This window comes from Anaerococcus rubeinfantis, assembly GCF_001487145.1.
Classification (GTDB): domain Bacteria; phylum Bacillota; class Clostridia; order Tissierellales; family Peptoniphilaceae; genus Anaerococcus; species Anaerococcus rubeinfantis.
In genome coordinates this window covers 980418-1036836 of sequence record NZ_LN913016.1, presented here as the reverse complement: position 1 = coordinate 1036836, position 56419 = coordinate 980418, and the positions used below count along the sequence as shown (strand labels likewise).

Sequence of the window (56419 nt, the reverse complement as noted above, 5' to 3'; positions counted from 1 at the left end):
CAAAGTATCACTAAAGGGACTTAACGCCGAGTTAGATAGAAAAATCGAAGAATATGAGCAGGAAGAAAAGAAACTGTCCTGTGAGTTTGAAGAAAAACAAAAAATCTTATATTTGTGTGATGAATATATAAGAGCTTATACCGAGCTTGTAAGCGAAAAAGTAAATAAATTATTTACCTTTGTAAAATTCAAACTGTTTGATAAGCAAATAAACGGAGGAATCCAAGAAACAGCCGAGGCAACTTATAAGGGTGTGCCTTATGGATCACTAAATAATGCAGCAAAAATAAATGCAGGTCTTGATATTATAAATGCCTTAGCAAAGAAATTTGAAAAGCAAATACCAATATTTGTAGATAATGCAGAAAGTGTAAATGAATTAGTTGATGTAGATAGCCAATTGATAAGGCTTGTTGTTAGTAAATATAAAAATTTGAGGATTGAAAAGTAAGGAGAATGAAATGACAAACAATTTAGAAGTTAGAAAACAAGAAAAAGAATTGACACCAGCAAATAAAATGAAAGATTTAACCAGCAACGCTGGGATACAAGAAATGTTTAAAGAGAGTTTAGGAAAAAATGCAGGGGCCTTTCTTTCATCACTCGTAGAAGTTTATTCAGATCCTGCTGGAACTTTAAGCAAATGTGATCCTAAAGAAGTCGTGATGGAAGCTTTAAAGGCTGCAACCTTAAAGTTACCGATAAACAAAAACTTAGGTTTTGCATGGATTATCCCTTATAACAAAAATACCAAAATCGAAGATGAAAAAGGAAGAACTCAATGGGTAAAAGTACCCCACCCTCAGTTTCAGATTGGATATAAAGGATTGATCCAACTTGCTATGAGAACAGGTCAATATCAAACCATAAACGCTAATATAGTCTATGAAGGAATGGAAGTAACCCAAGACTATTTGACAGGTAGTGTAAAAATCGAAGGTGAAAAGAAAAGTGATAAAGTAATAGGTTATTTTAGCTATTTTAAGCTAATAAACGGCTTTGAAAAAGTCCTATACTGGACAAAAGATCAAGTTATAGAACACGCAAAGAAGCACTCACAAGGTTATGGTGCTATGGAAAAAGCAAAACAAGGCAAATATTACAAGCCTGATAAATTTGTATGGGATAGTAACTTTGATGAAATGGCTCTTAAAACAATGACTAGAAGACTTTTAACCAAGTATGGAGTATTGAGTGTTGAAATGCAAAACGCAGAAATGATTGAAGCAGATACAAGCCTAGCTATTGATATGGAACAAGAGGCTAACAAACAAGAGCTGAATGTTGAATATGAGCTAGTAGAAGAAAATCAAAGCAATGAAGTACCAGAAAATGTAGACAAAGATACGGGAGAAATTCTTGAAGAACCAATCGAGGGTCAATCAGACTTTTTTGGAGAAGAATTTGAAGCATTAGAAAAGGCGCCATTTTAGGAGGTAGATATGAATAAAGAAGATTTTAAAAAAGAAGATTTTAATGTAAAAAAATCAATTCAAGTTCAAATCGAGTTTTGCAGAAAAAATGAGGTACCTATTTTTGCACCAAGAAGCGGGGTCTGTTGGTATTGCCATAGGAACATATATAAGCCTATATTTCATACGAATATATCTCCTAGATTTTACGGTAGCCATGAAGTAGAGACAGTAGAAGATTGTGACTATATTACAGGGATAACCACTGAAACTGCTAAGAATAGTTTGGTAACAGGTTGCCCTCATTGTAACAGAAGTTATGTAGATTGACATGAAAATACAAGTATTAGGAACTGGGTCAAGTGGCAATTGCTACAAGGTCAAAATTGGCAAGGCTACACTTCTTTTGGAGTGTGGTCTTCCATATAAGGTTATTCAAAAAAAGCTTAATTTTAAAATATCGGAAATAGACGCTTGTTTGCTAACCCACGAACATATGGATCATGCAAAGGCTGTAAAGGATTTAATGAAAGCAGGGGTTGATTGTTATATGACAAAGGGGACTGCTGAAGCTTTAAAGGTAAAGGGGCATAGGCTTCATAATTTTTATAAAAGTCCTGATAGGAGTTGGCAATATAATTTCAAACCTTTAAAGAATTTGATAATTTTACCCTTTGAAGCAGTCCACGATGTAAAAGAGCCAGTAAGTTATTTTATAAAAACAAGAAATGATGATGAAACTCTAGTTTTTGTTACAGATACAGCCTATTTAAAATATAAGATACCAGAATGTGATGTACTGATGATTGAGTGTAATTATGTAAAAGCTAAACTTGATGAAAATGTAAGATTAGGAAATATAAATACAAGTTTAAGAAATAGGATTGTAAAAAATCACTTGTCTTTGGAAAGTCTTGTGGAAGCTTTAAGGGCTGCAAGTTTAGACAGGTGTAGAAAGATATATTTATTACATTTATCAGACGGAAACTCAGATGAAAAGCTGATAAAAAGAACAATACAAGAAATGACAGGAATTGAGGTGGTGGTGTGTTAGATGGCTAAAACAATAATTGAACGAGAATTTTGGAATGATGACAAAATTATTGATGATTATAGCCCAGAAGACAAGTTGTTTATGATGTACTTGTTAACTTGTCCGAGGGGCAATGCCCTTGGGATATTCAAACTACCTATAAAGCTTATAGCTTTTGAAATAGGTTATAGTCCAGAGGCGATAAGAACTTTAATAGATAGGTTTATGACTAAGTATAACCGAATTAATTATGATTACAAATCCCAAGAAATAGCAATTTATAGAGCCTTAAAATATACAGTTTCTAAAGGTGGAAAGCCTATCGAAGATATGATGAGGCAACTTTTATCAGAAGTTACTGTTACAGAAAACATAATTAAGGTTCACGAAGTTATGTCAAATTGGTGGCTTAAATCTAATAGACCAGTAGACAAAATGATTAAGTCTTTAATGGAAGAAGAAATAGAAAAAAGAAGTGCTATATCTAATGTTAATGTTAATGATTATGTTAATGATAATGTTAATGTTAATGATTATACGTACCCCGTATCGTACCACGATACGTCAGAAGTTGAAGATTTCAACACTCCAAGCAGTAAGAGTGAATCGTATAACGATAGGGAGGACGATACGTCTAACGATACGTGGAATAAACAGGTGATTGATGCTTGGAACTCTCTTGATAAAAATATCCCTAGAATACAAACATTAAATGCGAACACACAAAGATATAACATGTTAAAGGCAAGAATTAATGAACATGGGTTAGATACTGTAATAAAAGCTATTAAAAGCATAGATCAAAGTAAATTTTTAAAAGGATATGTAAGTGATTTTAGAATCACGATTGATTGGTTTATTAAGCCTAATAATTTTATAAAAGTTTTAGAGGGCAATTACAACGATAAAAAAGATAAACAATCTTATAAAAATAGCAAAAATGAGGGATATTACGATGACTATATAGCTAAAAAAAGAGCTGAAAGATTTAAAAACATTATAAACGAAAGGTAAGTAAATGATTTATAAAGTGTTAAAACCCGAATTATTCATAGCAGAAACAAAACTATTAGGAAAATATGAATTACGGGAAAATACGGCGATGAGTCCAACTCATATTTGCCATTCTAAAACTTTTGGAAGTAAAAAAGATATATATTTTGGTACTGATAATAGTTTTTGGTGTGGATTTAATGTTGAAAACCACGAGATAAGGATTGAATGTAGTTCTTATGGTGGTATGTGTGGATTTGATTTTACAAAAGATGATTTAAAAGAGCCTGACTTACCTAAAAATGACCGTGATTGTATGGAATATACCTTTATATTCATTGATGATTTAAAGGAAAATGGAGTTATAGGAGAAATAAATGATTGATAAATTAGCAAGAGTAGATACTTACAAGGGATATATGTTTTTTATAAAACATATTTTCCCAGATAGAGCTTATACCAATATTTTTATGGAAATGTTGGAAGGGATTAATGCATTTGGTGATTGGTATAACGGATATGTAATTTTGCCAAAAGGACACGAATTAGTTGATAAGTTTTACTGGGATTTTGAAAAAGAGTACGACATAGAAGTTCATGGAGGAATAACTTTTTCAGATTATTTGAGTAAAATTATGGATTTAGAAAATATGGATCTTGAAGATGGATATGTACTTGGTTTTGATTGTAACCATGCAGGAGATAATCCTGTAGATTGTAACGAAAAATACGTAGAAAATGAATGTAAAAAACTTATTGACCAACTAATAAACCTTGATGATTGTAGGGTGAATAATAAAAACGAATCGGAAGTTATTAGAAAAATTGATAGTAAAACAAGATTAGTTGTAAAGCACGTACTAAGTGATAAAGCCTTTTGGGTGATTGAAGAAAATCACAAAGGCGAATGGGTTGAAGTTTTAAAGATATGTGAAAATCAAGCAGATGTTGATAGTGTGGTTAATTTTTATTTGGAGAATAGGAGAAGGAGTTTAGATGAAAACTAAGGAACATTATTATGATATGCGTCTTAATGAAAAGCAAATAAAAGAAGTTATTAATGCTTTAAAGTTAGCTAATATTTATTATGTAATGAATTATAACGATTTTGAAGGAAGTAATAGGCTTGAAGAAATTATTGGAAAATTGGAGGATTTGATTAATGAAAACCAAGGAATTTATTAAAAGAGTTGAAGAGCTAGGATTTAAGGCTCATAAAATAGTTACGCAAATAGATATTATTGCTAATGGTTTTGTTATTGCTAAGGTTTACACTAATCGAATGTATTCAATCAATGCTTTCAATTTCTTAAATATTCAGTGGAAAAACCAAGATAAACTATTTGATTTAATTGTAGAATATGCAAAAACACCAATTGATGAAAGGGAAGAAGAAGACAAATATTTCTATGAACATAGATTTATAAAAACAAGAGGTGGAAATCCGACTTATTTAGCAATTAGACAAAGACCAAATCGTAAATATCCTATTTTACAAGGTTCTTATAAAGACATATTTGAGGATAAAGTTGAATTTACAGATAAAGAGATGGAAGAAGTGAAAAATCAATATTATATATGTTTAGATGATTTTGTGAAGAAAGGAATTATAGAGGAGTAAGAATGAATAAGGTTATATTAATTGGAAGATTAACAAAAGACCCAGATTTAAGATATACACAATCGGGAAGGGCAGTTTGTCAATTTACTTTGGCGGTAAATAAGAATTTATCCAAGGAAAAAAAAGAGGAGATGGAAGCACAAAACAAGCCTACTGCTGATTTTCCTAGAATTATTGTTTGGGGAAAGATGGGTGAAAATGCTAGTAGGTATTTGAAAAAAGGCAGTCAATGTGCGATTGACGGGTCAATTCAGACTGGATCTTATCAGGACAATAATGGCAATAGAGTTTTTACTACAGACATTGTCGCTCAACATGTCGAATTTCTTTCCAAATCAACGCAGGTCGGAGAAGAATATAATTCTAATACAAATAATAGCCAAGGTTATGGAAATCAATCTAGAGGTAATTATGGGACAAATAATGATGGTTTCTTTGATGATGATTTTGAACAAGTACAAGATGATAATAGAATCCCGTTTTAGGAGTCTTATTTGACTTAACAAATATAAAAACAAGAAAACAATAGTAGACGGTATCCCTTTTGATAGCCTTAAGGAAGCTAGGAGATACCAGGAGCTTAAGCTTTTAGTTAGGGGCGGAGTGATTAAGGATAGGAGAGAGAATGTGAAATCAGAAGTAGTTTTACAAAAAAGATATAAAGGATATGACCTCATAGTTAAGAAAGTGAGTTATGAACCTGGGCACGTAAAAATAGATATATTCAAACCAAATTACCATCGATATTTTGGTTATGTTGTAATCCCTGAAGACAACCCATTCTATGGTGTGAATTATAACCCATTAAAATCTTTTATACGTGTTAGTGGTGGATTAAGTTATTCAGGAAGGATTGATGGTATTGATGGGTATGTGCTAGGGTTTGACTGCGATCACACTTGGAATGACCCTCATATACAAATTGAAGAATACGCACTAAAAGAGTGCGAACGTCTTGCGAATCAGTTGCTTTTGTTGACGGGTTTAATCAAAGAAATAAACAGCAAAGATAAAGCGAAAGAGAAGACTTATAGATACGAAGTTTATTGCGAGGTTGATATAAAGGCTAATACGGAAGTAGAAGCAAGAAAAAAGCTAAAAGAAGAATACAGTAGCTTTTTTCACACCTATGTAGGAATTGTTAATGAAGACGGAGAGGTGGAAGAATGAAAGTAATACTTTATTACGATGATAGCAGACACTACTCAAATGAGGACTACCCTTACAAAACTTTAACTGTAAAAGATTATGAAGAATTTGATTTATATTTTTTTGATAAATCAAAATATATAAGATGTGATGATGAAGGCGGAAATCAAGTTTATTTGAATAAAGATAGAGTGATTGAAATTTGGATTGGAGATGAAGAATGAAGATAACGTTAATAAATCCCTATTATGATGAGAAAATAGAAGTGTTAGAAAATTTAGATTATTTTAATAAAAGTTTTGATGATTTGAACGCTGGGAAAATAGAATCTATAAAATTGACTCAAACTAATTGTTTTTCAAGTAAATATGAATTTGGCAGCGATTATATTAAAGTTATTTTCATAAACCCTAGACATTGGGCGAAAGTAGAGGTGGATGAATGAAAAAATGTGAAGTCAATTGTAACGGTGAGAAATATACTGGTGATTTTTATGGAGTTTTTCAATTTTCATCAGTTATTGATCCAACTCTTTTGGTGAGAGGCTATTCTGATAAGGTTATTGCTTATCCAGTAGCAGTGGTTGGTTTTGGCAATGGTATTGGACTTATTAATTTACCTATTGAAGAAATTGATAGAGTTTATGAGGTGGAAGAATGAGTGATAAAAAATACCCTGTAATGATGACTAGAAAAGAAATAGAAATTATTACCAGCATAATGGATGCTTATATCGATTCATGTGTGAAAAATCATTATATTATCTGTGATTCAGATATAGTGTTGCAATTGAATTTGAAATTAAAATATAGAATTACGGATATTAAGGATGAAGAAGCATTTGCAAAATTGATGGAGATGGGGATTAAAAAATGAAAGATTTAAAACCAAATTTTAAAAGGACTTTTTACCGTGAGAATAGGGTAAATGGAGATTTTTTAAATAGGTCAGAAATAAGATATTCTAAATCTGATGATAAATTACTAAGTTATGTTAACAGATTGATAGATGCATCTTTGAGGAAGTATCATATAGCGTGTGAAAAAAGGATAAAAGAGTTAAAATCTATTAAATTATTTGAATACCCGATTATAAGTATTTCATATGCTGGTAAGTGTGGGTGTGGAGAAAACATATATAAGTTGATTACAGATGATGGTCTTGTTTATCCAGCTGTGCATGAGAGTTTTATTAAGTTTTTTAGACCAGATTTGCTAGACAGACTAGAGGAGGAAGAATGATACCTAAATTTAGGGCGTATTTTAATAGATACAATAGAATGATATATAACATTGGAGTTGTAAATGAAAATAGCATTTTAGTTGATTTTAATGGAGATGGAGATTTAGAACATATATTTCTAACAAATGATATAACGTTAATGAAATCCATTGGTTTAAAAGATAAGTATGGCAATGAAATATACGAAGGAGATATCTTGACTGATGAAGGTTTTTTTGAAAATGACTATTGGGATTATGCCGAGATTTGTTTTGATAAAGTTGCTTATACTTATTGTATTGTTTGGAAAGATGAAGGAGTGGTTGAATCAATAACCAATTGTGGAGATTATTCAATAGCAGGAAATATTTATGAAGATAAAGAATTATTAGATGGGGTTAAAGAATGAAAGTAAAAGATTTTTTAGAATGGTTTTCTGATATTGACCCAGAAAGTGAGTTGAAATTTGATATGTATGAGGAGATTATCAATGGAAATGGAGATTGTACGGAAAGATGGTCTCAATTAATTGCTGAAGATTTAGATTATGTTGATGAGGACGGAAATACACACTTAACATTTGTGTGGTTAGATTGAGAGGTTAAAGAATGAACAATAAAAGTTTTGGAGAATTAAAAGAATTAGTTTTGGAGTGGGCAGATGATAAGGATTTGCTACATTCTGAAAATGCTGATGTACAGTTTGGGAAATTTATTGAAGAGGTTTTTGAGTTTAAAAGTGAGTTTGATGTTTGGAAATTATATAAAAAATTCAAATATGATGAAAAAATCGAGCAAGATTTCTCTATTGAAGAAGTTGAAAGATGGAAAAATCTTAAGCTTGAAATGGGAGATATTTTTGTAACATTAATTATCTTATGCGAAGACTTGGGAATTGATCCTACCGTTTGTTTGGAGATGGCTTACAAGAAGATTAGTAAAAGGCGTGGTCGTACTATTAATGGAACTTTTGTTAAGAGTGAGGATTTGTAAATGATAGATGAGATTAAAGGATTATATTTATAACAAGATTAGTAAATTATTTAAATTAAATAGTCCAAGCGAAATGTTGAAGGAAGGTGAATATCTTAGATTGATGATTGATGATAATATTATATTTAATAAATTAACAAATGAATCTTTAATACATTTAACTCTTTATGGAAATCCTGCTACTAAAAAGAACTCTATGCAAATTTATAAAAATAAGAAGACGGGGCAATCTTTTTTGTCTCAGTCTGCAAGATATAAGGAATACGCAAGAGATTGTGGTAGACAAATTACAGGGAGATATAAGAAAGGGATTGATTATCCCATTAATCTTAAATGCGTTTATTACAGGAAAACAAGGCACAGGGTAGACCTTACTAATTTATTGGCTGCTACTTGCGATATTTTGGCAGATTATGGGGTTATTAAGGACGATAATTGCAAGATTGTGGTGGGTCATGATGGGTCTAAGGTTTTGTATGATAAGAACAATCCTAGGGTGGAAATTGAAATAAAGGAAGTTAATGGATATGAATTTTAAATATAAGAATGGTAGTCCTTATGTTAAGAAAAAGTTAAATCAAACATATAACAAGGCGGCTAAAGATACGGCTAAAAGTACAGTTACAAGAACTTTAATTTTAAATTTTCTTGCCTTATCCTTGGAAACCTTGCACGATGAATTTGGATTTGGAGATAAAAGATTAAATCAGTTTAAGGATAGGCTGGAAAGCAAATTAGATTGTATTAATAACGACTATGTACAATGGGAAGATATTAGGGGAAATATTACAATTAAGGAGAAATGATGGTTTATAGGAAAAGAAAAAGCAGGCTTGAAGTAGAGAATGAAATTGAGAGGGATAGAGTAAAGAAAATATTAAAAAAATATAAATATGATCTCGATTATATCGATATGAAAATAGATAAGAGAAATAATTTAAGGGCGAGCATTGATGGTATTAAGGCTTGTATGTCTGATTCTGAGGCAGTCCAAGGTGGCGGGTCTACACAGGAAGAAAAAATTATTAAAGTTATTGATAAAATAAATGATATCGACAGGGAAATTAAGGAAATAAGACTTGAAAATGCTGATATAAGGTATGCCCTTAAAAATTTAAAAGATGATGATTATAGGTCTATTGTTTATCATATATGGATTTATAATGATATGACCATGGAAGAAATGGGAAACAAGCTACATTTGAGTAAATCTGCTATTTGGAAGAAGTCTGACCATGCTTTAAAGGATATTAGTAAAATACTTGAAAAATATTAATTATGTTTTATGGTAAACGAAAAGTAGATGATAAAACTATCTTTAGATGATAAAATAATAGGTGTTAAAATATAAGCTGTTATCAAAACGGCTAAGGAGTTGTAAAGTTAACATTTTAGGCAGGTGTAAACCTGTCTTTTTTTTATTTAAATTTATGAGCTAAGCTGCCAAAACCTCCTTTCGATTATTATATTATTTTTGTTTTTAAAGTGCGTGTGAATTATCTTTCATTTTTTTGGCAGCCTAGTTGATGGATTTAAAATATTGGAGGGGGAAATGAAGAAAAATGATGATTTAAGGATTATTTACAAAGAAGTTGATGAACTGGTTCCTTATGTCAACAATCCGAGGGATAATAAAAATGCGGTTGATGCAGTAGCAAGCTCTATTAAAAACTTTGGATTTAAAGTACCGATAGTGATAGATAGAGAAAATGAAATCGTAACTGGACACACTAGACTTTTGGCAGCTAAAAAGCTAGGAATGAGTGAAGTACCAGTTGTTGTAGCTGATGATTTATCTGATGCAGAGGTGAAAGCTTTTAGGCTTGCTGATAATAAAGTTTCTGAGTTGTCAGGGTGGGATTGGTCTTTGCTTGAATCAGAACTAGACGAACTTGAAGATTTAGATTTAGAATTTGATATGGAAGAATTCGGTTTTGACTTACTATCAGAAAGTGGAGAATACACCGACGTGTTAGAAGATGAGTTTGATGATGAACTTCCAGTACAAGGCAAAACTAAATCAGGCAACGTTTGGATACTTGGCAAGCACAGGCTTATGTGTGGAAATAGCCTAGATCCTGAAGATGTGAATAAATTGATGAGAGGAGAGAGAGCGGATTTGCTATTGACAGACCCGCCTTATAACATCAATTATCAAGGAGCAACAGAAGAAAAACTTACAATACAAAATGATTCTATGGGGGATGAAGAATTCAGAGAATTCTTAACTAATGCTTTTAGCTGTGCAGATAGCGTCATGAAGCCAGGAGCTAGTTTTTACATTTGGCACGCAGAGTCAGAAGGATACAACTTTAGAGGTTCGCTAAGAGATGTCGGATGGCAAGTAAGACAGTGCATAATATGGAATAAAAGCCAAATGACACTAGGAAGGCAAGACTACCAATGGAAACATGAGCCTTGCTTATATGGTTGGACCGAGGGGGGGAGCCACTCTTGGTATTCTGATAGAAAGCAAACGACAGTATTAAACTTTGATAAACCATTAAGAAATGGCGAACATCCAACAATGAAACCTGTAGAATTGTTTGCATATCTAATAGAAAATTCTAGTAAAAAAGGTGATGCAGTATTAGATTTATTTGGTGGATCAGGAACTACTTTGATAGGTTGTGAACAACTAGACAGAAGAGCTTATATTATGGAATTGGATGAGAGATACTGTGATGTCATTATAAATAGGTGGGAAGAATTTACAGGGAATAAAGCAATTTTAGAGGAGGAGATATAAATGTTTGAAAAAGTAAATCCTATGCACCCTGATAAGATAGCTGATAGGATAGCAGGGGCGATTGTTGATTTAGGATATAAAATTGAAGATGAACCTAAGATAGCAGTAGAGGTTTTAATTGGACACGGGGTATGCAATATCATTATTGAGTCTTCGTGTTTTTTTGATTTTGAAGATATACAAAAAATAGTTAAGAGAATAGCTGGGATTGATGATATTGAAATTATCCATGCTAGACAAGATAAGTATTTGGCTGAAAACCAAGTAGGAAAAGTTAGGTGTGGTGATAATGGGATATTTAAGGGAAGCCCTGTAACAGATGAGCAGAAAAAACTAACATCGATAGCTGAAGAAATTTATAAGGAATACGGGGCTGATGGTAAATATATTTTAGATGATGATAGGCTTATTATTTGTCAATCAAAGGCTAAGAGTGAACGACTACAAAGAAGTTTTCCAGCTGCTGTTATTAATCCAATAGGGGATTGGTCGGGCGGTCTTGATGTTGATACTGGTTGCACTAATAGAAAGTTAGGTTCTGATATGGGGGACGGTGTAACTGGAGGAGGATTACACGGAAAGGATTTATCAAAGGCCGATGTATCGATTAATATATATGCCCATCTAAAAGCCCAGGAAGAGAATCAAGAGATTAAATTGTCCTGTGCTATTGGCGATGAAACGATTGACGGTAGACCTTATTCAGAAATTGTTGAAATTGCAAGAAAGTATATAGACAGTTTTGGAGGATTTGAGAGGTTCGCTGAGTGGGGGTTAATCAGATAATCCACTCTTTGATATTTACTAACAAACTACTAACATTTTAAAAGGTAAATGTGAGGTGATAAAGTGACCTTTAGTAATAATCAAAAAAAGTTTATAAACGAGGTTTCACAAGGAAAAAGCCTCATAAATGCTTATAGAAACGCATACCCATCTAGTAAAAAATGGAAAGATAGCTCTGTTAGGGTAAATGCTTCAAAGCTATACAATAAACCTGAGATTAAAAAAGAAATAACTCGTATTAAAAAAGAAATTGAACAGGATATTATCAATCAGGTTACATGGTCGGCTATAGAAAGTGAAAAGGTATATAAAAAAATTATCTTTCTAGGTCTGAAAGATATACAAGATAACGGATTTAGACAAGCTAATTCATCTGCTGTCATAAGTGCTAATAAAGAATTAACAGAAATGATATATAAAAATAGAAGCCTAGAGAATAACGACTCTCTATTTGAAGCTAAGATACAAAAAGAAATTGCACAGACTGATAAAGTTATAGCAGAGACGGAAAAACTAAAAGGAATCGCTGATGAAATCGAGGATATAAGTCCTATAATCAAAGAAATATACGAGGTTGATGATGAGTAAGAAAACTACAATCAACTTTAAATTCTCTGATAAACATAAAAGATATATAAAAAGAGCTAGATATAATGCATACAATATTGCAGAAGGTGCTGTAAGAGCTGGTAAAACGGTTGACAATATCATAGCTTTTGCTATCGAGTTGATGGACACAAAGGATAGAATCCATATAGCTACAGGGTCGACAGTTGCCAATGCCAAGTTAAATATTGGTGATGCCAATGGATTTGGTTTAGAATATATTTTCCGTGGTCAATGTAGGTGGGGAAAACACAAAGGAAATGAAGCTTTAATTATCAAGGGTTATTATACAGGTTATAAAACTAGGATAGTTATATTTGCTGGGGCAGCTAAGGCTGATAGTTATAAATCTATCCGTGGTAACTCGTATGGTATGTGGATAGCTACTGAAATAAACCTACACCACAAAGACACAATAAAAGAGTGCTTTAACCGTACTGCGGCGGCAAATAAAAGAAAATTCTTTTGGGACTTAAACCCGTCTAGCCCTAAACACTTTATATATACAGATCATATAGAAAAGTACAGGAAGCTTGATGAAGAGATAGGCGGGGTAAACTACCAGCACTTTACACTTAGAGATAACGCGACACTAGACAAACAAAGGATTAAAGAGATAGAACTCCAGTACGATCCTAATTCTGTTTGGTATAAGAGGGATATAGAAGGACTTAGGGTAGTAGCTGAGGGACTTATATATAAGCAGTTTGCTGATGGTCCGGAGAATTATTTAATAAAAGAAAAACCTTACGAATTACAAATGATACAGATTGGAGTGGACTTTGGTGGTAATAATTCGAAGCACGCTTTCGTTTGCTGCGGTATTAGTCGAGGTTTTAAAAAGATCTATGCTTTAAGGTCTGAAAGATTAGAACCTGATAAGCCTACAGACTTATATAATCAACTAATCGACTTTGTGAGAGTTATCCAATCTACTTATGGGAATGTAGACCTTATATATGCGGATAACGCTGAACAAGTATTAATAAAAGGTATGCAAAAAGCCCTACTAGATGCAAATTTTAATATAAAGATTAAGAATTCTATCAAGAACCCAATCAATGACAGGATAAGGCTTGTTAATACACTGGTTGCTTCTGATAGATTTTTTTATACTAAAAATTGTGAAAGTTTAGTGGATGCTTTATCTACTGCTGTTTGGAAGGAAGAGGAAATGGAAGATATAAGGCTTGATGATGGGACAAGTGATATAGATACACTTGATGCCTTTGAATATTCTATTGAGAAATTTATAAAAGTGTTGATGAATACATAGGAGTTTATATGTTAGATAGAGAAATTAGGGAAAGGCTGGGTAGTCTTGCCAATAACATTGACAACAATTATAAGATCTGGCTGGATTGCTACCATGGAGAGCCTTATTGGTTAAAAAATGATTATGATATTGATAAGTCCCAATCTTTAAATTTATGTGCTGCTATATCAAGCGAACTTGCAAGGCTTGTAACAATGGAACTTGAAACGAAAATAGATGATGAAAGTCTTGATTTGATTTATCAAAGATTTATAAGGCATATTAGAAAGTTTACTGAATATGGATTAGCCTTAGGTGGTATTGTTATAAAACCTTATGTTGAGGATTATTCAAGAAAGCTTATTGATATTGATATAGTTCCAGCTAATAAGTTTATAATATTAGGTTTTACAAGTTTTGGAGATATTAATCATATTGTTTTTATAGATAGGATTAAGAAAAAGGATAAGAAAGATAAAGATATATTTTTTACTAGGCTTGAAGAACATAAGATAGATGATGAATATCTAATTACTAACACCGCGTATTTATCAAACAATCAAGAAGTGTTAGGTGATAAGATAAGTCTAGGAGTGGTAGAAGAATGGGCAGATATGGCTGATGAAATGATTGTAGAATCGGATAGACCTTTATTTTCATATTTCAAAAACCCTCAGGCTAATAATTTAGATTTAGATTCTAACGAGGGGATATCTTGTTTTGCTAGGGCTATATCATTAATCCAAGACGCAGACGAGCAATATCAAAGAATAATGTGGGAGTATGAGGGCAGTGAGCTTGCTATTGATGCAGATATAACCGCCTTAAAGAATACTGACACACTACCAGTTGGAAAAGAAAGATTATTTAGAAACTTAGGTTTAGATATGGGTTCAGGTAACAAGGACTTTTATAATGTTTTTAGTCCTGCAATTAGGGATTCATCTCTTTTTAATGGTTTAAATGGAATTATAAGAAAGATTGAGTTTATTTGTGGGCTTGCCTATGGAACTTTGTCTGATGTAGAATTTACTGCCAAAACTGCAACTGAAATTAATACAAGTCAACAAAGATCATATTCTACAGTAAAAGATATACAGAATGAATTGGCAAGGTGCCTTGAAGATTTTGTGGAGATATTAAAGTATTGGTTTAAGGAATTATCAATTCCCTTTAATGATAATTGCCAAGTATCCTTCGACTTTGACGACAGCCTTGTAGTTGATTCTGAAACTGAACAAAAAATAAGACTGCAAGAGGTGGCAGCAGGAATTCTTAAGCCTGAAGCTTATCTAAAATGGAGATACGGTGTAACTGATGACGAATTAGGAGAAATTCAAGCCAATATTTCTGAAAATAGAGAAGAAGTAGCCGAGGAAGAATAATGCTAAGTCCAGAATATATGGAAAGGGTAACTGATAATCTAATAGAGCTATACCAAGACTTAGAAGATGCCATACTTGAAGATATAGCAAAGAGGATAAATAAGAACGGATATTTAACTGCCACTGCTGAAAGGCAAGCAGAGGTATTGATTCAAAATGGATACACTACAGAGGAAATAGAAAGTCTTTTAAAGCCTCATCTTGAAGATATAGACGAAGAAATATCGGATATAATCACCAGATCGAGCCTAAAGCATTATGAAGATGAAGCGAAGGCTTATAGGTCTGTTAATAAAAGCTTGGTTGATTTAAGTAAAAATAATCATGTAAATAATACAATTGCTAGTGCTATGGATAGACTTATAGAGGGAAATGGGAACATAACAAAATCTCTTGGAGTAGTTTACAATGGCGAGAATATAAAATTAAATAATTTTTATATGAAGTCCCTCAATCAAGCAGCTTTTCAAGTTGCAAGTGGGGCTTTTTCTAGGCAACAAGTTGTTAGAAGTTTAATAAATAATCTTTCTGATTCAGGAATAAGAGTAATAAACTACCAGCAATCAGGGAGAAATTACACGGTTGAATCGGCAGCTAAAATGCTTGTAAGAACCACGCTAAATCAGATGACTGGAGATATATCTTTGATGAATGCTGAGGATATGGGACAAGATCTTATGGAAATATCCGCCCATGCTGGAGCTAGACCATCTCACGCTGAATGGCAGGGACAGATAGTTTCATTGTCGGGAGATAATGATAAATATTTAAGCCTTGATGATATAGGCTACGGAGATGTAACTGGTTTTATGGGTGCAAATTGCAGGCACAACTGGTATCCATTCTTTGAGGGAATATCTGAAAGAGCATGGACTAAAGAAATGTTAGATAATATAGATCCTGAACCTTTTGAGTTTGAAGATAAGGAATACACCTATTACGAAGCAACCCAAAAGCAAAGACAAATAGAAAGAACTATCAGAAAATACAAGCATAGAGTTATGATGTATGACAAGGTAGGAGACAATGAAAGTAAGCTTATTGCACAGGTAAGACTTCAAAGGCAAAGACAGCTTTATAAAGACTTTAATAAGGCTGGCAAACTTCGTCCTACTAGTGTAAATACTAACGTTTACAGGTATAGTAAAGACAGATACAATGAAGAAATAAAGTCTAGAAAACTTAGAGATATCTATACGGAGAAAAGATTTATGCAGTCTAGATTAGACTATATAAATCCTATTACAAATTTCAAAGAGTTTATACCATCAAAAACCATCATAAATCATTCAAAAGCTATATATAAAGGCGATGAAATAAGAGTTGTTAACAAATTATGTGAAAAATACGGTGGCAAACCAAATGAATGGTCTAAAATGGTAGGTAGGGTAGATTCAGAATTATATTATTATGATGTACATTGGTATGAAAAGAATAATATCCAGTATGAAATGAAATTCAAACATAAGAGTAGGAGGAAAAAATGAAATATATTGATGTTTTCCAGTGCGAATTAAATAAAACCATTCCTTTAGAATATGTTGGCAAAGTAAAATATATCGGTGAATCATTTGGCGTAGACAGCTTAACAGATAACGGAGAATATAATATCGTGCGAGATAAAGATGGTAAGATTAAAGTTGTAGATGATAGTAACGAAGATTATATATATAGCCTTATAAACCCTAGACCAGCAGACGGTAGTTCAAAGGGCGGAAGTTTTTATATTATTGATGATCCTAACGAAGAGTTAAGAAGTTATGGTTTAAAAAGACATAATTGAAAACTTTGAAATATTAGACTAAGCACACTAGCAATTGTTAGATGTGCTTTTTAATTACAAAAAAATGAAACTAACAATAAAATATTATCCAAAATTACCAGAGCGTAAACGGTTATTAAAAAGAGAGGGCGGTGCTTACGAGCAACACGCCCATTTTTTATGCAAAAAAGATGCTGAAAATGTTAGAAGATTAATTGATGGAAATAAGTATCCATACAACAAGAAATATAAGATAGCAATGCAAAGGATACTGACAGAGGAAGAATTTAAAAAGCTTGATAAAAAGCAAAGATACTACAATGTCAATAAAGGTTTGAGACGGTGATGAGCCGTCTTTTTTTTATGGGGAGATACCGAAGTGGAAAACGGAACGGTCTGTAAAACCGTCAGCTGAGCTTTCGTGGGTTCGAATCCCACTCTCCCCACCACGGTCAAGGCGGACCTAAAATGCCAAATAAACACAGATCTAAGTCAAAGCAACGACTTAAAAAGCTTAAAAGGAGATGTTTTATGAAGACAGAAGAATTAAAAGAAATAGGTTTAAATGATGAACAGATAGCGAAAGTTTTTAAGTTAAGAGGAAAAGAAGTTGAAGATTATAACCAACTTAAAAATAACTTCGAAACTTTAAAAACCGAAAATGAAAATTACAAGTCCCAAGTTGAAAGTGCAAATGAGCAAATAGAAGCCTTTAAAGATATGGATATTGAATCAATCAAGGCAAGCGCTGAGGAATACAAAAACAAGTATGAACAGGCACAAATAAAAGCTAAAGAAGATATGGACAATATAACTTTAAATAATGCTATTGATTTAGGCTTGGTTAATGCTGGAAGTAGAAACTTAAAGGCAGCTAAGGCTTTACTTGATATTGATAGTCTAAAGGATTCTAAAAACTTAAATGATGATTTAAAGGCACAAATTGAAGGACTTAAAGAATCTGATTCTTACCTATTTAAAGGACAAGAAGAACCAAAGCAAAGAAGCATGGGTAAGTCTGGATCTTTAGGAGATAAGGAACTAAAAGATATGACCTATGAAGAAATGCTTGAAGCTAACAAGAAAGGTATTTTATAGGAGGATTTAGATGCCTAAATTATTTGATAAGACATATTTTAATGCAGAAGTATTTGAAAAATACGTTGATACAATCGAGAGAGAAAGAACAAATGAATTATTAAACTCTACTGCTATCGTAGAAAGAGCTGACCTTAAAACAAGAATGGACGAGCAAGTTGGGGGAAATATTATTGTTACTCCAATTGCTGGAATTCTTTCTGGAGATGCTGATAACTACGATGGACAAACAGATATTAAGTCTGATACTACAAATACTTTTTATCAAAAAAGAGTTGTAATTGGTAGAGCTCACAGCTGGACTGAAAAAGACTTTGTTTTTGATATCACAGGTGGACATGATCCAATGAAAACTGTTGCTAATCAATTATTAGATTGGTGGGCAGATTTAAAACAAGATTCACTTCTTGCTATTCTTGAAGGAATTTTCTCAATGGCAAAGGCTGAAGATAAGAAATTTGTAGACGGACACACATATAAGGATGAAGTATTTGGGCAAGTAACTTTAAATAATGCACTACAACAAGCATTTGGAGCAAGAAAGAAAAACTTTGCTGCTGCTATCATGAACTCAGCAGTTGCAACACAATTAGAAAACTTAAATTTAATTCAATATGCAAAATACACAGATAGCAGGGGAATTGAAAGACCAATGGCTCTAGCTAATCTAAATGGTAGACCAATTATTATTGATGATTCTTTACCAGTAAGCAAAGAAGGAGAATATACAACATATATCTTTGGTCAGGGTGCTTTTGAATATACAAAAGCAGGTGCTAAAGTACCATATGAAACAGACAGAAATCCAATGAAAAATGGTGGAGAAGATACTCTATACACTAGGGATAGATTCTGTTTTGCACCAAGAGGTATTTCATTTACTGAAGCTTCTATGGCTTCATTATCACCAACTGATGAAGAATTAAAGAAAGGTACTAACTGGGAAGTTGTTAAAAATGAAGATGGAACATTCCCGCTTAATCAAATTCCAATAGCAAGAGTAATTACAAAATTAAAAGCTGCAAAACCAGCAGATGAGGGTACAGCTAGTCCAGCAGCTTAATAGAAAGGGGTTAATTTATGTTAACCTATAAAGAATTTAAAGAAAAATGCCCAAAGCTAGATTTGTCTGAGGGCGTTTTTTTATCCCTACAAAGAAGAATAAAAAGGCGTATTGATTTTCTGACTTTTGAAAGAATTAATGATAATGATTTAAGTCTACAAAAAAGAGTTAATGACGTGATAATTGATATTTTAAATGAGCTCTATTTTTCCGATGTAGGCTTTTTAAAAGACGATGAGGGCGATTCATCATCTAATATTAAATCGGAGACTGTAGGCGAATATAGGATTGAATATGCTAGTGCTAATACCCTTTCTAGCGATAAAAAAGATGGACTTATGGCAAGCCTTATTGATGAAAGGATTCGTGAGGCTTTTGTCCATACTGGTCTAATGTATAGGGGGATATATGAAAACTAATGCACAGGTAACAATCATTAAAAGATATGTAGAAGATAGGCAAGATGTTTATGCTGAATATGGAACTTATCCTTGCCATTGGGAAGAAACAAGAGGGATAAATACTAATCGTACTGGCAGAAGTAGAGACGATATTGATAAGATAACTTGTTATATTCCTAATCACTTATTAAAGGCAGTTGAAGTTGAAGATTTAATAATAAGAAACGACGACTTAAAAGAGATAAAACAGTTAGCTAGTGCCAAGGAGTTTAGAAAGTTGTATGGGGCTAGAACTGTAACAGTCTGTGATGTTTTTGATTTTGGGTCTAAAAAAATGCAACATACAAGAATAGGTGCGAAATGATTAATTTTAATAGATTTGAATTTGACCAGGTTAAGGCTTTGAAAAAAAGAGACCTTGACACTGGTGGCAAGGTTCAAAAGTTTATTGATAATGAGTGTATAAGGAGAATGGATCCATACACTCCAAAAGATATAGGAACGTTAATAGGTGCAGCTACCAATCAAACATCTATAGGATCTGGTAAAATAGTGCAACAAACACCATACGCCAAGAGGTGGTATTATGAACCAGCTAACTTTCAAGGAGCACCAATGAGAGGAAATAGATGGTTTGAGAGAATGAAATCAAGCCACAAGGATTCTATTTTAAGAGGTGCTGCAAGCATAGCAGGAGCAAAAGCAAAATGAAGTCAATTATTGAAAGTATAAGGGAATATTTTTTGGATTGCCCTTATTTAGAAGATGATGTAAGGCTTAGTGTTGATTTTCTAGGGGACCAGCCCTTAGAGTACGGAATCTATTCAGAGCCTATTAGTCCAACAATTAAAAAATATGTAGATGGAGACGAACTTAAGCAGTTTGGATTTATCTTTACAACAAGAAATCACATGAGCGGAGATTTAGTTACACAACTAGAAAACTCTGCTTTTTTTGATGATTTGATTGAGTGGATACAAGAGCAAAACTATATGAAAGTTTTCCCAAAATTAGAAGGGGATAGACACCCAACGAAATTAGAAATAGTAACAAATGGTTATTTGTCTAGTGCTGATACAGGATCTAGTCAATACCAAATACAAATGAGATTAGTTTATATGGAGGTAAACAATGGCTGAAACAAAAGATATACAAAGTTTAAAGGAATTTAGAGGTCTAGTATTAAGAGCTGATGTAGTTTCTTTTATGGAAGTAGAGGGAAAATACTACAGAATGAAGGGCTTTACTGACCTACCAACTTCTAAGGAAACAGAAGAATATTCAAGGAAGTATGTAGATGAAAAGTCTGAAAGAACTGCCGTTACTGGTATGACTTCTACAACAGATTTTACATTGGATAGATACAAAGATAATCCAGTACACAACAGAATACAAGAAGTTTTTGATAAAGAACAACTAGCAGATGATGCAACTGTAAATATTGTAGTTGTTGATTTTGCAAAAGAAATCGAAGGACAAAAAGGCAAATACTTTGCTATTAAAAGAAACCACACTATAGTTCCAGATTCTGCTGGAGATGGTACAGATGCTTACCAATATTCTGGATCATTTAAAGCAAATGGAGCACCAATTGAGGGATATGCAGAGTTAGGCGACGGGGATACTGAGTGGCTAACAATTAAGTTTACTGAAGGAACTGGTTCTAGTGCATCTGAAGAAACTTCAGGAAGAACTGCTTAATTAAAATATTATGGGGGCTTTATGCTCCCTTTTTTATTTAGAAAAAATTAAAAACAAAGGAGATTTTTATGGCATTTAAAAGACAAAAAAGACAACTTATTAACTTTGAATTTGAATTTCAAGACCTTAATGGAAATGAACAATTTCTAAGATATGAGGTTGAACATGATACAGACTTAGCTAAAAAACTAACAGATATGGGAAAACTAGACTTCAATACAATGTCTTCTGCTGAGGCTAAACAAGCACTTAGAAAGGCTTATGATACTATTCTAGGCTTTGGGGCAATGGATAAGATTCAAGAAAAAGTATTCGGAGGAGATGAGCTCTTGCTTACTGATTATTTAGCTATTGGGAATTACCTTTTAGAGGAAGTTGACAAGGCTAATAAAGAACTTCAAAAGCTTACTCAATCATTCATCTTTGTTAAAAAAGGTGAAGCAGTAGACGGAATTATAGTTGATGAGAAGTGAATAAGCTTATAGAAGGACTACCAAGTACTATAGATGTAAATGGCAGAAAGATAGCTATAAACACCGACTTTAGGGTTTGGATTAAGTATGAAGAGCTTATGCTAGATGAAGAAAAAGAAGCAGAAAAGCAAATTATGGAGGTCTTAGATACTTGTTTAGTAGATGACTTTACTATTACAAGTCTAGACGATTTGGAAAAATTATTCGATGGCTTACTAAACTTCTACGGCTTAGGTCAAAAGATAGAAAATAGCAAAGAAGAGAAAGAGAGCGAGGAAGATTCAGACTTTAGTAGTTCTAGTAAGATATATTCTTTTGAACACGACTGGTCTTATATCTACTCAGCATATATGGAGTGCTACAATATCAATATTTTTACTGCCAATCTTCACTGGTGGGAGTTTAAGGCTCTTTTTAATAGTCTTAATGACAAGTGTCTTTTCTCAAAAATAATGTCTTTTAGATCTATGAAAATCACTTCTAAGATGAGTAAGGACGAAAAGAAATACTATAGACAAATGAAAAAACTTTATGCTTTGCCAGATGAAAGGTCAGAAGAAGAAAAAGAAAGGTCTTTTGCAAGATCTATGATGGCGAGCATGCAAATATAAAGAAAGTGAGGTGACTTATGGCAAGTGATGGTAAACTGCTATTTGATACCAAGCTAGACACCTCAGGATTTAAAAGTGGCTTGTCTTCTCTTACAGCTATGGCAAATGCCGCAGGTAACGGAATAAAAAGTGTTACTGATAAGGCGGTAAGCGGAATTAAGACAGGATTTAAGGCGGCAGGAGTTGCTCTTGGTGCTTTTGGTGGATATTCTATTAAGGCTGGGGCTGATTTTGATGCGTCAATGAGTGAAGTTGAGGCTATTTCTCATGCTAGTGGCAAGCAATTAGAAGCTTTAAGAAATAAAGCTAAAGAAATGGGAGCTACCACAAAGTTTTCTGCTACTCAATCGGCTGAGGCTTTAAAATACATGGGTATGGCTGGTTGGTCTAGTCAAGAAATGCTTGATGGTTTACCAGGAGTGATGAACCTAGCTGCTGCAAGTGGAGAGGACTTAGGTCTTGTATCAGATATAGTTACAGATTCATTGACTGCTTTTAAATTGGAAGCAAAAGACACAGGAAGATTTGTTGATGTGTTGGCAGCGGCTTCTACAGCCTCAAATACTAATATTTCTTTACTTGGTGAAACATTTAGATATGTAGCCCCAGTTGCAGGAGCCTTGGGGTACTCTGTTGAGGATGTATCTGTTGCTTTGGGTTTAATGGCAAATCAAGGTGTTAAAGGTTCAAGGGCAGGTACAGCATTAAAATCAGCACTTTCAAGATTGGCTGCACCTACTAAACAGGTGCAGGAACAAATGAATGCTTTGGGAATATCCATAACAGATTCAAATGGGAAAATAAAACCTTTTAATCAGCTTATGGTAGAAATGAGAGAGTCCTTTAAAGGTTTAAGTGATGATCAAAAAGTTCAAGCTGCAACAACTCTTTTTGGTAAAGAAGCTATGGAAGGCATGCTTGCTATCTTAAATACAAGTGATGAAGATTTTAATGAGCTTACTAATTCTATTAATAATTCTACAGGTGCTGCAAAAAGAATGGCTGATACCATGAATGATAATTTAAAAGGAGATATTAGAATTCTGATATCTGCCCTTGAAGGATTAGGTATAGCTTTATTTGAACATGTTGACAATCCATTTAGAGAGGTTGTCCAATCTGTAACAAAACAGGTTGATAAACTTAATCAAGTTGTAATAAAAGATATAGGGCAATTGCCAACAGTATTAGGTAATATGATTGCCCAAGGTGCAGTGTATATTGCCCAAAAAGCACCTAAATTTATTGATGCTGGAAAAACAATTATATTGTCATTTCTAGATGGACTTCAAAAAAATTCTTCTAGTCTTGCTGATAGTGCAGCTGAAATAATAACTAGACTTGTATCTGCTTTTATGGAAGTTGGTGCAAAACTTTTTGATGTAGGTGGAGATATACTTGTAAAGCTAGCTGAGGGTTTATCTGCTAGAGCTGATGTTTTAGCACCTAAAGCTTTAGAAATAATTGGCAAACTAGCTGAATCATTTAATAGAAATGCTGCTCGACTTTTAAAGGTTGGAATTGAATTATTAGTTAATATAGCTAAGGGACTTGCACAAAATCCTGACATCGTAGTTAAAGCAGTACCACAAATATTGATGGCTTTATCCATAGCCTTTGCAGCTTTCAAAGGCCCTGCAATTGCTAAGAAAATGATGGCTTCTTTAGCAAAAGGACTGCTTGGAGAAAAAACTGCTGTCAGCAAATCTGCTGAGGGAATTATATCTAATTTAGTACAGTCTTTTAATAGTAAGGGTTTAGAGCTTAATAAAACTGGTGGAGAACTTGTTACTAAGTTAAAAGATGGAATTTTAAATAAAAGTAGTGCTATTTCTCAATCAGCAACTGATTTATTTGGGAAATTTGCTGAAAGTTTTGATAAATTTCATAACAAAACCACTAAGGAAGGACAAGAAATTGCTAATAAATTAGCTACAGGAATCAAGAGCAAGACTGGTGCTATAAAAAGTGCTGGGGAAAAAGTATTAGATCCTTTCATTAGTTCTATTAAAAATAATAAGCAAAAAGTTTCTTCTGCTGGAAGTGAAATTGTAAATAAATTAGGTCAATCTATTTCTAAAAGCTCAAATACTATTAAATCTAAAGGGATTAATATAGTTGATAAATTAGGTTCTGGTATAAAGTCAGCAAGTGGCAAAGTGTCTGGCTTAGGAGCGAATATAATATCAAAACTTAATAATAGTATTGTAGGCAGAGGATTAGGAATGATGAAGTCCGCGGGCGGTGGACTAATGAAGATGTTATATGCGGGTATATCTGGAGGGATATCTTCTATAATCTCAATTGCTGCAAAAATAATACCAATGATAGCTGGAGTTTTATCAAATCCTCTTGGATTGATAGTTGTAGGTGGATTATTAATTGCAGCAATTGTTAAAGGTTTTAATTTAGATTTAAATAAAATAGCAAATTCAGCAGGTAAAATTGTAGGATCTATTGCCAATAAAATAAAACAAGGAGCATCTAAACTATTAGATGTTGGTAAGTCAATTGTTAATAAAATCGGTGATGGTATAAATGCAGTTAAGGGATTTTTTGCAGAAGTACATTCTAAGGGTCTAATATCTGTCTTAGGAAGTAAACTAAAAGCAGGTATTGGAAAACTTAAAGACATAGGTAAATCCTTTATTGATGGAATTAAAGAAGGATGGGATGAAAACGAAAATAAGGTAGCTGATAAAGCGAAAAAACTTCCTGATAAGGTAAATAATTCTGTTGATGGTTCTGAGACAAAACCTACTGGAGAGAATATGGTAGGTGGGGTTGTTGAAGGATTAAGAGATGGTTCTACTGATGTTTCTACAGCTTATAAAGATTTAATAAAAGCTGGAGTATCTGATTCTGATGCAAGAGCGATTGTAAGACAAGAAGGAAAGGCAAGTGTTGAAGAATACGCCCAAGCCATATACGAAGGTTCTGGAAATGTTAAAAGTGCTTATACTGCTTTAAGAACATCTGGACTTCAAACCATGGAAGCTGCTGAAAAGTTTTTTGAAATTGCTGGTCTTAACCTTGACGGTTTTGTAAATGGAACTGAAGAAGGTGGACAAACATATAGACAAAAGCTTCAAGAAATGATGGACTCTGGAATGACAGAGATTGAAGCAGTTGAAAAACTTACTGAAATAGCCCTAAACAATATGCGTGGCTACAAAGACGGTACAAGTGAGGAGGCCGATGGAATTATAGATGAATTTCATACTATGATGGAAATGGGACTTACTGAACTTGATGCCTTTGATGAAATGTATTCTAAAGGTCAAATAAATGTTGATGCCTTTGGTAAAGGATCTGCCGCTGGAAAAGAAGCGGCCCTAAATATTTATAGGCAATTAAGAGATTCTGGACTTTCATCGGTTGAAGCTATGCAAGCTATGTATGATATGGGTCTTTTGAATACCAATGGTTTTGCTGAGGGGACAAATGCTGGAAAAGCAAATGTTGATAAAGTTTACCAAGCATTAAAAGATGCTGGAGTTAGCGAAGCGAATATTGCTGAAATATTAAGGGGGATAGGTGCTCAAAATGCCAATGCTTTTTCTGAAGGAGTAGGCTCGGGTCAAGAAAGTGTATCTTCGGCTTACAACAATACATTCTCAAATCCACTAGAAGCAAGAGCATCAATGCTTTTTGGAACTGCAAACGAAAAAGGACTTAATACAGGTACAAACTTTGCTGATGGTATTGAATCTTCCACTATGGACGTTACAAGTCGTTCACAAGCATTAGGAAATACTGCAGTTGAAAACCTTAAAGGTGGAGAAGGTGTAGCAAATTCAAAAGGTCTAGAACTTGGTAGCGAATACGCTGGAGGTATTGATCAATCTAAAATAGGGGTTGATACATCTTCCCAAAATGTAGGACAAAGTGCAGCTAATTCTTTAAATAATCAAGCTAAAGCATTTTCACAAGCAGGTAAGGCTTCCATGGATAATTATAATTCTGCTATTAGTCAAGGTGCGAATAAAGTAACCACGACCATTAGTAGAATGGGAAATAATGTAAAAACTAGCCTTAATTCAACAGCACAAAATGTTAGAATGAGCGGAACCACCATGATGAACGGTCTAACATCTAGTGTTACTAGTGGAGCTAATAGGGTTCAAAGTGCCTTTACATCTCTACAAAACAGAATTACTTCTACATTCACAAGCTTGAATTCTAAAGTTACAAGCCAAGCTAGAAGCATGATGAATGGATTTTCAAGTTCAGTTACTAGTGGAACAAATAAAGTGAAAAATCAATTCACATCTATGACTAACAGTATTAATTCTAAGATGTCTTCTACTTCTAGTAAGGTAAAAAGTACATCTAAATCTATGATGAATGGTCTTGTGTCTGCAATAAGAAGTGGTTCTTCGAGAGCGAGGTCTACAATATCTTCTATGTGCTCTGGAATGGTTGGAACTATAAATGGATATAGGGGAGCTTTTTCATCTGCTGGATATAATCTTATGGCAGGGCTTGCTGGTGGTATTTATAGTGGTAGGTCTAGTGTAATATACGCTGCTATATCCGTTATGAGATCGGCAGTTGCTGCTGCAAAAGCGGCTGCTGGAATTCATTCTCCATCTAGAGTAATGAGAAAAGAAGTAGGACGAATGCTCACTAAAGGTCTAGGAATTGGTATTGAAGATGAAGAAGATTTTGTAGTAAAAAAAATTAAAAACACTATGGAGGCAATAAGAAATAAAGCTAAAAGTGCAGTTTTATTTGATAATAATAAAATGGGAGCAAATTTAGCCTATAGTTTTGCAGGTGGATCTATACAAAATAAACAAGAAGTCGAAGTGCAAGTAACCAATGGAGCTGTAACAAGTGTTATAAACCTAGATTCAAGAGAAATTGGAAAAGCTGTTGCTCCTATTGTTAGCCAAGAAATAAGTAAAGAAAGGAGGCGTAGAGGGTGATTGAAACTATAAATTTAATAAAAGATTTAAAGATTTATAATGCTCATGTATTAGCTTATCCAGAAATAGGAAATACAGAGGTTATAAGAGATGAATTTATCTCAGATACTGGTCTTATATTTTATAGTCAAAAGAGGTCGGCTCTTACGCCTATCTCTTTTTCTATTGAATTTAAAGGAGATAAAAGAGAAGTTAGAAAAAATAGGAATGAATTATCAAAGAAATTGGAATTATGTACCATAACCTTTGATAATGAAGTTTTTTATCGAGGAAGATTTTTATCTAAAGATGTAGATACAAGATATTTTTATCAAAATGTGACTTATGAAGGTCAAGTTGTAGCTATGCTAAGTACTCAATTTAATGAAATTTCAATAGGTAAAAAGACAACTATCTATAATAATGGGAATCTGCCTACACCTTGTAGGATTATTTTTAAAGGAAATGGTAGCAATATAAGTCTAAAAGGCTTTGAAGATCCTATAAATATTAATAGCTTAAATGGAGAATTAATTATAGATGCTGAAAAAGGTATTAATAAGCTTGGAGGTGTTGAGTTTTCATCTTTACCATACATTGATGATGTATTAGAACTTAACCTTGCAGGAATTGGAGAGTTTAAGTGTTTTGTAGAATTTGAAGGTAGGGTATTATGCTAGTTTATGGATTAGACAATGAAACATTTGATAGTTTTTATTTTTTCAAAAATTTAGAAATAAAAAGAGAAATTAATAAATTAGATATTTCAAATTTTGAAATACCAAAAGACTATAGAAATATTTTTGAAACCGAATGTAAAGTTATTGAAAATAAGCAAAGTTATACTATTAAAAATATTGAGCCATTTTATGATGGTTATAAGATAGAGTGCAAGCAAAATATTGATGAATGGTTATCTTTTTTTCATAAAAGCTTAAATTTCCCATATAAAGATATAGAAACTATGATTAAAGGGATTATCCCATCTGGTTGGTCTTATAAAATTAGTGGCGAAATTAAGAAATACAGAACAATAACAGCTGATCATAAATCAAGTTGGGAAGTTTTGAAAGAAATAGTAAAGAAATTTGATGTTGAATTTAGGATAGATAACAATGAGAAAATACTATTTATATCTGAAAAAATAGAGGAAGACAAAGGTGTATTTTTCTCTGATAATTTTAATGTTGTAGACAAAGATATAAGCGTAGAAAGCTTTGAATTTGCAACAAGAATTATACCTGAAGGAATGAATGGTCTTAAAATAAGCCAGATAAATGATGGAAAAGACTATCTAGAAAATAAATCATACTCTGGAAAAACTATAACTTATTATTGGAAAGATGAAAGATATACTAATATTCAAAACCTTAAAAATGAAGCTGCAAGAAAGCTTGAAGTATTATCCAGACCAAGGATAACTATAAAACTTAAAGTCAAAGACTTGTCTAAAGCTATTGGGGTATATGAACAAGAATATAATGTTGGAGATTATGTTTATCTAATAGATAAAGATAGAAAGACAAAAGAAAGATTTAGAATATTAGCACAAACAACTTATCCCAATAAACCATTTAAAAATGAAATAACTCTTGCTAATAAACCACTAGATTTATTAGATGACGTTGATGAAAACATAGAGTTAACAAAAGAAATGTGGGAAGAAACTAGGGGTAGATTTGAAGCTACTGATGAATTAATAAAGGGTTATTTAGAAAAGTCTAAAAGATATACTGATGACAGTTTTAAAACTTATAAAAGTGAAAGGGAGCAAACAGACAGCAAGATATATGAGTCAATAAAGGAATCTACTACTTATGTTGATCCTAAAACTGGTCAAACTCAACCTATAGTTGATAAACAATTGGAAATTATAAAAAACGTAAATGGAATTGAAATATCTGTTAAAAATCAAGCAGAAGACCTAAATAAAAAAATATCCAAAGAAGATATTTTAGCAGATGAAGAAATCCAAGAAGCTTTAAAAGGTAAAGACGGAATTGACGGACGAGCTGGTAAAGATGGTAAAGACGGGCACGTCTTGACTTTGGAGGTTTGGCTTGAAGGTGAATTTAGAAATTACAAAACAAAAGATGTAAAAAGGATAATACAAGCAAAGTATGATGGAGAATTAATAGAATTAGATAGTACTAATACCGAAGTATATAACTGCTACGGAAATGGAGAATGGAGTAGAGCTACCCTATCTGACTTCTGGGCAAATTGGGATAGGCAATATGAATATATTGCAAATAAGGTCATTGTTACTTATAAAGGTTTAAAAGCAGAGGCTTATGCAAGATTAGATAATATTAAAGATGGAGAAAAAGGAGCAACTGGTCCAAAAGGAGCTGACGGTAAAAATGGATCAGACGGAAAAGACGGTAAAACTGGTAAAATTGGTCAGAATCTTTTAAGAAACTCCAACGTGCCAGTGGCTAATAAAAAATATGTAACAAATAAATGGATTCTATGCGAGACTCCAGAAGTTGGAGAGACCATGACCTTTACAGCTAAGATAAAACTGGAAAAAGATGATTCAATTAAACTGTACAATTCTGGTGGCAATATTGGTTTTTTTGAATTAACATACATTAAAAAAACAGACGATTATCAAATTTGGAGCAAGAGTTTTAAATGGAAAGATAAATCCTCATACAACGGTAAAACATATGAACAAACAAATCCACCATCTTTATGGTTGTATACTTTTGGAAATAAAAATAATCCTAACAATACAGTATCCATCGAATGGGCAACTCTAACTCGCGGAGATATACCAGCTATAGAGTGGTCGCCTTGTTATGCGGATGTAGATGATGCTATAAAAGCTGGTAAGGAAGAAACAGAAGAAGTAAGTAAAAAATTAATTAAGGTAGAAAGTGATTTTAAAATTGATAGTAATAATATAAAAGCAAGTGTAAGTTCTTTATCCGAAACGACTGAAAGAAGTTTTGTAAATATTAAAAAAGATATGGCAGACGCCGATACGAAGATAGAAACTGGAATTAAAAATTATGTAATAAACAACTACTCTACTAAAACCCAGACAGACCAAAAGATAAGTCAGGAAGTAGGGGGTATTAAAACAAGTATAAACAATATAAACCAAGAAATTACACGAACAAAAACAAGCATAGAACAAACCAACGAAAAAATAGAAACCAAGGTTTCTAAAGATGGATTTACTTCTTTGGTTAAGCAAGAATTTGACAAGTACAAAGTACAAGCCAAGAACATTGACTTTGAAGGATCTTATGTAAATGTAAAAGGAAGTTTCCAAACAATAGGAGGAGACAATGATGTAGGTATTAAAATCGACTATAATGATATTGTTTTTAGAGATTACAGGGGAAACGGGACTAATTATGGGTCCATAACTGTAGTAGAAGATAAGGATGGTAACAATGATATGTCGCTCAATATTGGGCATTTTAAGACAGGACACACCGCTATAAGATATTGGGTACCAGAAGAAAAAGTTTGGAGACCTTATGTAGCTTTTGATAAGTGGTATTACACAAATAGGAAAAGTGGATATCCAATAACATTTTACGAGGGAGTGGATTTTAGAGGAGTTGTACACATGCCAGAACAAATAAATTTTGATTGTGTAAGAATAAGAACTTATTCTGACGCTATAGGAATTGAGTCATTTGATGGGAAAGCCGGATTAGTAATTAAATCCGATGGAAGTATATATATAAAAGATGCAAAAGGTTCAAGAAGATTATATGTAAGAGAGTGATGAGAATATGGACGATTTAACACAAATATATATAGACAGATTGGCAGAATCCAATCATAATGGTATTCTTTTAAAAGTTGAAAATAGAAATTTAAAAAGAAGAATAAATGAATTAGAAAGTGAACTTAAAGAATTAAAAGGCGATGATGAAAAAACAGATACTCAAGAAAAATAAGAAATACAACCAATGTAGATAAGAGAGGATAGACCTCTCTATTTTAATTTTAATACGAAAAAGGAGTAATTATGTACGAATTAAAAGCAAAAGAATACTATGAGGGCAAAGACGAAACACAGTTAAGGATTCAACAAGAGAACCCTTGGAGGGATTTTATTGTCTTTTTAAAGGGTGATAAGAGAAACGAAAGAGATAGTCTTTTGATTGAGCTTGGACTTAACGAGATAGCAAGGGAAGCAAATCCAAAACAAGAGTTGGAAGAGTTAAGAAAAAAACAAGAAGAACAAGATAAGATTATAAAGGCGACACTAGAAACTATTGTTTTATCTAAGGATCTTAACGAAAAACAAAAAGAAAATATCTTGAACCAATATAAGCCTTACCAAGTTGGGGCATCTTATAAAGCAAATGATAAATTTACCTACAACGACAAGGTTTATGAAGTAATACAAGCGCATACAAGTCAATCCGATTGGGTACCAGAATCTACACCTGCTTTATATAAGGAATACTTAAATGTAGAAATCAAAAATGATGATGGAAGCACAACTGAGATTGTGGCAGAATTCAAACAACCTACAGGGGGACACGACACTTATAAAAAAGGCGATAAAGTATTATTTAATGGCAAAATATATAAATCTTTAATAGATAATAATGCGTATAGTCCAGCAGATTATGCACAAGGTTGGGAAGTAGTAAAAGAATAGAAAGGGGGAACCCTAATGAACACATTACTAGAAACATTAGCAAAAATAGGAGTAGATAGGGGAATTAGTTTTGTAATTTCTATTGTATTTTTGGCTTGTTTAATAATTGGTCTAGGAGTTTTTTATAAAAACTGGACATCACAAAAAGATTGGGAAAGAAAAAGAGCAGAAGAAAAAGATAAACAAGATATAGAAAATACGAAGGAACTTAGAGAATTAAATAAACAATTTGCTTATACTATAGCAAACTCTACTTTAAGGATAGATGGATTTGATAAAGTTTTAGAAAAACATACAACAGAAAGTAATAACTCTTTAAAAAATATAGATGATAAACTTGATGAACTTGACAATAAAGTTAAGGTAATAGGAAATACACAAGATACATTAGCTACAAAAGAAATGGTACGTGAAGTATCGGATGGAATACAAGAAATAAGGCAAGAATTAAAAAAAGATTAAGGGGACTAGTGTTTAGCTAGTCCTTTTAAAATATAAAAATAGGAGAGAAAAGATGAGTAATTCTAATTTAGTAAATTTAGTAAGTTACAGTCCTAACCATAGTGGCAGGAGACAAAATCCTATAACCAAGATAGCTATACATCATACGGCAGGAGTTTTAACAGCTGCTGGTATTGGTAGTGTTTTTAAGTCTACATCAAGGCAAGCATCTTGTAATTATGGGATAGGAAATGATAACAGGATAGTTTTAGTAGTAGACGAAGCAAACAGAGCATGGACAACATCGTCAGCATGGTGTGATAATAGGGCAGTTACCATAGAGGTTTCTAATTGTCAGAACGGGGGAAATTGGCTTGTTTCTGATAGAGTATTGAATACTCTTATAAATTTAGTTACGGATATTTGCAAAAGAAATGGAATAAAAAATTGTACTTATACAGGCGGAACTGATGGAGTTTTGCAAATGCATAAGTGGTATGCTCAAACATCTTGTCCGGGACCTTATTTAGGTAGTAAATTCCCTTATATCGCAAGTGAAGTTAATAAGAGGTTGAGAGGTGGAAAATCTACAAGTACATCTAATAATCTTTATAGAGTTAGAAAATCTTGGGGAGATTCCAAAAGTCAAAAAGGGGCTTTTAAAAACTTAAATAGTGCCATAGATTTGGCGAAAAAGAATGGATATAAGGTTTACGATAATAATGGAGTACAAGTTTATCCAGAAGTTAAAAAGGAGAGTACAAACACAAATAATACAAGTCCAAAATTTATTAAGTACGAAAATTGGACTGGAATAACACTAACAGAATGTAATGTAAGAACAAGTCCATCATTAAGCTCACCTGTTGTAGCTTGTTATGGAAAAAATGAACCAATACATTATGACCAAGTTTGGGAAGGTGATGGTTATCGTTGGATCTCTTATATTGGGGCAAGTGGTAAACGTAGATATGTTGCTTGTAGGAGATTAAGTGGGGATACTACACCTTGGATTAGATTTTAATAAAACTTGACTAATAGTATTATATATAGTATTATATAGATAACTTAACAGAACATTCCCATATGCACAAGAACAGTACGCTCAAGCTGTTCTTTTTTTATTATTTATTTGACTTATGATATTATATATAGTATCATATAGTAAAGGAGGTGCAAATGGGAAATAAAGATGTTAAGCTCATTGAAAAAATGAGACATCAACCTAACGGCATAAATCCAAAAGATGCCGAAAAAATATTATTATACTTAGGTTTTGAGCACAGAAATACTAAAGGTTCACATAAACACTTTAAAAGAAAAAGTGATGGAATGTGGTTTACTTTAGTTTTATCTGAAAATCCTATGAAAAGATATTTTGTTGATGATATATTAAAAATTGTAGATGAGTCTTAGGACTTATCTACAAAATTAGCACCCCATTTGTATATAATAACAATGAAGAAAAATTTGCACTATTATTTATCACTACCTTATTCAATTGTTACAAAAGAAATAAACGATGAAACAGGACATTATTATGTGGGTAGGGTAGAAGAGTTGTATGATGTAAAAACAGTAGGAAATACTATTGAAGAATTGTACAAAAACATCTATGAAGTGTTAGAAATGTCAATTGAAGATAGGCTAGAAGATGGAGAAGATATTCCAGAACCCATAGAAGAGAAGTATTCAGGTAGAATTTTAGCTAGGATTCCAAAAAGTTTACACAAATTTTTGTCAGAACAAGCGGAAATAGAGAATACATCATTAAATCAATTAATTTTATATAAATTAAGTAAATAAAAGACTTTAAGCGATTACATTAAGTAGTCGCTTTTTTAGTGGATAAAAAAGGAGATAAAATGGATAATAACTTAAAAATGTTTATAATTGGTATGTTAGCCGTTGCAATTGCATATTCTATAATTACTTTTTTAAATTATAGCAAAGAATGTACAAAAGAAATTAAAAATGAGAAAGTAAATCACGTTTTAGATAGGTTAAATAAGATTATAGAAAGAGCTGTAGGGGCAGCAAACCAAGTTGTGGTTAATAATGCAAAGGAAGATGGGACTTTTACAGCTTCTTATGGTAAAAAGGTTAAAGATGAAGTATTTGAAACAGTTTTAAAAGTTCTTGGAGATGAGGGAAAACAACTTTTAAATGAAGCCCTTGGTGATTTAGATAAATATATATCTGACGGGATAGAAGATGAAGTTGACAGAAGAAAATAGTATAATGTACTTAATAAGTAAACTGTATATAGTGTTTACGAAATTTTCTACAATGACCACTGGCTTTTGGCTGGTGGTCTTTTTTTTTTTTGTGGTTAATTATGACAGATACTGTGAACTAATAGTGCTAAAGCCGACTGCAAGTTTTCCTACCTTAAATATGGTAGAATTTTTTGTTTAGGGTATAATAATAGTATCCGTTTGCACGAAAGATATTCAAAATTTCCCATCTTTTATGATGGGATTTTTTTATATTTTAAAGTATAATATTAATGATCAATTAGTTTTGTTACGACAGACTAATACGAAAGACACTTGGGAAGGAATTAAGCTAGATTAATTATCTATGCTCCTGGGGTGTCTTTTTTTGTGGGTATTTTTATTGTATGTAGGGTAAATTGGCTTATTTATTATATTTACGTCGTATATATTGACAATGTAAATATATAGTAGTATTATATAAGTAACAAAGAAATAAATAATAAAAACAAGGGGGCAAACAATGAACAAAGTTATTAATGGAAAAAGATATGATACTGAAAAAGCTGAACTTATAGGAGAATGGACCAATGGACACAGGTATGGAGAATTTCAATACGAATGTGAAGAACTTTACAAAAAGAAAACAGGTGAGTTTTTCTTATATGGTTCTGGTGGACCAATGTCAAGTTATGCAGTTCCTTCCGGAAATAATAACTGGACAGGTAGTTCCAAGATAACACCGATATCAATTGATGAAGCTAAGAATTGGGTTGAGAGAAATCTTGATGCTGATGATTATGAAAAGCTATTTGAACTTGAAGAAGATAGTAATATTGCTTTTAGTTTATTAATTTCATGAAAATTTATACATAATAAAAGATGAAAGTTTGAGATAAAAACAAGAAAAATTATGAAAGATATAATAGTAGAAGCTTTGGAAAGTAATTTAGAGTGATAAGGGTAAATTATAACACGAAAGTTATTTTATTGAAGGAATATTTATATTTTTATACTTGATGATTTAATTGGCTTATACGTTAAAATATGAATGATTGGCTTATTTGCAAGGCTTACAGGAGTAAATTGTAGGGAGTTTAAAAAGAAGAATAAATGAATTAGAAAGTGAACTTAAAGAATTAAAAGAAAATTTGATAAGCTAAAAGCTATTATTGATAATTTAGAAAAGGATTATAATAATGAAAATGGTAGATCATATTCTCACGAGGAAATATTCTATTCCATGGGTAGGTTTATTAATATAATGAGAAAACTTTATGGAAAAAAGATAAAGGCTGAAGATATGACTTTCACTCACAACTTAATTCTTGGGAGAGATTATAATAAAATAAGTAGTGATTATCACAATTTGTTTTTTAAATATAATCACTTTATTAAAAGTGAACGCACTGCTAAAGTCTTTATGATTGCCAACTCTTTGATTGAAGAGGGTAAGGTTACAGATGAGGACAGAAGATTTTATTTATTAGGATTGAGAAAATAATTTGGCTTATGAGATTTGGCTTATCACAATTTGGCTTATGTAAAAGAACAAAAACTTATTTGGCTTATGAATAATAAAAACAAAAAAAAAAGAGGACTGAATTGACAGTCCTTTTGTTTTGTAACATCTTATGTTAGCAATCAATGAAACGTTTTAATTTTTAACATTTCAATACATCAAATGTTGATAATCAATGAAACATTTTTCTTTTTTAACATTTCAATACGTCTTACGTTACTAATCAATGAAACATTTTAATTTTTAGTATTTCAATACATCTTATGTTATTAATCAAATAATTATTTTCATTTTTAGTGTTTCAATACATCTTATGTTGTCAATCAAAACGTTTAAGAATTAAATTTTAAAATGATAATTTTATTTATCTGTTTTTAGTATATTATAATTTTTATAAGTGTCAAATGATTTTTAAAAAATAATTATTATTTGGTTACCAACAGGTTACCAACGTACATGGTGTTTTATAAAATAAAACGTAGTTATATATAGTTGTTAAAAAGCGTTGTGATTGTGTAAATAACATATTTCTCCTTTATCCCGCACCAAGAAATTTTAGACGTTGGAAACAACGTCTTTTTTTGTGCTCATTTTTACAATTTTTTTACTTTTTTATAACAATTTTATTACTTATCCTATGCTAGAATTATTAAAAGGAGAAGATTATGGTTGATAAAGTTATTGAAGTTAGGTCTTTGGTTAAAAGATACAAAAATTTTCTTGCTGTTGATAATTTGGATTTGGATTTGTATAAGGGAGAAATTTTGGGGCTTTTGGGTCCAAATGGATCTGGAAAATCTACTACTATTTCTTGTATTCTTTCTTTACTTAGCAATAATGGGGGATCTATTAAAATTTTTGGCGAAGAAATGACTCCTGATTCTTTTGAAATTAAGAAAAAAATTGGTGTTGTTTTTCAAGATGTTGGTGTTTATGATGAGCTAAGTGTTTATGAAAATATTGATTATTTTTGTGCTTTATACATAAAAGATAAAAATAAAAGAAAAATTCTCGTGAAAAATACAATAGATCTTGTTGGTCTTGGTGATTTTGTTAAATTTAAGCCTAAACAACTATCTGGTGGATTATTAAGAAGGCTAAATATAGCTTGTGGAATTTCTCACAAACCTGATTTAATTATTTTTGATGAGCCTACTGTTGCAGTTGATCCTCAATCTAGAAATAATATTTTGGAAGGAATAAAAAAATTAAACAAAGAAGGAGCAAGCATTATCTACACTTCTCATTATATGGATGAGGTTGAAAGTCTCTGTGATTATATTGTTATTCTTGATAAGGGGAAAATAATAGCAAAAGGTGATGCTGAGAGTTTAAAAGATATCATTAATTTAAAGGAAAAAATTTCTTTTGAATCTGATGATTTGTCAAATGATTTGATAGAAAAAATAAAATCTATGGACTCTTTGATTGATTTTTCTATAAATGGGAGAAATTGCAAATTAAGTTTTTCAAAAGATTCAAATATCCTAAATCTTGTTGATATCTTAAATTCATTTGAAATAAAATACGACCACCTAAGCTCAAGCAGACCTAGTTTAAACGATGTTTTTCTCGAATTGACTGGAAAAGAATTGAGGGATTAATATGTTCTTGCACAGTTTTAAAAATACTTTTAAAGTTTTGATTAGGGATAGGACTCTTATTTTTTGGTCTTTAATCTTTCCTCTAATCTTGGGCTTTTTCTTTAATATTGCTCTTGGAAATATAAAAAATTCAATGGAATTTGAGCCTATTAATGTTAGTGTGAAAGAGGATTTGAGAGATGATAAATATTTTGATGATTTTTTAAAAACATTAGAAAAAGAAAAAATATTTAAGATAAGCCATAAAAATAAGCTAGATGATGAAAAAATCACTGCCTACATAAAAGATTATGACAAAGTAGAGTTTAAAAAATCTGGTCTATATGAATCTATTGTAGAAAGCATAATGAATGCTTATTTAAGAAAAGGAATGATGGCAGAAAAAATTTTTAGAAAAAATCCTACTTTTAATTCCAAGATTTTGACTGAAAGTTCAAGCCATATAAAAGATAATTCAAAGAAAAATATTGATATTGTTAATACATTTTTCTATTGCCTAATAGGTATGCAGGCCTTGTATGGTTTTAGTTTTGGGCTTTTGATTATTTATAGGTATGAGGCAAACCTATCAAGCCTTGCAAAAAGAAATGCAATAGCTCCTATAAAAAAATCCGTAAGTTTTTTAGCTTCAATTTTAGCTGGATTTATAATAAATTTTTCTATAGTTTTATTTACAATTTTATTTTTTAATAAAATTTATAAAATAGATTTTTCTAGTAAGCTTATTCCATTAATTTTTCTTATTGGACTTGCTAGTTTATTTGGTGTTTTGTTTGGTGCTTTGATTGCTTTATCAAATAAATCGAGCATAGAAGTTAAAAATGGTATAGGAATAGCTATAAGTATGGTATTTTCATATTTTGCTGGAATGATGAATTCGGACGTGAAAATAATGGTTCAAGAAAATTATCCAATAATAAACAAACTTAACCCAGCATCTTTAATTAATGATGGGATTTACAGTCTTTATTATTATGATACTTTGGACAGGTATTGGGAAAATTTTAGATATTTATTATTTTTAACTTTGCTATTTGGATTAATTTCTTATTTGTTAACAAGGGGTAGGCAATATGACAGTATTTAAAAATTATTTTAAAATAATAAGAGGCCATACTAAGGCTATAGCCTTATATACAATAATTTTCATGTCCTTACTTATATTTTCTAATTCTACTAATACCAATACCAATGTTTATAAAAAAGAAAAGGCAAAAATTTATATAGAAGACTTATGCCAAAGTGATTTATCAAAATCTTTTATTACCTATATGGAAAAAGAAAATAAAATCGTTGATCTTAAAGGAAAAAATATTGACGATAATTTATTTTATGGAATAGTAACAGCTTATATAAAAATTCCAGAAAATTTTAATAAAGAAAGAAAGGTTGAGATAAAAAAGAGTCAAAGTGCTAAGTATTATCAATATGTAAAAGAATCAGTAAATTTATATTTAAATCAAATTTCAGCCTATGAAAAAGCAGGTTTTACTACGAAAGATGCAATAAAAAATACGAAAAAAGATTTTCAAAAGAAAGTAAAAATTTCCTTAAGAAAAAATAAGGGACCAGTATTGCAAGAAAATATTTTGTTTTTCTTTAATTTTTTATCCTACGTATTTTTAAGTCAAATAATTTTGGTAGTATCCTTAGTAAGCCTAACATATAAAAATAAAAATATTAAACAAAGAAATATGATTTCTCCTATGAGTAAGACGAAAATAAATTTTCAAATACTTTTGGCAAATATTTCTTTTGCATTTTTTTCGTGGCTTCTTTATATGCTAGCTTTTTTCATTTTAAATAGAAAAATAGACTTATCAAATAGAATAATGTATTTAATGATAAATTCTTTGGTCTTTGCCCTATCTACAGTTAGTCTTGCTCTGTTTATATCTAAATTAATAAATAATAGCAATATTATGATGGCTGTGATGAATATTTTTTCCCTTGGTTCATCGTTTTTAACAGGAGTTTTTGTTCCTCAAGAGATTTTAAGTAAAAATGCTCTCTTATTAGGACGAATATTTCCAAGCTTTTATTATGTAGCAAATAATAATATGATAGCAAATAATTTTACAAAAGAAATATTTTTAGAAAATATCTTTATACTTGTAGGATTTGCTGTGATTTTTTTCTTGATAAGTTTGATATTAGATAAATTTTTATTTTTTAAAAGATCAAGTAAAAATTGAAATTTTAATTTGGATTCATTTGTCTAGATTTGGGTATCTATAACTATAGTAAACTATTTAACAAAATTTAATTATCTAGAACTTTATCAATATTTAAAAATAGTATATAATTTTACTAATAGGAGGAAAAGTTTTGCGAGATATAAAAAGAGTAGTTTTAAAATTAAGTGGAGAAGCACTTGCAAAAGATAAGGGATTTGGTTTTGATGATGACACCATTGATCTTATTTGCGAAAATATAAAAAAAGCAAGAGACAAGGGACTTGAAATTGCCATAGTTGTTGGCGGTGGAAATTTCTGGAGAGGAAGAAGTGGTCAACATATTGAACGCGCAACAAGTGATACGATTGGTATGCTTGGAACCGTTATGAATGGTCTTAGGGTTCAAGATACTCTTGAAAAAATGGGACTTGAAACAAGACTAATGACTGCAATTAATATGCAAGAAGTTGCAGAACCTTATATTAGAAGAAGGGCTGTAAGGCATCTTGAAAAAGGAAGAATTGTAATTTTTGCAGCAGGAACTGGTCTTCCATATTTCTCAACTGACACAACAGCATCTCTTAGGGCTTTAGAAATTGATGCGGATATGATTTTATTAGGGAAAAAAGGAACTGATGGAATTTATGATAAAGATCCAAATCAATTTGAGGATGCCGTAAAATATGAAAAATTAACCTATAGTGAAATTTTACAAAAAAGATTAAAGATTATGGATTCCACTGCAACAAGTTTGTGTATGGATAACGATATGCCAATACTTGCTTTTGGAATAGATAATCCTGAAAATTTAGTTAAAATAGTTGAAGGAAAAGAAATAGGAACAATTGTAAAGGAGAATTTTGATGTACGATAATATTATTAAAGATACAGAAGCTTTGATGAAAAAAGCTTGTGAATCATTTGAAATTAGAATTTCTAAAATAAGAGCAGGAAGAGCAAATGATTCAATATTAGATGGACTTACATTTTCATATTATGGAAGTCAAACACAAATTAACCAAGCTGCAACCATATCTACACCAGAACCAAGACTTTTGGTAATAAAACCTTGGGACAAATCAAATATAAAAGAGATCGAAAAAGCGATAAATAAATCAGATATTGGAATTAATCCACAAAATGATGGCGAAGTTATAAGACTTCCATTCCCAGCATTGACAGAAGAAAGAAGAAAACAATTAACAAAACAAGTTTCTGAATATTCTGAAGATAGCAAAATTCAAATTAGAAATATAAGAAGAGAAAGCCTTGATAAGGCAAAAAAAGCTGAAAAAGCAGCAGATTTAACAGAAGATGATTTATTTTCAATTGAAGATGACATTCAAAAAATTACAAAAAAATATATAGATCAAATTGAGAAAACTGTCGAAAATAAAAATAAGGAATTACTCGAAGTTTAATTGAATAAAATAAAATTTGATAAGCTAAAAGCTATTTTAAATAAGGATATAGGAAAAGTTAGGATAAATTCAAATATTTTATCCTTGTTTTTAAAGCAACTAAGCTTACTTACCGACTCATCTGTATCCTTATACGATAGTTTAAAAATTATAATTGACCAAAGACTTGATAAAAAACTAAACAAGGCTTTGGTCAATGTATCTTTGAGCTTAAAAAGTGGGGACGAGCCCTATCAGGCTTTTTATAAAGAAGAGAAATCTTTTGGTCCAATTTTAACATCCTTTATTAAAAGTGGAGATGTAAGTGGTAATCTATCAAAAATACTCGATGAGTTGTCAACCTATATGACCGAAGAAAGTAAAAATAAAAATAAAATTACAGAAGCCTTGATTTATCCAATAATTTTGCTTTGTGTGACTATTGGAGTTGTAATAACTATTTTAACTAAAGTCATGCCAACTTTTATAGAAGTTTTTGATGACAGTTCTAAGAACTTGCCAGTATCAACCAAAATTCTTCTGACTTTAGGAAATTTTTTCAATAAAAATGGAATAAATATTTTGCTTGGATTTCTATTTGCAATCATTATTTTTTACATATTAAGACAAAAAGAAGAGTACAAGTATAGAATTGATAAATTTTTCTTTAAAAGCTTTATTTTCAGAAAATTTAGGATTTTAAATATAGAATATCAAATAAGCTCACTTTTATACATACTAAGAATTGGTGATGTTGATATTATTGAAAGTATTAATATTATAAAAAAATCATTCAAAAATTTATATTTAAAAGAAATTTTATCAAATGTTGAAAATAGTTTAAAACTCGGAAATAATTTGTCAAAGTCTATGGAAAAGGAAAATGTTTTTACAAAGTTGTTTATTGCCATGATTAAAGTTGGAGAAGATAGTGGAGATATGGCAAAATCTTTAGAAAAAGCCTCAGCCTATTATGCAAATGAATATATTTATAGACTAAAAAGAATTTCAAGTCTGTTTGAACCATTTTTGATTATTTTTATGGCTTTTATTGTAGGATTTGTAGTTTTTTCAGTAGCCATACCTATGTTTGATACAGTTAATACCATTAATTTTTAAGGAGGATTTATGTTAAAAATAAATAGAAAAAATGGATTTACCTTAATAGAATTAATAATAGTAATTGCAATTATCGCTATGCTTGCGGCTATTGCGATACCAAAATATAAACAAACAAAAAAACAAGCAGCAATTACTGCTCATAATGCAAATGTATCCATGCTAAAAACTGCTGCGAGCGTAAAATTAAATGAATTAAATTCAAATGATACATCTGTAACATGGGAAGGTAAAGAAAATGACGATTCACTTAATTATGTAGAAAAATGGCCTGAAATTCCAAAAGGTTTAGATGATGAAATAAAGGATCAAACTTATACTGTAACAATTAATCCTAAAACATCAACTATTACAGTAAAACCTGATAAAATGGAATTCAAATGATTTTTATTATTTATTTTTTCCTAGGATCAATCTTTGGATCTTTTGCTCATTTGTTGGTTGAAAGAAGTCTTAGGGGAGAAAATATTGCATATCCTCCAAGTCACTGTACAAATTGTCAGAAAAAAATTTTAAAAAGAGACCTTATACCGATTATTTCTTATATAAATTTAAAAGGAAGGTGCAGGTTTTGTAATGAAAAGATCCCACTTTCATATATTTTTTATGAAATAATAGGGGGTCTTTTATTTATATTTGCAATGAAAGATAGGAATTTTATTGAAGGAATATTTATATTTTTTTCCTTGATGATTTCATTTGTAATAGCCATGATAGATCTAAAAAGTATGGATATTTATATGATTTATGTCTATATACTTGGATTTGTAGGACTTTTATATAGAATTATTTATTTAAAAATTGATATAGAATTTATAAAAATATTAGGGATTTTTACCTTAATCTATATTTTAATTTATTATATATCAAGAAAAAATATAGGAGATGGAGATTATTTTTTCTATTTAGCCTTATTTTTATTTTTAAGAAATGAGAAAATTATATATATAATTTTAGGATCAATTTGGCTTGGTGGAATTTTTGCTATAATTATTGCCATTAAAAAAAGGTCAACAAAAATCAAAATTCCATTTTGTATTTATATTTTCCTAGCCTATATCATAGCTTTATTTTGAGGTGATTATGAAAAAAAGAGCCTTTACCTTAATTGAATTAATAGTAAGTCTTGCCATAATTTCTTTGATTTCTAGCATAATTTTAATAAAATCAGGTGTAATTCCAAAACTTCAAGAAAGAAAAGAGATGGAAAATTTACAGGCTGATATAAATTATTGTAGAGAAAAATCCCTGGTTACAGGTTTTTCCTATGAAATAGAAATTTTAAAAGATTCTTATCAGATAAGAAGAGAAGACGATAATAAATTTGTTAAAGAAGTTTACTTTAAACATGTAAAAGCAAATGTAGATAATATTTTTGTATTTAGGCCTACAGGGAGTGTAAGGGGAGCAAGTAAAATATATTTTACCTCTAAAAATAATGAATATTCAATAATTGTAGCGCCAATAGCTGGAAGGATTAGAAATGAATAAAAACAAAGGCTTCACCTTAATTGAAACAATAATAGGTCTTTTTCTTATAAGTTTAATTACAATTTTCCTTCTTCCATCACTTTTTTCAGTTTATAAAAATTCTCTAAAAATAAAAAACAATTCAAAAGTTCTTTTTACCATGCAGGAAGTTTTAGAAAAATCTAAAAAAAGAAAAATTGGAGATTATGAAGATATAGAAGATGGAGTTGAAATACATACAAAAGTCAAACCTTATAATAAAAATTTAAAATATATAGAAGTTAAATCTAGTAACTATGTCTTAGATGTGGTGGTAAAAAAATGAAAAAAAGAGGATTCACTTTAATAGAATTACTATGTGCTCTTGCTATTTCATCTCTTCTAGTTCTTTTGATAAATAATATAGTTAAGACAAATTTTCTAATAAGCAAAAAAACTTATGATGAAGAAATTGATTATAAAAATTCAACAAATTGTATTTTGTATATAGAAAATGTAATCAGAAGGGCAGACGAAATCATAGATTACAAAAATGAAAATGATTTTAAAATTTTAATAAAAGACGGGAAAAATAAATCTACTTATAGGTTTGAGCAAATAGGAAAGAATTTATACGTCTACATTAATAATATAAATTCAATAAGCGAAAAAGAGACAAAAATTCCTATTGGATATTGCAAAAATTCAAATATTTCCTATGATAAAGATGAGGATTCATTTTATGTAAGTGTTGATTTTTATGAAAATGAAGGAAATTCAAAATATAGAACCTATATCAGGAGGCTTGAATGAAAAAAAGAGGATTTTTATCAATTTATGTTTTAATAATACTAACTCTTTTGTCTATAAGCCTCGCTTTTATTTATGAACAAGGAAAAAATAATAATGATTTAAATAAAAACCTATATGATAGAAAAAAGGCCATATACTATCTGGAATCTGTTTATAATGTAGTTTTTGATGATGAAGATAGGTTAATTGAAAAATCTGAAGAAATAAACAAAATAGATGATGATTTGTCACATGATTATTATTTTGATTTTTTTAATAAGGAAGAATCTGTAAAAATTATAAAAATAGGTGAAAACTCATTTTCTATGAATAAAATAAAAGTAATAGGAGATTCAAAGGCTAAGCTTGATATTTCATTTGATCTAAAAGAAAAATATAATTTAAAAAATGAATCAAAAATAATTTTGGAAAATGATTTTGAAGAATTTTTTGAAAATTTAAAATTTAAAGAAAAAAGATTAGAAAAATATGAAAATTTTGAAATAGATAAAGATTATGACAATATTTTTATAAAGACTTATGAAAATTTAATTATAAAAAAATCTAAAGATAAAAATAATTATAATGGTATTTCAAACAAAGAAAATACCAGTAATTTTTCAAAATCTGAGGAAAATTTTCTAAATAAAACTAAGACAGCAAGAAGAATTAGTGGTATAGTAGTAATTGGAAAAGATTTGATTTTAGAAAAAGACTTGGTTTTGGATGGTCTACTTATTATAAAAGGAGATATCATTTCTGAAAATGATAGCAAGCTTACAATAAATGGGCAAATGATATCAAAAAATGATTATGATAAAAAAGTGAAATATTTTTATAAAAAAGAAAGATCACTAGATTATATTAATGATATAGAAAATCCAAAACATATTGAAATTAAATCGAAAAAAGTATTTTAATGGAGGAATAAATGAAAATATTAGTTATCAACTGTGGATCTTCATCTTTAAAATATCAATTATTTGATATGGACAATGAAGAAGTTTTAGTAAAGGGTCTTGTAGAAAGAATTGGAATTGACGGATCAAGACTTAAACAAGAAAAAGGCGACGACGAATATATAATTGAAGAGGATATGAAAGACCATACTGAAGCAGTTAAACATGTATTTGAAGCAATAACTGACAAAGAAAATGGAGTTATTTCAGATCTTTCAGAAATTGATGCAGTTGGCCACAGATTTGTTCACGGTGGAGAAAAAATAACAAAATCAGTTGTAATAGATGAAGAAGTTAAAAAAGCAGTTAAGGAATATTCAAAATTCGCACCATTACACAACCCAGCAAACATGATGGGACTTGAAGCTTGTGAAAAACTTCTACCAAATGTAAAAAACGTAGCAGTTTTCGATACAGCTTTCCATCAATCAATGCCAAAAGAAACTTTCCTTTATGGAATAGATTATAAATATTACGAAGAACAAGCTATAAGAAAATATGGATTCCACGGAGCAAGCCATGATTTCATTACACAAAAAACTGCAAAAGTTTTAGAAAAAAATCAAAATGAATTAAATATGATTTCATGCCATTTAGGAAATGGATCATCAATTTGTGCAATCAAAGAAGGAAAATCATTTGACACAACAATGGGACTTACACCACTTGAAGGACTTGTAATGGGAACAAGGAGTGGAGACTTAGATCCAACAGTTGTTACATTCTTGATGAATGAATATGGTTACGATACAAAAAAAATGGACAATGTATTAAACAAAGAATCAGGAGTTCTTGGAGTTTCTGGAGTATCATCAGACTTTAGAGATCTTGAAAATGCTGCAAACGAAGGAAATGAAAGAGCAGATATTGCCCTTAAAATGTTTGCAAATAGAGCCAAAAGATATATAGCAGGATACATGGCAGAAATCGGAAAAGCTGATGCAATTGTATTTACTGGTGGAATCGGAGAAAATTCTGCAACAATGAGAGCTGATATAATGAAAGGCTTCGAACAATTTGGAATTAAATTAGATCCTGAAAAAAATAATGTTCGTGGTGGTTGTCATTTGATTTCAACTGATGATTCAAAAGTAAAAGTTTTTGTAATTGCAACAAACGAAGAATTAATGATTGCAAGAGACACTAAAAAACTAGTATAGCTTGACAATTTTAACATTTACTTATATAATGTTTAAGATTGCTAAAACTCATAACTAGGAGGTGTTAGAATGGCAGTACCTAAGAGAAGAACATCAAAAACAAGAAAAAATAAAAGAAGAGCTTCAGCTTACAGATTAAATAAATCAAATTATGTAGAGTGTCCAAATTGTCATGAACCAATGTTACCACATAGAGTTTGTCCAAGCTGTGGTTATCATAAAGGCAAAGAAGTTCTTGAGTTAAATTAAGATAGTGGTAACACTATCTTTTTTTAATATCAAAAATAAGGGGAAATTATGAAGATAATAATAGATACTTATGGAGCAGATGATGGAATAAAAGTTCCTATAGAAGGGGCAATAGAAGCTTTAAAAGAAAAAGATTTTTTTCCGGTTTTTTCTGGAGATAAAGAAAAAATTGAAAAAATTATTGATGGAAGAATAAAATCTTACGAAATAATTGATGCCAAAGAAAAAATTGAAAATAATGAAGATCCAGTAAAGGCTATAAGAAGAAAAAAAGAATCAAGTTTAGTAAAAGCTTTTAATAAATTAAATGAGAAAGACTACCATGGTTTAGTTTCAGCGGGATCAACAGGGGCAATTCTTGCAAGTGGACTTTTTATTTCTGGAAGAATTAAAGGAATAAAAAGAGCTTGTATTGCAACAAGTCTTCCAACATATGAAAATCAAACCTTATTATTAGATACTGGTGCAAATATGGATTGTAAGGCAGAATTTTTAAAAGAATTTGCAATAATGGGCAGCGTTTTTGCTGAAAATGTTCTTCATATAAAAAATCCTACAGTTTCACTTTTAAATGTTGGAATTGAAGAGCACAAGGGAAATAAACTAACAAAAGAAACTTACAAATTATTAAAAGAATCTTCTATAAATTTTGTAGGAAATATTGAGGCAAGAGATTTATTTACTGGAAAAACGAATATAATAATAGCAGATGGATTTGATGGAAATATTGCAATAAAAACGGCAGAAGGCGTAATTAGTCTTTTTAGTAAAGAAATAAAAGATGCTATATATAAATCATTTTCAACTAAAATAGGTGGAGCCTTAATAAAAAAATCTTTAAAAAATAATTTGTTAAAATATAATTCAGAAACAATAGGTGGAGCACCACTTTTGGGAGTAAATCAATATGTTTACAAGGCACATGGAAACTCAAACGCCAAGGCCTTTAGCTCAGCAATTTTAGGGCTTATAGATTATATAAATACAAATACAATAGAAAAAATAAAAGGAGAATTAGAATGATAAGAGATGAATTAATTGAATTAGTAAAAGAAAATTTAGATATCAATGAAGATGAAATAGATTTTGAAAAAGAAATTACAGCTTACGATATAGATTCAATCGATATGCTTGATTTTATTATGGCAATTGAAGATAAATATGATATTGAATTTTCTGATGACGAATTAGATGAAATCGAAAAGTTTTCTGATGTTGTATCTTTAATAGAAAGCAAAAACTAATGAATTTAAAAGAAGAAAGATTAGAAGAAATTCGAAAACTAGAAGAGAGTATTGGCTATAGTTTTAAAAATAAGAATCTTTTAGACATAGCCCTTACTCATTCTTCTTATATAAATGAAAGCAAGGATAAGAAAAGAACATCAAACGAAAGATTGGAATTTTTGGGAGATAGTATTTTGGATTTGGTTGTTAGTGAAGAACTTTACAAAAATCATAAAACATATCCAGAAGGAAAACTTACAAAAATAAGATCAAGAATAGTATGTACTTCCTCATTTTCAAAGGCAAGTGAGAAATTTAATCTATCATCTTATTTATTATTTGGAAAAGGTGAGATTAGCCATAATGGAAGAGAGAAAAAATCTGTAAAAGCTGATACTTTTGAAGCTTTTTGTGCTGCAATCTATCTTGATGCAGGTTATGATTTTCTAAAAGATTTTTTGATGAAAAATTACTATGAAACTGTAAAAAATCTCCTTGAAAATGACTTGCTTTTTATTGATTATAAGACAAAATTACAAGAATATTTTAATAAAACCAATAAAACAATTTTAAAATATAAGCTTTTAAAAGAAGAAGGGCCAGAGCACAACAAAACATTTTATATGGAAGTTTTTGCAAAAAATAAAAAACTTAGCACAGGCAAGGGAAAAAACAAAAAAGATGCTGAACAAATGGCAGCAAGGATTGCTTATAAGAAGTTAACAAATGAGTAAAAAAGAATATATAATACCTATCTTTATACCATTTTTGGGTTGTCCTCACGATTGTGCTTTTTGCAATCAAGTGAAGATTACAAACTATAAAGATAATATTAATAAAGAAAATACAATAAAGCAAATTGATCAATACTTGTCATATTTTCCAAAAAATGAAAATCTTAAAGAAATCGCGTTTTTTGGTGGATCATTTACAGGTCTTGACACAAAAGTAATGATTTCATATCTTGAAATAGCCTTGTCCTATAAAAAGAATAGAATTATTGATAGAATCAGACTATCTACAAGGCCTGATTATATAAATAATTCTATTCTTGATATTTTAAAAAAATATGAGGTTGATGTAATTGAGCTTGGAATCCAATCATTGGATGATAAAGTTTTAGAGGCCAATGAAAGAGGTCATAGTAAAAAAGATTCACTTAAGGCAAGCATTTTAATTAAAGATTATGGTTTTAAATTAGGTCATCAAATTATGCCAGGTCTTTATAAAGATTCTTTTGAAAAATCAATCCAAACTGGACTTGAGTCAATAAAAATGAAACCTGATATGGTAAGAATTTATCCGACCTTGGTGATAAAAGATACAAAGCTTGAGAAATTATATAAAAATAATTTATATAAGCCGCTCACATTGGATGAGGCAATAAATTTATCTTCTAGGCTTTATATGATTTATGCTTATAAAAATATTCCTGTAATAAGAATTGGTCTTCAACCAACTGAAAATATTAATGATAAAGAAGATGTGGTTGCAGGTCCATTTCATCCTTCCATTAGGCAATTAGTGGAGTCAAATATTCACAAAATTTATTTGGAAGATTTGATAGAAAAATATGATTTAAAAGAAAAAATCAAAATTCATGTACCAAACAGGATGATTTCAATAATTGCTGGGAATAAAAGATCAAATAAGGATTATTTTTACGAAAATTATGGACTTATTATAAATTTTCAAAATGATGATGAAAAATTTATAGAATATAAAGATAAAAAAATTCCCTATAATATTGATGAATTTATCAAAAATTTTGTGGAAAAAACATACGGTGGTGATTTATATTAGATTAGAAAGTGTAGAACTTAAAGGATTTAAGTCCTTTGCTAATAAAACAAAAATAAAATTTGATAATCAAATAACTGCTGTAGTTGGGCCAAACGGATCTGGAAAATCAAATATTGCCGATGCTATAAAATGGGTTTTGGGAGAGCAGTCAGTCAAATCTTTGAGAGGAAAAAAGATGGATGATGTAATCTTTCAAGGAGCTGATGATAAAAAGCCTATGAATATGGCTGAGGTAAATCTTTCATTTGACAATAGGGATAGGTCCTTATCAAGTGACTATGACCTTGTTAAAATTTCTAGAAGAATTTTTAGAAATGGTGATAACGAATATAGGTTAAATGAAAAAAGAGTAAGGCTTAAAGATATAAAAGAATTATTTTTGGACACTGGTATTGGTAAAGAAGGATATTCTGTAATTGGCCAAGGAAGAATTGATGAAATTTTAAATTCTTCAAACCAAGAGCGTAGAAATATTTTTGAAGAAGCAAGTGGGATTGCAACTCACAAATACAGGAGGGAAGAATCCCAGAAAAAATTAAATAAAGTTGATGAAGATTTAGAAATAATTCAAAGAGAATGGGAATATAAGAATAAGGATAAAAATAGACTAGAAATTGAAGCGAAAAATTTTGATAAATATCAGCAAATTGAAAATTCATTAGATGAAAAAGCCTATTTATATTATTTTAATAAATCAAAATCCTTAAATGATAAAAATAAAAATTTATTAGAAAAAATTAAAATTTTAAAATTAAATCAAGAAGAAAAAACAAGAGAATTTGACAAGATTAATGAATCTTTGCTTCCTATTGCAGAAAATATAAGAAATCTTGAAAAAGAATATGAAAATCTTAGCCAAAATATAATAAACAATGAAAAAAATATTGATAAAAGTATTAATAAAATAAATTTAGATAAGCAAAAGCTTCTTTACAATCAAAAAGATTTAGAAAGAAACGAGAAAGATTTCAAAACTTATGATGAAAAGATAAAATCTTATGAAATTTCTCTAAAGAATCAAAAAAATAATCTTGACCAAACAAAAAATATAATTAAAAATTTAGAAGATAAAAATATAGATTTAGAAAATAATAAAAAAGAAAAAATTAATTTATTAGAAGACATAGAAAAAGAAATTGAAAATCTTGAAAATGAAGATAAGAAATTAAATAAGATAATCTATGATTATGATATTGACCAAAAAACAAGAATGGTTCTCGAAAAACATAGGTCTGAAAATAACAGAATCATAAATGAAAAAATCATAAGCTTAAAAAATGAACTTTCAAATTTAAATGAAGATTTGTCAAAAATTCAATATGAAAAGAATAATTTGAAAAAAACTATTGATGAAAAAAACCAAATCTTATCTGAAATTAAAAATGAACTCGATAATTTTGTTATTCAAAAAGAAAAATTGGAAAAATCTATTAGCCAAAATAATATTTCATGCAAGGAAGAAATTTCAAATTATAAAATCCAAAAATCCTTGATGGAAAGAAACGAAGGATACTTTTATTCTGTTTCTGATTTTTTGAAAAAAACCAAAAATACTGAAATCGAAAATTTATATATAGATACCCTTGCAAATCTTATAACTGTAAAAAACGGCTATGAAGAAATAATAGAAAATCTAATAGGTCAAGGCTTACAAAATATAGTAACTTGGTCAAAAAAAGACACCAGAGAGATTATTAATTTCGTAAATAAAAACAAACTTGGAAGAATAACTTTTCTTCCTTTGGATTCAATAAGGCAAAATAAAAAGCCAGTAGTTAATGAAAAAGAAGTTATAGCTATGGCATATGATTTGGTAAGTTTTGATCCAAAACTTGAAAATATAATAAATCACTTTCTTTCAAATACAGTTGTTGTAAAAAACATTGATGATGCAGTTTCTTTGTCAAACAAAATCAAAGGATATAGGATTATTTCTTTAAATCTTGATTTAATTAACACTTGGGGCTCAATGGTTGCTGGAGTAAATAAATCAAGAAAATCAAATATAAATATTTTAAATAGAAATAAAAAAGTAAATGAAATAAAAATAAGAATCAATAAGCTTAGAAATGAAAGAAATGATTTACTAAATTTATATAATGATTTATCCGAAAATTTAAAAAATAAAAATCTACAAAAAGAAAAAGAAGAAGATATTTTAAATACAACAAAAGAAAAATTATTGGATTCAAGTAATATTTTTGATAGAAAAAATTACCAAAAACAAAGTCTTATTCAAAGAATTGATGAGCTAAACGAATCATTAAAAGAATCCAAAGAAGAAGAAAATTTTAATGATATAGAAAAGATAAAGTTAAAACTTTCAAATGTTATAAGAGAAAAAAATATTCTTAGTGATAAGGCTGATGAAAATAAGAAATTAATTAATGAAATTTCAAATGAAATATTTAAAAATAAAAATAATATTGAAATAAATACAAGAGATTTAAATATTTTGGAAAATAGAATCGGTGAAGATCAAAACAGCCTTTTAAATTTAAAGGAAAATATTAAATTTAATCAAAAGATGAAAAAATCTCTTGATTATAGTATAGAGAATTTAGAAAAAGAAATAAGTCTTTGTGAAAAAAATATAGAAGAATTAAAAAATCAATTGAAAATTGATGGAGATAAAAAATTAGAAATTTCACAATTAATTGATGAAAAGAAAAAATCTAACCATGAACTTTTGTCAAAATCTAAAAGCATTGAAAATGACTTAAATGAATATTCTATGAAAATAGTCAAGTTTAATTACAAGCTTGAAGCTATGAGTAAGGATTTGAAAAATTTGGAAGATGAAATAAGACCTTTTATTTCAAAACCTTTAGATAAACTTAAAGAAAATGATTATAAAGATTTAGACCAAAGTATTAAAAAGGAAGACTTATTTTCTTTGCAAAAAAAATTAAGTCAGGTAGGATTTTTTGATGAAAATTCAAAAGAAGATTTTGATAAAGCCTATAAAGAATTTGAATTTTTGGATAAGCAAAAAATTGACCTCGAAGAGGCCAAAAAAGATATTGAAAAAATGATAAAAAAACTTGAAGATGAAATGAAAGATGAATTTATCAAAAATTTCAATATAATTGATGAAAAATTCCAAAGAATATTCAAGGAATTATTTATGGGAGGAAAGGCAAAGTTAAGTCTAGATTCTAATGATTTATTAGATGCTGGAATAGAAATTTCAGCTTGCCCTCCAGGAAAAAGTACAAAAAATTTAAGCTTACTTTCTGGAGGAGAGAAATCACTAACTGCAGTAGCTTTGCTCTTTGCAATATTTGAAACAAATCCTGCTCCATTTTCATTATTAGATGAAATTGATGCAGCTATGGATGAATCAAATATAAAAAGATATATAGATTATTTAAAATCTTTGTCCGATAAAACTCAATTTATAATGATAACTCACAGGCAAACGACCATGCAATTAGCTGAAAAAATTCATGGTGTTACTATTGGAGATGGAGGAATATCAAAAATCTATTCAATAGATTTTGAAGAAAATAATTAGAAGGAGATATAATGGCAATTAGAAATATAAGACAAGTTGGCGATCCAATTTTAAGAAAAACTTCAAAAGAAGTAAAAGAAGTTAATGATAGAATTAAAATTTTACTAGACGATATGGCAGAAACAATGTATAAGGCTGATGGAGTTGGCCTTGCAGCACCACAAGTCGGACTTTTAAAAAGAGTTATAGTTGTAGATATTAGGGACGAAGATGGTCTAATAAAACTTGTAAATCCTGAAATTATTGAAAAAGATGGGGAACAAATTGGAGTTGAGGGATGCCTTTCAGTTCCAAATTTTAATGCAAATGTTAAAAGACCAGCTCATGTTGTTGTAAAATATTTGGATGAAAATGGAGATGAAAAAGAAATTGAAGCAGAAGACCTTAAGGCTGTTGCACTTTGCCATGAAATTGATCATCTAAATGGAGTTTTGTTCATAGATAATTACGAAGAGGAAGTTAAATTTGACTAAAAAAATAAATATATGTTTTATGGGAAGTCCAAAGTTTTCATTAGAAACTTTGGATATTCTTAATAAAAACGAAAATATAAACCTAAGTTTAGTTGTTAGTGGAAAAGATAAAAAAAGAAATAGAAATAAATTCAGACCAACAGTTGTAAAACAATATGCACTTGATAATAATATAGAAGTTATTACACCAGATAGTGTAAATACTGATGAATTTTTATCTATTTTAAGAGAAAAAAATATAGATTTTATAGTTGTAGTAGCCTTTGGTCAATTGATAAAAGAAAATTTACTTAAAGCTTATGAAAATAAAATTATAAACCTACACCCTTCTTCATTGCCAAAATATAGGGGACCTAGTCCTGTTCAATATACTTTATTAAATGGAGATAAAAAAACTCACGCGTCAGCTATGTTAATTGAAAAAGGCATGGATTCTGGAGATATTTTAAGCCAAAAAGAAATAGAAATAAGTGAGTATGATGATTTTACATCTTTAAGCGAAAAATTGTCTAAACTTGGTGGTCAAACTATTCTTGAATCTATTTTAAATTACGATGATTTAATAGAAAAAAGAATAAAACAAGATGACCAAAAAGCAACTTTTACAAAAAAAATCACAAAAGAAATGGGGAAAATTGGCTTTAACCAAACAAAAGAAGAAATTATAAATAAAATTCGCGCTTTTGTAGAATTTCCAAAGGCTTATTTTTCCTATAAAGATCAAAATGTGAAAATTTTAAAGGCAAGCCCAGTAGAAATTAAAAATCCAAAAATATCCCTTGTTTACAAGGCAAACAAGGCTGATAAAATTATTATTGGTTGTAAAAACGGTGGAATAAGGATAGAAAAAATTCAATTTCCAGGAAAAAAAGCCATGGACACAAAATCATTTTTACTTGGAAATGATTTTGAAGAGGGAATTTATTTAGATTAAGATGGAAGATTTTAAATTAATACTAGATGGACTCTATAAAATTTTATATAAAAACCAAAAATCCACAGATATTATTAATGAAATAAGTAAAAATGTTGATGATATTTCTTATATAACTAAAAATATTTATGGAGTTTTGGAAAATAAGCTTTATCTTGAATATATTTTGAAAAAACTATCAAAAATAAAATTAAATAAATTAGACAAGAATGTAAAAATTATTTTATTAATAGGTCTTTATAACATACATTTTTTGGATAGGAAAAATTATGCAATTGTAAATGAGCTAGTAAACTTAACAAAAAAAGTATCTTTTAGGTCTAAATCTTTTGTAAATGCAATTTTAAGATCTTTTATAAGGGACGAAGAAAATTTATCTAAAATAAATATTAAAAATGAAGATGAGTACAAGTCAATAAAATATTCCATGCCTTTGTGGATAATAAAATATTTGAACGATTTTTATGGAAAAGCTTATACAGATAAATTTTTAAAATCTTTGAATAAAGAAAGAAATTTATCTATTAGAATTAACAAGACAAAAACAGATAAGGAAAAACTGAAAACACTTTTAAAAGATTGTGGATATATATTAGAAGATTCTAAAATTTCAGACTTAAGTTTGATTATTAAAAATCCAAAAGGATTGGCAGAAACAGAAGAATTCAAAAAAGGACTTTTCACGATTCAATCAGAAGGATCTATAAAAGTTTGTGAGATTTTAAATCCTAAAAAAAATTCAAATATCCTAGATATGTGCGCAGCTCCAGGAACAAAAACTTCATTTTTGGCTGAGCTTTGTGAAAATTCATCAAAAATTATTGCAAATGATATATCTTTTAATAAACTTTCAAAAATAAATGAAAATATTAAAAGGCTAAATCTTAAAAATATAGAAATCACAAATTTCGATGCGACTTTATTGAAAGAAGATTTTAAAGAAAAATTTGATTATATTTTGTGTGATTTGCCTTGTTCAGGTCTTGGGGTTATGGATAGAAAGCCTGAGATAAGATATAATAGGACTATGGAAGATGTGAAAAATCTTTCAAAACTACAAAAAAATATTTTGGATAGGGCATTTTTATATTTAAAGCCAGGTGGAAGTTTAGTATTTTCAACCTGTACTATTGGAAATATTGAAAATAAAGATAATTTCACCTATCTTTCCAAGAAAAAAAGACTTAAAAATATTAAAATAAATGAAAAGGAATATATTGAGTATAACAGTTTTGATGATGAAACTGATGGATTTTTCATTACAAAATTTGAGAAGATATAATTATGAAAGAAACAATAAATGATAAAACAATTGAAGAATTAGAAAAAATATTTTTAGATTTAGGTTTTCAAAAATTTAGGGCCAAGCAAGTTTTTAGGCAAATTCACGTAAATAAAATTAATGATTTTTCTAAAATGACCGATTTGTCTAAAGATATGAGAGAAAAACTAGATAAGATATTTTATTTTCCAAAAATTAAAATTTTAAAAGAATTTAAATCCAAAGTAGATAAAACAAAAA

73 protein-coding genes, 1 tRNA gene and 1 pseudogene (2 of these 75 only partly in view) are annotated in these 56419 nt (G+C 30.1%); all 75 read left to right on the top strand.

Features of this window, described 5'->3' with window-relative positions; genetic code table 11:
* A protein-coding gene (locus BN3265_RS05975) for an AAA family ATPase (protein WP_058990631.1) crosses the window boundary here: on the top strand, positions 1-451 show its final stretch. It extends 1502 nt beyond the left edge of the window; the window shows 451 of its 1953 coding nt (coding positions 1503-1953); its start codon lies beyond the left edge, outside the window; its stop codon occupies positions 449-451.
* A gap of 10 nt (positions 452-461) precedes the next feature.
* On the top strand, positions 462-1433 hold the full coding sequence (locus tag BN3265_RS05970) for a recombinase RecT (protein ID WP_058990630.1): 972 nt from the start codon (positions 462-464) through the stop codon (positions 1431-1433).
* Positions 1434-1442: 9 nt separating this feature from the next.
* Complete coding sequence (locus BN3265_RS05965; RefSeq protein WP_058990629.1) at positions 1443-1742, top strand: hypothetical protein; 300 nt, start codon at positions 1443-1445, stop codon at positions 1740-1742.
* A gap of 1 nt (position 1743) precedes the next feature.
* Positions 1744-2466, top strand: a complete 723-nt coding sequence (locus BN3265_RS05960; protein WP_058990628.1) for an MBL fold metallo-hydrolase — start codon at positions 1744-1746, stop codon at positions 2464-2466.
* On the top strand, positions 2467-3459 hold the full coding sequence (locus BN3265_RS05955; protein ID WP_058990627.1) for a hypothetical protein: 993 nt from the start codon (positions 2467-2469) through the stop codon (positions 3457-3459).
* Between the two features lie 4 nt (positions 3460-3463).
* On the top strand, positions 3464-3823 hold the full coding sequence (locus BN3265_RS05950; protein WP_058990626.1) for a hypothetical protein: 360 nt from the start codon (positions 3464-3466) through the stop codon (positions 3821-3823).
* A complete protein-coding gene (locus tag BN3265_RS05945; protein ID WP_058990625.1) occupies positions 3816-4445 on the top strand; it encodes a hypothetical protein in 630 nt (209 codons plus the stop codon). The genes BN3265_RS05950 and BN3265_RS05945 overlap by 8 nt, the downstream gene beginning before the upstream one ends.
* On the top strand, positions 4435-4623 hold the full coding sequence (locus tag BN3265_RS05940) for a beta/alpha barrel domain-containing protein (protein WP_058990624.1): 189 nt from the start codon (positions 4435-4437) through the stop codon (positions 4621-4623). The genes BN3265_RS05945 and BN3265_RS05940 overlap by 11 nt, the downstream gene beginning before the upstream one ends.
* Positions 4601-5059, top strand: coding sequence for a hypothetical protein (locus BN3265_RS05935; RefSeq protein WP_058990623.1), 459 nt, complete (start codon positions 4601-4603; stop codon positions 5057-5059). Before BN3265_RS05940 ends, BN3265_RS05935 begins: the two co-directional genes overlap by 23 nt.
* Positions 5060-5061: 2 nt before the next feature.
* Positions 5062-5544 carry a single-stranded DNA-binding protein gene (locus BN3265_RS05930; RefSeq protein ID WP_058990622.1) on the top strand — a complete coding sequence of 161 codons (483 nt, stop codon included), beginning with the start codon at positions 5062-5064 and terminating at the stop codon, positions 5542-5544.
* A 28-nt stretch (positions 5545-5572) separates the two neighbouring features.
* Positions 5573-6229 (top strand): annotated as a pseudogene (locus BN3265_RS05925) (DUF1064 domain-containing protein); the annotation flags it as partial.
* Positions 6226-6432, top strand: coding sequence for a hypothetical protein (locus BN3265_RS05920; protein WP_058990620.1), 207 nt, complete (start codon positions 6226-6228; stop codon positions 6430-6432). The pseudogene BN3265_RS05925 and the gene BN3265_RS05920, both read left to right, overlap by 4 nt.
* On the top strand, positions 6429-6653 hold the full coding sequence (locus BN3265_RS05915) for a hypothetical protein (RefSeq protein ID WP_058990619.1): 225 nt from the start codon (positions 6429-6431) through the stop codon (positions 6651-6653). The genes BN3265_RS05920 and BN3265_RS05915 overlap by 4 nt, the downstream gene beginning before the upstream one ends.
* A complete protein-coding gene (locus tag BN3265_RS05910) occupies positions 6650-6868 on the top strand; it encodes a hypothetical protein (RefSeq protein WP_058990618.1) in 219 nt (72 codons plus the stop codon). Before BN3265_RS05915 ends, BN3265_RS05910 begins: the two co-directional genes overlap by 4 nt.
* The gene (locus BN3265_RS05905) at positions 6865-7083 is read left to right on the top strand and encodes a hypothetical protein (RefSeq protein ID WP_058990617.1); all 219 of its coding nucleotides are present in this window, start codon (positions 6865-6867) and stop codon (positions 7081-7083) included. The genes BN3265_RS05910 and BN3265_RS05905 overlap by 4 nt, the downstream gene beginning before the upstream one ends.
* Positions 7080-7448: a hypothetical protein gene (locus BN3265_RS05900; RefSeq protein ID WP_058990616.1), complete on the top strand. Its 369-nt coding sequence runs from the start codon at positions 7080-7082 to the stop codon at positions 7446-7448. The genes BN3265_RS05905 and BN3265_RS05900 overlap by 4 nt, the downstream gene beginning before the upstream one ends.
* Positions 7445-7837, top strand: a complete 393-nt coding sequence (locus BN3265_RS05895; protein WP_058990615.1) for a YopX family protein — start codon at positions 7445-7447, stop codon at positions 7835-7837. The genes BN3265_RS05900 and BN3265_RS05895 overlap by 4 nt, the downstream gene beginning before the upstream one ends.
* Complete coding sequence (locus BN3265_RS05890) at positions 7834-8025, top strand: hypothetical protein (RefSeq protein ID WP_058990614.1); 192 nt, start codon at positions 7834-7836, stop codon at positions 8023-8025. Before BN3265_RS05895 ends, BN3265_RS05890 begins: the two co-directional genes overlap by 4 nt.
* Before the next feature lie 11 nt (positions 8026-8036).
* Positions 8037-8420 (top strand): nucleoside triphosphate pyrophosphohydrolase family protein, encoded by a 384-nt coding sequence (locus tag BN3265_RS05885; RefSeq protein ID WP_058990613.1) that lies wholly within the window; start codon positions 8037-8039, stop codon positions 8418-8420.
* Positions 8421-8427: 7 nt separating this feature from the next.
* Complete coding sequence (locus tag BN3265_RS05880; RefSeq protein ID WP_245191099.1) at positions 8428-8958, top strand: RusA family crossover junction endodeoxyribonuclease; 531 nt, start codon at positions 8428-8430, stop codon at positions 8956-8958.
* Entirely contained in the window at positions 8948-9226 is a 279-nt protein-coding gene (locus BN3265_RS05875; RefSeq protein ID WP_148363007.1) for a hypothetical protein, read from the top strand. The genes BN3265_RS05880 and BN3265_RS05875 overlap by 11 nt, the downstream gene beginning before the upstream one ends.
* On the top strand, positions 9226-9696 hold the full coding sequence (locus BN3265_RS05870) for a DUF1492 domain-containing protein (protein WP_058990611.1): 471 nt from the start codon (positions 9226-9228) through the stop codon (positions 9694-9696). Before BN3265_RS05875 ends, BN3265_RS05870 begins: the two co-directional genes overlap by 1 nt.
* A gap of 264 nt (positions 9697-9960) precedes the next feature.
* The gene (locus BN3265_RS05865) at positions 9961-11169 is read left to right on the top strand and encodes a DNA modification methylase (protein WP_245191098.1); all 1209 of its coding nucleotides are present in this window, start codon (positions 9961-9963) and stop codon (positions 11167-11169) included.
* Complete coding sequence (locus BN3265_RS05860) at positions 11170-11955, top strand: S-adenosylmethionine synthetase N-terminal domain-containing protein (protein WP_058990609.1); 786 nt, start codon at positions 11170-11172, stop codon at positions 11953-11955.
* A 63-nt stretch (positions 11956-12018) separates the two neighbouring features.
* A complete protein-coding gene (locus tag BN3265_RS05855) occupies positions 12019-12543 on the top strand; it encodes a hypothetical protein (RefSeq protein WP_058990608.1) in 525 nt (174 codons plus the stop codon).
* Entirely contained in the window at positions 12536-13837 is a 1302-nt protein-coding gene (locus BN3265_RS05850) for a PBSX family phage terminase large subunit (RefSeq protein WP_058990607.1), read from the top strand. The genes BN3265_RS05855 and BN3265_RS05850 overlap by 8 nt, the downstream gene beginning before the upstream one ends.
* An 8-nt stretch (positions 13838-13845) precedes the next feature.
* Entirely contained in the window at positions 13846-15201 is a 1356-nt protein-coding gene (locus BN3265_RS05845) for a phage portal protein (RefSeq protein ID WP_058990606.1), read from the top strand.
* Positions 15201-16688: a phage minor capsid protein gene (locus BN3265_RS05840; RefSeq protein WP_058990605.1), complete on the top strand. Its 1488-nt coding sequence runs from the start codon at positions 15201-15203 to the stop codon at positions 16686-16688. The genes BN3265_RS05845 and BN3265_RS05840 overlap by 1 nt, the downstream gene beginning before the upstream one ends.
* Positions 16685-16984: a hypothetical protein gene (locus BN3265_RS05835; RefSeq protein WP_058990604.1), complete on the top strand. Its 300-nt coding sequence runs from the start codon at positions 16685-16687 to the stop codon at positions 16982-16984. The genes BN3265_RS05840 and BN3265_RS05835 overlap by 4 nt, the downstream gene beginning before the upstream one ends.
* A gap of 43 nt (positions 16985-17027) precedes the next feature.
* A complete protein-coding gene (locus BN3265_RS05830; protein WP_245191116.1) occupies positions 17028-17309 on the top strand; it encodes a hypothetical protein in 282 nt (93 codons plus the stop codon).
* 19 nt (positions 17310-17328) lie between these two features.
* A tRNA-Tyr gene (locus tag BN3265_RS05825) sits at positions 17329-17412 on the top strand.
* A gap of 82 nt (positions 17413-17494) precedes the next feature.
* Positions 17495-18061 carry a phage scaffolding protein gene (locus BN3265_RS05820; protein ID WP_058990603.1) on the top strand — a complete coding sequence of 189 codons (567 nt, stop codon included), beginning with the start codon at positions 17495-17497 and terminating at the stop codon, positions 18059-18061.
* Between the two features lie 10 nt (positions 18062-18071).
* A complete protein-coding gene (locus tag BN3265_RS05815) occupies positions 18072-19124 on the top strand; it encodes a major capsid protein (RefSeq protein WP_058990602.1) in 1053 nt (350 codons plus the stop codon).
* A gap of 17 nt (positions 19125-19141) precedes the next feature.
* A complete protein-coding gene (locus tag BN3265_RS05810) occupies positions 19142-19543 on the top strand; it encodes a head-tail connector protein (protein WP_058990601.1) in 402 nt (133 codons plus the stop codon).
* On the top strand, positions 19533-19889 hold the full coding sequence (locus tag BN3265_RS05805) for a DUF6751 family protein (RefSeq protein ID WP_058990600.1): 357 nt from the start codon (positions 19533-19535) through the stop codon (positions 19887-19889). The genes BN3265_RS05810 and BN3265_RS05805 overlap by 11 nt, the downstream gene beginning before the upstream one ends.
* The gene (locus BN3265_RS05800; RefSeq protein WP_058990599.1) at positions 19886-20236 is read left to right on the top strand and encodes a minor capsid protein; all 351 of its coding nucleotides are present in this window, start codon (positions 19886-19888) and stop codon (positions 20234-20236) included. Before BN3265_RS05805 ends, BN3265_RS05800 begins: the two co-directional genes overlap by 4 nt.
* Positions 20233-20664 carry a hypothetical protein gene (locus BN3265_RS05795; protein WP_058990598.1) on the top strand — a complete coding sequence of 144 codons (432 nt, stop codon included), beginning with the start codon at positions 20233-20235 and terminating at the stop codon, positions 20662-20664. The genes BN3265_RS05800 and BN3265_RS05795 overlap by 4 nt, the downstream gene beginning before the upstream one ends.
* Positions 20657-21226 (top strand): hypothetical protein, encoded by a 570-nt coding sequence (locus tag BN3265_RS05790; protein ID WP_058990597.1) that lies wholly within the window; start codon positions 20657-20659, stop codon positions 21224-21226. The genes BN3265_RS05795 and BN3265_RS05790 overlap by 8 nt, the downstream gene beginning before the upstream one ends.
* A gap of 68 nt (positions 21227-21294) precedes the next feature.
* Positions 21295-21699 carry a hypothetical protein gene (locus tag BN3265_RS05785; protein WP_058990596.1) on the top strand — a complete coding sequence of 135 codons (405 nt, stop codon included), beginning with the start codon at positions 21295-21297 and terminating at the stop codon, positions 21697-21699.
* Entirely contained in the window at positions 21696-22310 is a 615-nt protein-coding gene (locus tag BN3265_RS05780; RefSeq protein ID WP_058990595.1) for a Gp15 family bacteriophage protein, read from the top strand. The genes BN3265_RS05785 and BN3265_RS05780 overlap by 4 nt, the downstream gene beginning before the upstream one ends.
* Before the next feature lie 17 nt (positions 22311-22327).
* Positions 22328-27241, top strand: coding sequence for a phage tail tape measure protein (locus tag BN3265_RS05775; RefSeq protein ID WP_058990594.1), 4914 nt, complete (start codon positions 22328-22330; stop codon positions 27239-27241).
* Positions 27238-27900 carry a hypothetical protein gene (locus BN3265_RS05770; RefSeq protein WP_058990593.1) on the top strand — a complete coding sequence of 221 codons (663 nt, stop codon included), beginning with the start codon at positions 27238-27240 and terminating at the stop codon, positions 27898-27900. The genes BN3265_RS05775 and BN3265_RS05770 overlap by 4 nt, the downstream gene beginning before the upstream one ends.
* A complete protein-coding gene (locus BN3265_RS05765) occupies positions 27894-30968 on the top strand; it encodes a phage tail protein (RefSeq protein WP_058990592.1) in 3075 nt (1024 codons plus the stop codon). Before BN3265_RS05770 ends, BN3265_RS05765 begins: the two co-directional genes overlap by 7 nt.
* Before the next feature lie 7 nt (positions 30969-30975).
* Positions 30976-31143, top strand: a complete 168-nt coding sequence (locus BN3265_RS09485; RefSeq protein WP_157667248.1) for a hypothetical protein — start codon at positions 30976-30978, stop codon at positions 31141-31143.
* 71 nt (positions 31144-31214) lie between these two features.
* Entirely contained in the window at positions 31215-31856 is a 642-nt protein-coding gene (locus tag BN3265_RS05760) for a carbohydrate-binding protein (RefSeq protein ID WP_058990591.1), read from the top strand.
* A 15-nt stretch (positions 31857-31871) separates the two neighbouring features.
* Positions 31872-32318 (top strand): hypothetical protein, encoded by a 447-nt coding sequence (locus BN3265_RS05755; RefSeq protein ID WP_058990590.1) that lies wholly within the window; start codon positions 31872-31874, stop codon positions 32316-32318.
* A gap of 52 nt (positions 32319-32370) precedes the next feature.
* Positions 32371-33321 carry an N-acetylmuramoyl-L-alanine amidase gene (locus BN3265_RS05750; RefSeq protein WP_058990589.1) on the top strand — a complete coding sequence of 317 codons (951 nt, stop codon included), beginning with the start codon at positions 32371-32373 and terminating at the stop codon, positions 33319-33321.
* Between the two features lie 155 nt (positions 33322-33476).
* Positions 33477-33713, top strand: coding sequence for a type II toxin-antitoxin system HicA family toxin (locus tag BN3265_RS05745; RefSeq protein WP_058990588.1), 237 nt, complete (start codon positions 33477-33479; stop codon positions 33711-33713).
* Between the two features lie 42 nt (positions 33714-33755).
* Entirely contained in the window at positions 33756-34103 is a 348-nt protein-coding gene (locus tag BN3265_RS05740) for a toxin-antitoxin system HicB family antitoxin (RefSeq protein WP_058991298.1), read from the top strand.
* A 59-nt stretch (positions 34104-34162) separates the two neighbouring features.
* On the top strand, positions 34163-34534 hold the full coding sequence (locus BN3265_RS05735) for a hypothetical protein (RefSeq protein WP_058990587.1): 372 nt from the start codon (positions 34163-34165) through the stop codon (positions 34532-34534).
* Between the two features lie 502 nt (positions 34535-35036).
* Positions 35037-35375: a hypothetical protein gene (locus BN3265_RS05730; protein ID WP_245191097.1), complete on the top strand. Its 339-nt coding sequence runs from the start codon at positions 35037-35039 to the stop codon at positions 35373-35375.
* A gap of 381 nt (positions 35376-35756) precedes the next feature.
* Positions 35757-36017 carry a hypothetical protein gene (locus BN3265_RS05725; protein ID WP_058990586.1) on the top strand — a complete coding sequence of 87 codons (261 nt, stop codon included), beginning with the start codon at positions 35757-35759 and terminating at the stop codon, positions 36015-36017.
* A 683-nt stretch (positions 36018-36700) separates the two neighbouring features.
* Positions 36701-37639: an ABC transporter ATP-binding protein gene (locus BN3265_RS05720; protein WP_058990585.1), complete on the top strand. Its 939-nt coding sequence runs from the start codon at positions 36701-36703 to the stop codon at positions 37637-37639.
* Position 37640: 1 nt separating this feature from the next.
* A complete protein-coding gene (locus tag BN3265_RS05715) occupies positions 37641-38726 on the top strand; it encodes an ABC transporter permease (protein WP_058990584.1) in 1086 nt (361 codons plus the stop codon).
* A complete protein-coding gene (locus BN3265_RS05710; RefSeq protein WP_058990583.1) occupies positions 38713-39834 on the top strand; it encodes an ABC transporter permease in 1122 nt (373 codons plus the stop codon). Before BN3265_RS05715 ends, BN3265_RS05710 begins: the two co-directional genes overlap by 14 nt.
* A 133-nt stretch (positions 39835-39967) precedes the next feature.
* On the top strand, positions 39968-40690 hold the full coding sequence (gene pyrH / locus BN3265_RS05705; RefSeq protein ID WP_058990582.1) for a UMP kinase: 723 nt from the start codon (positions 39968-39970) through the stop codon (positions 40688-40690).
* Complete coding sequence (gene frr, locus BN3265_RS05700) at positions 40680-41237, top strand: ribosome recycling factor (protein ID WP_058990581.1); 558 nt, start codon at positions 40680-40682, stop codon at positions 41235-41237. Before pyrH ends, frr begins: the two co-directional genes overlap by 11 nt.
* Positions 41238-42335: a type II secretion system F family protein gene (locus tag BN3265_RS05695; protein ID WP_058990580.1), complete on the top strand. Its 1098-nt coding sequence runs from the start codon at positions 41238-41240 to the stop codon at positions 42333-42335. It abuts the gene before it with no gap.
* 9 nt (positions 42336-42344) lie between these two features.
* Complete coding sequence (locus BN3265_RS05690) at positions 42345-42719, top strand: prepilin-type N-terminal cleavage/methylation domain-containing protein (RefSeq protein WP_058990579.1); 375 nt, start codon at positions 42345-42347, stop codon at positions 42717-42719.
* A complete protein-coding gene (locus BN3265_RS05685; RefSeq protein ID WP_058990578.1) occupies positions 42716-43411 on the top strand; it encodes a prepilin peptidase in 696 nt (231 codons plus the stop codon). Before BN3265_RS05690 ends, BN3265_RS05685 begins: the two co-directional genes overlap by 4 nt.
* Before the next feature lie 7 nt (positions 43412-43418).
* Entirely contained in the window at positions 43419-43826 is a 408-nt protein-coding gene (locus BN3265_RS05680; protein WP_058990577.1) for a prepilin-type N-terminal cleavage/methylation domain-containing protein, read from the top strand.
* Positions 43819-44130: a competence type IV pilus minor pilin ComGE gene (gene comGE, locus BN3265_RS05675; RefSeq protein WP_058990576.1), complete on the top strand. Its 312-nt coding sequence runs from the start codon at positions 43819-43821 to the stop codon at positions 44128-44130. The genes BN3265_RS05680 and comGE overlap by 8 nt, the downstream gene beginning before the upstream one ends.
* A complete protein-coding gene (locus BN3265_RS05670; protein WP_058990575.1) occupies positions 44127-44597 on the top strand; it encodes a prepilin-type N-terminal cleavage/methylation domain-containing protein in 471 nt (156 codons plus the stop codon). Before comGE ends, BN3265_RS05670 begins: the two co-directional genes overlap by 4 nt.
* On the top strand, positions 44594-45496 hold the full coding sequence (locus tag BN3265_RS05665; protein ID WP_058990574.1) for a hypothetical protein: 903 nt from the start codon (positions 44594-44596) through the stop codon (positions 45494-45496). The genes BN3265_RS05670 and BN3265_RS05665 overlap by 4 nt, the downstream gene beginning before the upstream one ends.
* Positions 45497-45507: 11 nt before the next feature.
* Positions 45508-46695 (top strand): acetate/propionate family kinase, encoded by a 1188-nt coding sequence (locus BN3265_RS05660; RefSeq protein ID WP_058990573.1) that lies wholly within the window; start codon positions 45508-45510, stop codon positions 46693-46695.
* Between the two features lie 69 nt (positions 46696-46764).
* Complete coding sequence (gene rpmF / locus BN3265_RS05655) at positions 46765-46944, top strand: 50S ribosomal protein L32 (protein ID WP_049691186.1); 180 nt, start codon at positions 46765-46767, stop codon at positions 46942-46944.
* Between the two features lie 48 nt (positions 46945-46992).
* Complete coding sequence (gene plsX / locus BN3265_RS05650) at positions 46993-47967, top strand: phosphate acyltransferase PlsX (protein WP_058990572.1); 975 nt, start codon at positions 46993-46995, stop codon at positions 47965-47967.
* A complete protein-coding gene (locus tag BN3265_RS05645) occupies positions 47964-48188 on the top strand; it encodes an acyl carrier protein (RefSeq protein ID WP_058990571.1) in 225 nt (74 codons plus the stop codon). Before plsX ends, BN3265_RS05645 begins: the two co-directional genes overlap by 4 nt.
* Positions 48188-48904, top strand: coding sequence for a ribonuclease III (gene rnc / locus BN3265_RS05640; protein WP_058990570.1), 717 nt, complete (start codon positions 48188-48190; stop codon positions 48902-48904). Before BN3265_RS05645 ends, rnc begins: the two co-directional genes overlap by 1 nt.
* Positions 48897-49973 carry an elongator complex protein 3 gene (locus tag BN3265_RS05635; protein ID WP_058990569.1) on the top strand — a complete coding sequence of 359 codons (1077 nt, stop codon included), beginning with the start codon at positions 48897-48899 and terminating at the stop codon, positions 49971-49973. Before rnc ends, BN3265_RS05635 begins: the two co-directional genes overlap by 8 nt.
* Positions 49969-53490: a chromosome segregation protein SMC gene (smc, locus tag BN3265_RS09330; RefSeq protein ID WP_167338299.1), complete on the top strand. Its 3522-nt coding sequence runs from the start codon at positions 49969-49971 to the stop codon at positions 53488-53490. The genes BN3265_RS05635 and smc overlap by 5 nt, the downstream gene beginning before the upstream one ends.
* Before the next feature lie 11 nt (positions 53491-53501).
* A complete protein-coding gene (gene def / locus BN3265_RS05620; protein WP_058990568.1) occupies positions 53502-53963 on the top strand; it encodes a peptide deformylase in 462 nt (153 codons plus the stop codon).
* Positions 53964-53982: 19 nt separating this feature from the next.
* The gene (gene fmt, locus BN3265_RS05615; protein WP_058991296.1) at positions 53983-54897 is read left to right on the top strand and encodes a methionyl-tRNA formyltransferase; all 915 of its coding nucleotides are present in this window, start codon (positions 53983-53985) and stop codon (positions 54895-54897) included.
* 1 nt (position 54898) lies between these two features.
* Positions 54899-56179 (top strand): 16S rRNA (cytosine(967)-C(5))-methyltransferase RsmB, encoded by a 1281-nt coding sequence (rsmB, locus tag BN3265_RS05610; RefSeq protein ID WP_058990567.1) that lies wholly within the window; start codon positions 54899-54901, stop codon positions 56177-56179.
* Positions 56180-56181: 2 nt separating this feature from the next.
* A protein-coding gene (gene rlmN, locus BN3265_RS05605) for a dual-specificity RNA methyltransferase RlmN (protein WP_187367054.1) crosses the window boundary here: on the top strand, positions 56182-56419 show its start. 788 nt of this gene lie beyond the right edge of the window; the window shows 238 of its 1026 coding nt (coding positions 1-238); the start codon lies at positions 56182-56184; its stop codon lies off the right edge, out of view.

Excerpts from the sequence above, each read along its gene's own strand:
- BN3265_RS05970 (WP_058990630.1), top strand. The coding sequence starts at position 462 with ATGACAAACAATTTAGAAGTTAGAAAACAAGAAAAAGAATTGACACCA.
- BN3265_RS05965 (WP_058990629.1), top strand. The coding sequence starts at position 1,443 with ATGAATAAAGAAGATTTTAAAAAAGAAGATTTTAATGTAAAAAAATCA.
- BN3265_RS05960 (WP_058990628.1), top strand. The coding sequence starts at position 1,744 with ATGAAAATACAAGTATTAGGAACTGGGTCAAGTGGCAATTGCTACAAG.
- BN3265_RS05955 (WP_058990627.1), top strand. The coding sequence starts at position 2,467 with ATGGCTAAAACAATAATTGAACGAGAATTTTGGAATGATGACAAAATT.
- BN3265_RS05950 (WP_058990626.1), top strand. The coding sequence starts at position 3,464 with ATGATTTATAAAGTGTTAAAACCCGAATTATTCATAGCAGAAACAAAA.
- BN3265_RS05945 (WP_058990625.1), top strand. The coding sequence starts at position 3,816 with ATGATTGATAAATTAGCAAGAGTAGATACTTACAAGGGATATATGTTT.
- BN3265_RS05940 (WP_058990624.1), top strand. The coding sequence starts at position 4,435 with ATGAAAACTAAGGAACATTATTATGATATGCGTCTTAATGAAAAGCAA.
- BN3265_RS05935 (WP_058990623.1), top strand. The coding sequence starts at position 4,601 with ATGAAAACCAAGGAATTTATTAAAAGAGTTGAAGAGCTAGGATTTAAG.
- BN3265_RS05930 (WP_058990622.1), top strand. The coding sequence starts at position 5,062 with ATGAATAAGGTTATATTAATTGGAAGATTAACAAAAGACCCAGATTTA.
- BN3265_RS05920 (WP_058990620.1), top strand. The coding sequence starts at position 6,226 with ATGAAAGTAATACTTTATTACGATGATAGCAGACACTACTCAAATGAG.
- BN3265_RS05915 (WP_058990619.1), top strand. The coding sequence starts at position 6,429 with ATGAAGATAACGTTAATAAATCCCTATTATGATGAGAAAATAGAAGTG.
- BN3265_RS05910 (WP_058990618.1), top strand. The coding sequence starts at position 6,650 with ATGAAAAAATGTGAAGTCAATTGTAACGGTGAGAAATATACTGGTGAT.
- BN3265_RS05905 (WP_058990617.1), top strand. The coding sequence starts at position 6,865 with ATGAGTGATAAAAAATACCCTGTAATGATGACTAGAAAAGAAATAGAA.
- BN3265_RS05900 (WP_058990616.1), top strand. The coding sequence starts at position 7,080 with ATGAAAGATTTAAAACCAAATTTTAAAAGGACTTTTTACCGTGAGAAT.
- BN3265_RS05895 (WP_058990615.1), top strand. The coding sequence starts at position 7,445 with ATGATACCTAAATTTAGGGCGTATTTTAATAGATACAATAGAATGATA.
- BN3265_RS05890 (WP_058990614.1), top strand. The coding sequence starts at position 7,834 with ATGAAAGTAAAAGATTTTTTAGAATGGTTTTCTGATATTGACCCAGAA.
- BN3265_RS05885 (WP_058990613.1), top strand. The coding sequence starts at position 8,037 with ATGAACAATAAAAGTTTTGGAGAATTAAAAGAATTAGTTTTGGAGTGG.
- BN3265_RS05880 (WP_245191099.1), top strand. The coding sequence starts at position 8,428 with ATGAGATTAAAGGATTATATTTATAACAAGATTAGTAAATTATTTAAA.
- BN3265_RS05875 (WP_148363007.1), top strand. The coding sequence starts at position 8,948 with ATGAATTTTAAATATAAGAATGGTAGTCCTTATGTTAAGAAAAAGTTA.
- BN3265_RS05870 (WP_058990611.1), top strand. The coding sequence starts at position 9,226 with ATGGTTTATAGGAAAAGAAAAAGCAGGCTTGAAGTAGAGAATGAAATT.
- BN3265_RS05860 (WP_058990609.1), top strand. The coding sequence starts at position 11,170 with ATGTTTGAAAAAGTAAATCCTATGCACCCTGATAAGATAGCTGATAGG.
- BN3265_RS05850 (WP_058990607.1), top strand. The coding sequence starts at position 12,536 with ATGAGTAAGAAAACTACAATCAACTTTAAATTCTCTGATAAACATAAA.
- BN3265_RS05845 (WP_058990606.1), top strand. The coding sequence starts at position 13,846 with ATGTTAGATAGAGAAATTAGGGAAAGGCTGGGTAGTCTTGCCAATAAC.
- BN3265_RS05840 (WP_058990605.1), top strand. The coding sequence starts at position 15,201 with ATGCTAAGTCCAGAATATATGGAAAGGGTAACTGATAATCTAATAGAG.
- BN3265_RS05835 (WP_058990604.1), top strand. The coding sequence starts at position 16,685 with ATGAAATATATTGATGTTTTCCAGTGCGAATTAAATAAAACCATTCCT.
- BN3265_RS05820 (WP_058990603.1), top strand. The coding sequence starts at position 17,495 with ATGAAGACAGAAGAATTAAAAGAAATAGGTTTAAATGATGAACAGATA.
- BN3265_RS05815 (WP_058990602.1), top strand. The coding sequence starts at position 18,072 with ATGCCTAAATTATTTGATAAGACATATTTTAATGCAGAAGTATTTGAA.
- BN3265_RS05810 (WP_058990601.1), top strand. The coding sequence starts at position 19,142 with ATGTTAACCTATAAAGAATTTAAAGAAAAATGCCCAAAGCTAGATTTG.
- BN3265_RS05805 (WP_058990600.1), top strand. The coding sequence starts at position 19,533 with ATGAAAACTAATGCACAGGTAACAATCATTAAAAGATATGTAGAAGAT.
- BN3265_RS05800 (WP_058990599.1), top strand. The coding sequence starts at position 19,886 with ATGATTAATTTTAATAGATTTGAATTTGACCAGGTTAAGGCTTTGAAA.
- BN3265_RS05795 (WP_058990598.1), top strand. The coding sequence starts at position 20,233 with ATGAAGTCAATTATTGAAAGTATAAGGGAATATTTTTTGGATTGCCCT.
- BN3265_RS05790 (WP_058990597.1), top strand. The coding sequence starts at position 20,657 with ATGGCTGAAACAAAAGATATACAAAGTTTAAAGGAATTTAGAGGTCTA.
- BN3265_RS05785 (WP_058990596.1), top strand. The coding sequence starts at position 21,295 with ATGGCATTTAAAAGACAAAAAAGACAACTTATTAACTTTGAATTTGAA.
- BN3265_RS05775 (WP_058990594.1), top strand. The coding sequence starts at position 22,328 with ATGGCAAGTGATGGTAAACTGCTATTTGATACCAAGCTAGACACCTCA.
- BN3265_RS05765 (WP_058990592.1), top strand. The coding sequence starts at position 27,894 with ATGCTAGTTTATGGATTAGACAATGAAACATTTGATAGTTTTTATTTT.
- BN3265_RS09485 (WP_157667248.1), top strand. The coding sequence starts at position 30,976 with ATGGACGATTTAACACAAATATATATAGACAGATTGGCAGAATCCAAT.
- BN3265_RS05760 (WP_058990591.1), top strand. The coding sequence starts at position 31,215 with ATGTACGAATTAAAAGCAAAAGAATACTATGAGGGCAAAGACGAAACA.
- BN3265_RS05755 (WP_058990590.1), top strand. The coding sequence starts at position 31,872 with ATGAACACATTACTAGAAACATTAGCAAAAATAGGAGTAGATAGGGGA.
- BN3265_RS05750 (WP_058990589.1), top strand. The coding sequence starts at position 32,371 with ATGAGTAATTCTAATTTAGTAAATTTAGTAAGTTACAGTCCTAACCAT.
- BN3265_RS05745 (WP_058990588.1), top strand. The coding sequence starts at position 33,477 with ATGGGAAATAAAGATGTTAAGCTCATTGAAAAAATGAGACATCAACCT.
- BN3265_RS05740 (WP_058991298.1), top strand. The coding sequence starts at position 33,756 with ATGAAGAAAAATTTGCACTATTATTTATCACTACCTTATTCAATTGTT.
- BN3265_RS05735 (WP_058990587.1), top strand. The coding sequence starts at position 34,163 with ATGGATAATAACTTAAAAATGTTTATAATTGGTATGTTAGCCGTTGCA.
- BN3265_RS05730 (WP_245191097.1), top strand. The coding sequence starts at position 35,037 with ATGAACAAAGTTATTAATGGAAAAAGATATGATACTGAAAAAGCTGAA.
- BN3265_RS05725 (WP_058990586.1), top strand. The coding sequence starts at position 35,757 with ATGGGTAGGTTTATTAATATAATGAGAAAACTTTATGGAAAAAAGATA.
- BN3265_RS05720 (WP_058990585.1), top strand. The coding sequence starts at position 36,701 with ATGGTTGATAAAGTTATTGAAGTTAGGTCTTTGGTTAAAAGATACAAA.
- BN3265_RS05715 (WP_058990584.1), top strand. The coding sequence starts at position 37,641 with ATGTTCTTGCACAGTTTTAAAAATACTTTTAAAGTTTTGATTAGGGAT.
- BN3265_RS05710 (WP_058990583.1), top strand. The coding sequence starts at position 38,713 with ATGACAGTATTTAAAAATTATTTTAAAATAATAAGAGGCCATACTAAG.
- frr (WP_058990581.1), top strand. The coding sequence starts at position 40,680 with ATGTACGATAATATTATTAAAGATACAGAAGCTTTGATGAAAAAAGCT.
- BN3265_RS05690 (WP_058990579.1), top strand. The coding sequence starts at position 42,345 with ATGTTAAAAATAAATAGAAAAAATGGATTTACCTTAATAGAATTAATA.
- BN3265_RS05685 (WP_058990578.1), top strand. The coding sequence starts at position 42,716 with ATGATTTTTATTATTTATTTTTTCCTAGGATCAATCTTTGGATCTTTT.
- BN3265_RS05680 (WP_058990577.1), top strand. The coding sequence starts at position 43,419 with ATGAAAAAAAGAGCCTTTACCTTAATTGAATTAATAGTAAGTCTTGCC.
- comGE (WP_058990576.1), top strand. The coding sequence starts at position 43,819 with ATGAATAAAAACAAAGGCTTCACCTTAATTGAAACAATAATAGGTCTT.
- BN3265_RS05670 (WP_058990575.1), top strand. The coding sequence starts at position 44,127 with ATGAAAAAAAGAGGATTCACTTTAATAGAATTACTATGTGCTCTTGCT.
- BN3265_RS05665 (WP_058990574.1), top strand. The coding sequence starts at position 44,594 with ATGAAAAAAAGAGGATTTTTATCAATTTATGTTTTAATAATACTAACT.
- BN3265_RS05660 (WP_058990573.1), top strand. The coding sequence starts at position 45,508 with ATGAAAATATTAGTTATCAACTGTGGATCTTCATCTTTAAAATATCAA.
- rpmF (WP_049691186.1), top strand. The coding sequence starts at position 46,765 with ATGGCAGTACCTAAGAGAAGAACATCAAAAACAAGAAAAAATAAAAGA.
- plsX (WP_058990572.1), top strand. The coding sequence starts at position 46,993 with ATGAAGATAATAATAGATACTTATGGAGCAGATGATGGAATAAAAGTT.
- BN3265_RS05645 (WP_058990571.1), top strand. The coding sequence starts at position 47,964 with ATGATAAGAGATGAATTAATTGAATTAGTAAAAGAAAATTTAGATATC.
- rnc (WP_058990570.1), top strand. The coding sequence starts at position 48,188 with ATGAATTTAAAAGAAGAAAGATTAGAAGAAATTCGAAAACTAGAAGAG.
- BN3265_RS05635 (WP_058990569.1), top strand. The coding sequence starts at position 48,897 with ATGAGTAAAAAAGAATATATAATACCTATCTTTATACCATTTTTGGGT.
- def (WP_058990568.1), top strand. The coding sequence starts at position 53,502 with ATGGCAATTAGAAATATAAGACAAGTTGGCGATCCAATTTTAAGAAAA.
- fmt (WP_058991296.1), top strand. The coding sequence starts at position 53,983 with ATGGGAAGTCCAAAGTTTTCATTAGAAACTTTGGATATTCTTAATAAA.
- rsmB (WP_058990567.1), top strand. The coding sequence starts at position 54,899 with ATGGAAGATTTTAAATTAATACTAGATGGACTCTATAAAATTTTATAT.